This is a genomic window from Tolypothrix campylonemoides VB511288_2 (genome assembly GCF_045999855.1).
Lineage (GTDB): Bacteria > Cyanobacteriota > Cyanobacteriia > Cyanobacteriales > Nostocaceae > Scytonema > Scytonema bouteillei_A.
In genome coordinates this window covers 922,741-980,411 of sequence record NZ_JBFPMW010000003.1, presented here as the reverse complement: position 1 = coordinate 980,411, position 57,671 = coordinate 922,741, and the positions used below count along the sequence as shown (strand labels likewise).

Here is a 57,671-nt window from a genome sequence, read left to right as displayed (position 1 = left end):
TTCATAGAGTACCAATTGACAGCTATTTATCTTGGCAGTTGGTTGCTGAAATTTCAGTAGGTTCACAACTCGAAAGCTTGCAGAATCTGTTTATTCAAGGATTTACGTTAATTTGGTTGATTGCGATCGCAGCCCTTCTGCTTGCGACTGTGATTAGCCGGAGACTTGTAAAACCAATCGTACAATTAGCGAATGTTACCACCAATTTACCCGGCAAATTGTTTGATATATCTCGCATAAAGTTTCCTAAAAGTAATGTTTTAGAAGTCAGAACATTAATAGATAATTCTCAGGAAATGGCTCAGATGTTAAATCAACAATTTCAAGAAATTAAAACAGCCAATGAAACCTTAGAGCAAAAAATTACCGAACGAACTCAAGAGCTTTCTCTTAAAAATCAAGAACTTGTCAAAGAAATTGCCGAACGTCATAAAGTTGCTGAAGCTTTGATACAATCTAAAGAGAAACTACGCCAGCAAGCTGCTACTTTAGAAAAGGCATTCCAAGATCTGCAACAGACTCAAGCTCACCTTATACAAACAGAAAAAATGTCGAGTTTGGGGCAGTTAGTAGCAGGTGTTGCTCACGAAATCAACAATCCTGTAAATTTTATTCATGCCAATTTGTTACACGCGCAAGAATATACTCAAGATATTTTGAAGTTACTCAATCTTTATCAGCAATACTATCCCAATCAAAATTGTGAAATTGCAACAGCACTTGAATACATAGATTTAGAGTTTATTCAGGAAGATTTACCCAAACTCTTAAATTCCATGCAGACCGGAACTCACAGAATTCGGGATATAGTGCGATCGCTACGGACTTTTTCCCGTCTTGATGAAGCCGAGATGAAAGCAGTAGACATTCAAGATGGGATTGAAAGTACGCTGATGATTTTGGACTATCGGTTGAAAGCTAGAGCAGAGCGCCCGGAAATAGAAGTCATCAAAGAATATAGCGTGCTCCCCCTTGTTGAATGTTACCCCGGTCAACTCAATCAGGTATTTATGAATATACTGATGAATGCAATTGATTCTTTGGAAGAGTCATTTGTCCAGAGTCGTTTCCTATCAGGAGCAAACAAAGAACAAAAGACACAATTAACTATCCAAATTCAAACAAGCCTCACCGATAACCATTATATTAAAATTTCCATACAAGATAACGGGCTTGGCATACCCAAACACATTATCTGTCGATTATTTGACCCCTTCTTCACAACCAAACCTGTTGGTAAAGGGACTGGTATGGGTCTGTCTATCAGCCATCAAATTATTACTGAAAAACATGGCGGACGACTGGTTTGTCATTCAGAACCGGGACATGGGGCTGAATTTGTCATTGAAATTCCTACACGGCAACAGTGACCGCTAACCAGCCATCGGTGATAACTGCTATCTCTAAATGGGCATACTAGCTGATGAGTCGGCTAGAGACGGCAATTTTCTATGGAAGGCGATCGCGATGAAAGTATCATTTGACCCAGGAACAACGCTTCCAGGCTACTGCTTGGTTGAGCAACTTTACTTTAGTGCCAAAACTCTAGTTTATCGTGCCTTACGAGAAGCAGACCAACAACGTGTCATCATTAAGCTCTTGAAAAGGGAATATCCAACGGTCAATGAACTCTTACAATTCCGCAATCAGTATAATATTGCCAAAAATCTCCCTTTATCTGGAGTAGTCAGCCCGTACAGTCTAGAACCACTGCGCCACGGTTATGCTTTAGTTATGGAAGACTTTGGTGGTGTTTCCTTAACAGAGTATACTCAAGGGCATCCATTAGAATTAGAAGAATTTCTACTCATTGCGCTTCAACTTGCTGATATTCTTCAAGGTCTCTATCAACATCGAGTGATTCACAAGGACCTCAAACCTGCTAACGTCTTGATTCACCCCCAAACAAAACAAATCAAGCTGATTGACTTTAGCATTGCCTCTGTCCTCAGACACGAAACACAAACCCTACAAAATCCTAACGGAATTGAAGGAACTCTCGCTTATCTTTCACCAGAACAAACGGGTCGGATGAACCGAGGGATTGACTATCGTAGCGATTTCTACTCCTTGGGAGTCACATTTTTTGAATTACTGACAGGTCAGTTACCCTTTCAATCCAATGACCCAATGGAGTTAGTTTATTCTCACATCGCCAAGCAAGCACCCGCAGTTCACAATATCAATCCTGACATTCCACTCGTCCTATCTGCAATTGTCAGGAAGTTGATGGCAAAAAATGCGGAAGACCGCTATCAGAGTGCTTCGGGGTTACTTGCAGATCTCCAAAGATGTGTAACAGAATTTAAAATAAACGAGCAAATTTCCAATTTTGAGGTCGGTCAGCTAGATGCAAGCGCCCAACTGAACATACCCCAAAAACTCTACGGACGAGAACAGCAAGTCAAACAATTGCTAGCAGCATTTACTCGCGTAGCGTGTCCGGAGGACAGCAGTTCTTCTTCACGAAGCGAACTTGTACTTGTATCGGGTTACTCGGGTATTGGCAAATCGTCACTTGTTCATGAAGTCCACAAACCAATTGTCCGTAAAAGGGGCTACTTCATTTCAGGTAAGTTCGACCAATTTAAACGTAACATTCCCTACGCTTCTCTCATTCAAGCATTTCAATCTCTCATGCGGCAATTGCTGACAGAGGACACCCACAAACTTCAAAACTGGCAAGAAAAACTCAAAAGGGCTTTGGGTGAAAACGGACAAGTGATTGTGGATGTGATTCCAGAACTAGAAGCGATCGTTGGCAAACAACCTTCCATCGAAGAATTAAGAGGAACCGAGGCACAAAATCGGTTCAACCGCGTCTTCCAAGCCTTTATTGAGGTGTTTACTCAACCAGAACACCCCCTAGTGCTGTTTTTAGACGACTTGCAATGGGCAGATTCTGCATCTTTAAACCTCATTCAAGTGCTGATGAGCAATCCTGAAAGCAAACATTTACTGTTGATTGGAGCATATCGAGATAACGAGATCAGTGCAACTCATCCATTGATGAAGATGTTAGATGTACTTCACAAAGCAAACACTGCTATCGAAAATATTGTTCTGTATCCTTTAGAAATACATTATGTTCGTCAATTAGTTGCCGATACATTAAACGATCGCAACAGAAGCGTTCCTCTTGCAGAGCTACTCTTCAATATCTCTCAAGGCAACCCCTTCTTTTTAACTCAACTTCTCAAATCGCTGTATCAAGAACACCTGTTAACCTTTGATTTCACTCGGGGTTGCTGGATGTGGGATCTCGAACAAATTCAACGCGTTGGAATTACTAACAAAAATGTGGTAGAACTAGTAGCACTTAATTTGCAAAAATTACCAAATACCACACAAACAATACTTCAACTAGCAGCTTGTATTGGCAATCGCTTTAATTTAGATATTTTAGCAACTGTCAGTAACACGAGTCTCTTGGATACTGCTAAAGCGTTACAACCGTCTCTCCAAGCAGGATTTATTCTCCCTCTTAACAATAACTACCAAGTTCCCCTTTTATTCTCTAGCGAAGAACTAGATGAATTTGGATTTGACGTGAGTGTAAGTTATCGATTCCTTCATGACCGAGTTCAGCAAGCTGCTTATTCCCTCATTCCGCAGACGCAAAAACAAGCGACCCATCTTGAAATTGGTCAACTTTTACTTCGCAACACTCCCCCAGAAGCGATTGAAAATTACATTTTTGACATTGTCAATCAGTTGAACTTTGGCAGAGATCTTCTAACACAAATTTCAGAACGACAGGAATTGGCGCAACTCAATTTGATAGCAGGACGAAAAGGCAAAGCTGCAGCTGCCTATGAACCTGCATTTAAGTATTTTACAGTTGGAATCGCTTTATTGTCCGCTGACTCTTGGCAAACACACTACAGCCTGACATTAAAACTGTATGAAGAAGCAGCGGAAGCAGCTCTTCTTTGTGGCGAGTTTGAGTTGATGGAACAGCTAGTACTTGCAGTGTTACAGCAAGCGCAAACTTTGTTGGACAAAATTAAAGTTTATGAGGTCAAAGTATTAGCTTGCGTAGCCCAGAGCAAGCAACCTCAGGCTATCAAAACAGCCCTAACTGTGGCAGAATTATTTGGAGTTGCGTTTCCAGAACAACCAAATCAAACAGATATTGCTGAGGGTTTGCAGAAAACTCAAGATACTCTAGCAGAAAAACAATTAGAAGATTTGTTAGAACTGCCAGAAATGAGGGATCTCAGAGCATTGGCGCTCGTCAGAATTTTAGCAAGCGTAACGGCTGCTGTTTATCAAGCTGTTCCTACACTTTTACCATTAATTGTGTTTAAACAGGTTAGATTGTCGGTTAAGTATGGAAATGCCTCTGTATCTGCACAAGCATACGCTTGGTATGGAGTCATTTTATGCGGTGTTATTGGCAATATTGAAGAAGGTAATCGTGTCGGTCAACTGGCATTAGGCTTATTATCAAAGCTCAAAAGCAAAGAATTTCGAGCTAGCACCATCAATATGGTATATCCATTTGTAAAACCTTGGAAATATCACATTCAAAAATCTCTCGATCCTTTGCTTGATGGATACCACTGCGGGCTAGAAACTGGAGCATTAGAATATGCTGCTTACTGCGCTTACAACTATTGTTCTCTTTCTTTCTTCTTAGGTAAAGAATTATCAATTTTGGAAGAAGAAATGAAGGCTTACAGCCATGCTTTGGCTCAACTCAAACAGGAAGTCGCTCACAATTATCTTCGAGTCTTTTACCAATCAGTTTTGAATTTACTCGGGCAAAGCAAGCATCCCTGGGAATTTAAGGGTACTGTTTACCATGAAGACAAGATGCTTCCTTTACACCATACAGCAAACGATCGCTATGCTATTGGTACGTTATATGTTAACAAACTCATTCTTTGTTACTTATTTCAAGAGTGGCGACAAGCCACAAAAGTAGCCAATCTTGCTGGTGAATATCTTGATGGAGTGTCTGGCTCTTTTACGATCCCTGTATTTTCTTTTTACGATGCTTTAACCCAGCTTGCTATATTACCAGAAATTGAAGAATCAAAACAAGAGCTTGTTTGGGAAAGAGCGATCGCCAATCGGAACAAACTCGAGCATTGGGCAAACTATGCACCGATGAATCACTTGCATAAATTTTACCTAGTTGAAGCAGAACGTTACAGGGTATTGGGACGAATTTATGAAGCGATGGAGTACTACGATCGCGCTATTACAGGAGCCATTGAAAACCATTACTTCCATGAAGCTGCTCTAGCCAACGAACGAGCAGCCGAATTTTACTTTTCGCTCAAAAAAAACAAAATTGCTCAAGCATATATAACAGAAGCATATCACGGCTATCAGCAGTGGGGAGCAAAAGCGAAAGTTCAACAATTAGAAGAATTTTACTTTGAATGGCTGAATCTTAATTCTCAAAAACTTTCCAAAGAAGACAGTAGTCTATCCAAAGGAAGCACAACATCCAAGGGTGAAGTTTTCGATCTGATTGCTGTGATGAAAGCATCACAAGCTATCTCCAGTGAAATAGTCTTGGATAGATTGCTAGAAAATTTGCTGCATATTATTCTCGAAAATGCAGCTGCTCAGAAAGGCTGTATTATTCTTGAGCGCGACAATCAACTATTTATTGAAGTTGCGGATACCAACCAGCATGAATTAGCAGTCGTACTGCAATCAATCCCAGTCAAAGACAGTCAAGATGTTCCTGTTTCCATTATTGAATATGTCCGTCGCACCCAACAACCCTTAGTTCTTAATAATGCTACAGAAGAAGCTATTTCTAAATCTGATGCCTATATTGTCTATCACGAACCACAGTCAATTTTATGTGCGCCAATTCTTTATCAAGGAAAATTTATCGGGATTATTTATTTGGAAAATAATTTAGCGACTGGGGTCTTTACTCACAATCGTGTTGAAATTCTCAATTTCCTCTGCACTCAAGCTGCTATCTCCTTAGAAAATGCCCGTTTATACCAACAAGCACAAAATGCTGTCGCTCATTTACAACAAACACAACTTCAATTAGTACAAAGCGAGAAGATGTCTGCTTTGGGAAATTTAGTCGCAGGGGTTGCTCATGAAATTAACAATCCTATCGGCTTTATTGCTGGCAATATTGACCCTGCTCAAGAATACGTACAAGATTTGTGCGGCTTGCTCGATCTGTATCGGGAGAAGTTTCCCCATCCCGGACAGGAGATTGAGGATAAAATTGAAACTATAGATTTGGAATATTTGCGTCAGGATTTGCCGAAGTTGATTGAATCAATGAAGCTGGGTGTTGAACGCATTTGCAATATTAGCACCAGCCTGCGAACTTTCTCCAGATCGGACAAAGATTATAAGGTTCCATTTAACATTCATGAAGGTATAGAGAGTACTCTACTTATTCTCAAGCACCGTTTGAAAGCAAACGATGACCGTCCAGCAATTAACGTTATTAAAGACTATGGCGATATCCCTCAAGTAGAATGTTTCCCAGGACAACTCAACCAAGTGTTTATGAATTTGCTGGCAAATGCTATTGATGCTTTAGAAGAATCTAATATGGGAAGCAGTTTTGAACATATTAGAGCAAATCCTAACTGCATTACCATTCAAACTGCTATGAAAGACGAGCAACACATTATGATTCGCATAGCAGACAATGGTATTGGCATGACCGAACAGGTGAAACAGATTGCTTTTGACTATCTTTTTACAACCAAAGCTGTTGGACATGGAACGGGTTTGGGTTTAGCGATCGCCCACCAAATTGTCGTTGAGCGTCATGGAGGAACGATTGAAATTAATTCTGTTTTGGGACAGGGCGCAGAGTTTGCGATCGTGCTTCCCATATCAAGCCAATAGTAAACTTGTTTTAGCTAGGAGGCGAACGTAATGAAGACCACATTTTTGACGAGAACTGCATTTCAATTGGAATAATTAGGTTATGGATATTAGCAATCACTTCGTGCATACAACCGAGGAGACTGAGACAGAAATTGCGTTGCGTCAAAGCCAACAGCGATTGCAAAAAGCTCAAAGAATTGCTCACATTGGTCACTGGGAAATAGATGCTACTACCCTAGTGACTATTTGGTCAGAAGAAGTCTTCCGAATCTTTGGGTTGGAACCCAAAACAGAAGCACCACCCCCTCAAGAATACAAACAGCAAATTCACCCAGATGACTCACTCATTTGGCAAGAAAAACTAGAACAGGCGATCGCTCAACCCACTGCTTTTAACCTTGACTTACGCATTTACCGCCCCGATGGTTCCTTGCGCTATTTGAATGCGATCGCAGAATCCCAAGTGGATGAATTCGGAAAAGTCATCAAACTTGTGGGTACTGTTATGGATATTAGCGAACGCAAGCAGGCTGAGATAGCACTACAGCAGGTTTTACACCAAACTGAGTACCAGTCCTGTTTGCTACAAGCTGTCCTTAACTCTACTACAGACTGGATTTTTGCTAAAGATACAAATTTCCGCTACATCCTAGCCAGTCGGAGTTATGCAACCGCAATTGGTAAAACCGTGGAAGAGATTCTTGGCAAAGACGATTTGGAGTTGGGTTTTTCTGAAGAACTTGTCTTTGGAAATCCTGCAAAAGGTATTCGAGGATTCCGCACTGACGATCGCACGGCGCTATCTGGGAAACCCGTGTGTAACTCCTTCGATCCCGCAACAATTGCAGATGGTTCGCTACGTATCTTCGATGTTCGTAAAAATCCTTTGTACGACTTAGATGGAAAAGTCTTTGGTGTACTTGGATTGAGCCGTGACTTAACCGAACGCTATGATGCAGAAGAAGCCATGCGTCGTTCCGAAGCACAGCTAAAGGAGAAAGCCGAAGAATTGACGCGTACTTTGCAAGAACTTCAGCAAACGCAAATGCAGATGATTCACAGTGAAAAAATGTCTAGCTTGGGACAACTGGTAGCTGGAGTCGCCCACGAAATTAACAATCCCATGAACTTTATCCACGGTAACCTCAATCACGCCAATCACTACGCCAAGGAAATTCTAGAATTGCTAGTTCTGTACCAAAAATATTACCCCATTCCACCTTTAGAAATTCAGAAACAAGCAGAAGCAATCGACCTAGAATTTATACAACAAGATTTACTGAAACTTCTATCCTCAATGCGCGTTGGTACAGAACGCATCCAAACAATCGTAGCATCTCTTCGCACATTTTCCCGTATGGATGAATCTGAAATGAAAGAGGTTGATATCCATGACGGTATTGACAGTACATTAATGATTTTACAACACAGGATTAAAGAAAAAAATTCTTATTGTCAAATTCAAGTTATTAAAGAATATGGTAATTTACCTTTAGTTGAGTGCTTTCCCGGACAGTTAAATCAAGTATTTATGAATATTTTAAGTAATGCAGTTGATGCTTTAGAAGACGCATTTAAATTCAGTCATATGTCAATCTTAGAAGACGAAAAATCAAAGGAAGACCCTACAATTTCCATTCATACTCAAGCAATAAATAACCAAGCTATTATTCGCGTGGCTGACAATGGAACGGGTATGAATGAAAATATTCGTCAGAGAATTTTCGATCCCTTTTTCACAACTAAGCCTGTGGGAAAAGGAACTGGAATGGGCTTATCAATCAGTTATCAAATTGTGGCAGAAAAACATGGTGGTTCGCTTTACTGTCTTTCACAACCAAATTTAGGAACAGAATTTATCATTCAAATTCCTTTAAAACAGAATTAACTTAAATATACTTTTTCGAGATATTGACGTGCTAGCGCAATTCCATTCCAATCTAGAATTGCGTCAACAGGCTTTAGAATACATACTTGCTGCGATTGGAAAACTGCTAGACCCCAAGGTCATAATGAAAGACTCGCTACACAGATGTTTCCCAAGCAGAACGGGCTGAGCACATTGGAGGTGAATCAATTATCAAGAGTCAGCCCGGTTAAGAAATAGGAGTTGTCGCAAGCATGAACCGAGATTGAGCGTTATGACTAATGCCCAATTCTAATGTTCTCCGTTTAATATATATAGATAATTTATGTCTGTTGCGGACCTTTAGCATCACACTCTTTAGCAAAACACCGTTCCAAAAGCTCAACTCTATAGTAGCGGGCAAAGCGCCGGGGATCTAATACAAGTTTAACTTTAGGGTTCATCACAGGTTGATTGAGATACTGCCATAAGGGGAATTTAAGATTGCTAGCGTCTGAAGTCATATATACAAAGAAAATAATACGACACAATAACAGGCTCAGTATTGAACATCTGGTTAAAAATATGCTTATTACCGTTCCTTAGTTAAACCTTACAAAATATACATACATTTGTCCTGCGGACAAACGCGGAAAAATTTAGAGAATACTCCTACAGATAGTTAAAAAAATCCGTTAAATTCACTATTGCCAAATGCAGTCTTCCCAAAGCAAGAAGGCATTGAGGCGAGATGTTTGTAAAATCATGCAACCTAGTCTGAAAACCTTTGTTAAGTCAACCTTTTAGTCATTGTCGAAAATTAAAGTTACACGAGTAACGGCAAATATACGGTTGACAGAAGATATAGTTACGAGTAATATGCAAATCTTATGTAATGCCAACTTTTGACCCTAGGCCATAAACAATCATTTTTGGCAATGTCTTCCTCAATTGCAGATATTATATTTGACGACTGAAACAACGAGCTAGGAACGGAGTACAGCCGTATCGCATCAGTTTCCCTTACTATTCTTGTAAGACGAGTTTAATATCCAAAAAAGGAGAATCAACATATAATTGCCAATTCTCATCTATAAATTCTAAATTTTCATCATAAATAAGCCCTAGCTCACCAATATGCAACTTGTTATTAGGACTTGAATTACCTTCAACACCATTTTTTAAAGCTGTAAGGATAAACTGCAATTGGAGAAAGCGTTTATTATGTGTTACGCCAATAGAACTACTAGTTAATTCAGCATCAATGGTGGGTGGTAGGGTAATTTCTTCATAATATTTATCTTGCTCGTCCCAATAACCGCAGACTTTATAATTACATAAAGAGAGATGTTCTTTAACAAGTGTATTGGCATCTATATTTTGTAATAGATCTGTTAAATCATGCAAGACAGGGTGATTTTTTAATTTAATGTTGTTCATATTAAGCTTAACCTGGTTTTCTGTTCTAATGATACTACTCCGGTTTTGCCTGTATAGTGGCGAATTCTATCCGCTAAGGCTGAATGAAATTTGACATCAAGAGCCGAAACAATTTCTACGTATTTTCTCACACAAAATTTAGGATTGCTATATATATAACCAAGAGTGAGTCACCAGTCGCTGCTGTTTGTTAAATGCTCACTTTTATTTTAATTGCAAGCGTATATCATGTCACTGCAAATAAATGGCGAGAACAGTTAGTAGTGAGTAGTAAGTCTTTAGTTATCTTCCTACTCACTACTAACCACTAAGCATCACTTATTAAGGGAAAAAAAATGAAGATTGCCTTCATGACAACTGATAGAGTTAATGTCAACGCTCATTTTGGTTCGGCGCAGGAGGTTGATGTTTATGAAGTTTCAGAAACTGGATACAAATTTGTCGAAACGCTTTTCTTTGAAAAGCCATCTAAAAAAGTTGAAACAATTAATGAAACCAGTGAAGGTGGTTGCAAGCATGGTAAACCTGATTGCAAAAAAGGCAAAGATGGTTCCAAAGAAGCTGAAGGTAGCTCGAAAAAAGACAAAGATGGTGAAAGTGATGATAAAGTCGCACGCAAACTAGAAGTGTTAGCTGATTGTACCATTGTTTATGTCGCCTCAATTGGTGGTACGGCGGCTGCTAAGTTAATCAAAAACGGTATGATGCCGGTTAAACCCCGCTCGGAAGAAGAAAATATTGCTTACATTTTGAATCGGTTAGTGGAGGCTCTCAAAGGAAATCCCCCTCCTTGGTTGCGTAAGGCTTTGCAGGGAAAAGTAACACAATAATTCACCAGTTCTAATTCCTAATTCGTAATTAAAAATTTATTAATTACGAATTGATGAATTTTAGATACAAGCTTCGTATTCTTAGCTTTTCTTATTCAAATTTTCTAGTGAATCAATTATGCTTGTATCTTCATTAGTTTCTCTTTTGCTGGCAATATTTTTTTTGTTTATAAGCTTAAAACTCTTACATCAACTCTTGCAGTTACTCACTCTCTTGATAGCTATTTTTTGGTTGTGCTCAAGCTGTTTTTTTTCCATTATTCCCAGTGAAGTTTTAATTGCGATCGCTTTTCTCCTCATTACACAAAAAATGCGCGGATTAGAACGAGAGTAGTTGGGTGTCTGGTTTACGCAGTGTCTCTAAGCCCCGCGTCTCCTGCTTGAACGGGGGTTAGGAGAAACTGCATTACCAGGTAAAGCTACAGGATCGAGAGATAACAGCAGCAATTGAATTTTTACCAACTTTGTTTATCTCAGGAAATACGGGAAATATTGTATAAAAACATCTTTAATGAGCTATTTTGTATTAAAAACTACATAAATACCTGCTTGATACCAATATTATTGGCAATCTGGGACATTATCTTGGTACGATCCTACCAACCGCAAATTCCTAGGAGTGAATTTCTGTCATATAAGTTTTTTATGAAAAGAAGACAACTTTTTGCCTTCCTTAGCATCACTATTGCTAGCCTATTCCTAGCACTTGGCTTGCGATTGTTCGATGCATCTCCTGTCATAGCTCAGTCTAACGCCCAACTTCTTGTTTCTGCTGCAGCTAGCCTTAAAGATGTCATGGGGGAAATCAACACCCTCTACCAAAAAGGTAACCCGAATACCAAAATTAGCTATAACTTCGGTGCTTCTGGTGCTTTGCAGCAACAGATTGAGCAAGGCGCACCCGCAGATATTTTTATTTCGGCTGCACAAAAACAAATGGATGCTTTGGAGCAAAAGGGGTTATTGCTTGGTGGAACTCGTACTAACTTGGCAAACAATAGTTTAGTTTTGGTTGTCCCTACTAAATCTACTGGGGTTACTAACTTCAATGCTTTGACTGACGCAAAGGTTAAAAAGATTGCGATTGGCGAACCTAGAAGTGTTCCTGCCGGTCAGTATGGCGAGCAAGTTCTGCAAAAATTGGGGGTTTTTGATAAAGTAAAACCCAAGCTAGTTTACGCAAACAATGTGCGTCAAGTATTGGCGTCTGTAGAAAGTGGTAATGCTGATGCGGGTTTGGTTTACGCTACTGATGCAAAAATCTCTAAAAATGTAAAAGTGGTTGCCACAGCTGCTGAAAACAGTCATTCTCCCATCGTTTACCCCATGGCAGTACTTAAGAGCAGTAAAAATTCTCAGGCGGCTGGAGATTTTGTTAAGTTCCTATCGAGTCAGCCTGCTAAGGCAGTATTGAAAAAATATGGGTTTATCGTACCGTAATGACCCGCTTTAAGTCCCTGTCTGTTTTGATAAGAGTTTTTAACTGCAAAGACCCATGATGCCCTACGACTTATCTCCTTTATGGATATCCCTTAAAACTTCCTTACTTGCAACATTTATTACCTTTTTTCTTGGTATTGCTGCTGCCTATTGGATGCTGGGATATCGAGGAAAAGGGAAGTCTTTCATTGAGGGCATTTTTGTTTCTCCTCTGATTTTACCTCCTACGGTTGTTGGCTTTTTGCTACTCCTACTGTTTGGGAAAAATGGTCCATTGGGAAAACTCATGGAGCCTTTGAACTTCAGTGTGGTTTTTACTTGGTATGGTGCGGCGATCGCAGCAACGGTGGTTTCTTTTCCATTGATGTATAGAACAGCGTTAGGAGCTTTCGAGCAAATCGATAGCAATCTTTTGCGAGTGGCTCGAACTCTTGGTGCCAAAGAATCCACAATCTTTTGGCGCATCAGTTTACCTCTGGCGCTACCGGGAGTTTTAGCAGCAACAACTTTGGCTTTTGCTCGTGCTTTGGGTGAATTCGGTGCAACCTTGATGTTAGCAGGGAATATTCCAGGGCAAACCCAGACAATTCCAATGGCAATTTATTTTGCCGTTGAAGGCGGAGCAATTCATGAAGCTTGGTTTTGGTCAATTGCCATCATAGCAATCTCTCTGTCTGGAATTATTGCAGCTAACTTATGGCAGGAAAATCAGGGGAAAAGGAGGGGTCAGGGAGCAGGGAGTAGGAGACAGGAAAACAGGAACACAAAGCAAGAAACTTTTCCCTCTTCCTCCCTTTCCCCCTCCTCTTCTTCTGGGCTATTTGTAGACATTGAAAAGCGTCTCCCTGGCTTTAACTTGAAAGTCTTTTTTAATGCCGATAAGCTACCCCTGGGATTGTTGGGAGGATCTGGGGCTGGCAAAAGCATGATTCTACGCTGTATTGCTGGGATAGAAACGCCAACATCAGGGCGCATTGTTCTGAACGGACGGGTGTTGTTTGACTCTCAACAGGGGATCGATCTGCCACCACGCGATCGCAAAGTTGGTTTTGTCGTACAAAATTACGCTCTCTTCCCCCAGATGACAGTAGCGCAAAATATTGCCTTTGGCTTACCAAAAGGATTGTCTGCAACAGCTATTCGACAACAAGTGGAAGCCCAATTGATAACAGTGCATTTGGAAGGATTGGGCGATCGCTACCCGCATCAGCTTTCGGGCGGACAGCAGCAAAGAGTAGCCCTAGCAAGAGCCTTAGCCAGTCACCCAGAAGCACTGTTACTGGATGAGCCATTTTCTGCACTGGATACTCACTTGCGAAGTCAGCTAGAACAGCAAATGGTGGAGACATTAGCATCTTACGAAGGAACAACTCTATTTGTCACTCACAATATGGAAGAGGCTTATCGAGTTTGTCCCAATTTGCTAGTTTTAGATAAAGGACAAGTTGCTCATTCAGGAACAAGATACGATATTTTCGAGCATCCTGCCACGGCTAGTGTTGCTCAGCTGACAGGATGTAAGAACTTTTCCCGCGCTATTGCTTTAACATCACATCAAGTAGAAGCAGTAGAGTGGGGTTGTACCCTAAACGTTGTCGAACCCATTCCAGAATTTTTATCTAGTCTTGGAATTCGCGCCCATCATATCAGTTTCACTGACGATCCAACCCAAGAAAATACTTTCAGGTGCTGGCTGACAAGAACAAGCGAAACTCCACACCGAATGACGTTGTTTCTCAAGCTGAACGGTGAGCCCAAGAACCAATCCGATCATCACTTGCAAGCAGAGGTGTTTAAGGAGAGATGGGCGGTTTTGAAAGATCGACCGATGCCTTGGTATGTTCGTTTAGATCCCTTGCGGCTGATCTTAATGGAATGAAAGTTTCTTTCAAAGACGATTTATTGTGTCGGCTGTTGAGCGGTATCAATTGCAATTGGTAGTTTATGATGTGGAAAGGGAGGTTATAGATAGATGGCTGTAGAGCAATATCGGCAATACATTCGACATCTTCTTTCCGAAGGACGAGGACGAGCTTCAATACTTCCTAATGCTGATGAGTATGAAGTGCAGACTCTTTTCGATTCCGAACAGGATCATTATCAACTACTCTATGTTGGTTGGCGTGGAAGTAAACGTCATTTTGGCTGTGTTTTGCATCTTGATATCAAAGATGGAAAAATCTGGATTCAGCATGATGGTACGGAAGAAGGAATTGCGAATCGGTTAGTTGAAATGGGCGTTCCAAAACAGGATATTATTCTGGCGTTTCACGTGCCTTTACGCCAGTTTACTGGGTTTGGTACGAGTTCGTAAAAAAAGCGGGAGGGACTTCGTTTGTATAGCCACGATTACGAACATCGTTGAGCTAAAAGGGGTTGGAAAATCGGATTTGGTATAAGTTGCTGAAAAACAATTCCTCTGACTACAATAGGTATTCAAGCGGAGGAATCAAGCTTGAAACTGATATTAGTAGCGCCCGATCCATTATTAGCAGCAGCATTTCAAGAACATTTTTATTATTTTCCTAATGTTGAAATAGTTAATGATTACTTTGAGTGGTTGGCAGATTTTGATTGTTTGGTTAGTCCTGGTAACTCTTTTGGCATGATGGATGGCGGGATCGATGCTGCCATTATCAACTTTTTTGGTAGTTCTTTAATGGAAAGAGTCCAGCAACGCATACTTACAGATTATTTGGGCGAACAGCCAGTGGGAACATCAATGATTGTAGAAACAGGTCATCGATTGCACCCGTTTCTCGCTCACACACCTACAATGCGAGTTCCCATGTCTGTTGTTGGAACTGATATTCCTTACGTAGCCATGTGGGCTATGCTTTTGTCTGTTCGACACCACAACCAATATGCTCAGGACAAGATTCACAGTATTGCTTGTCCGGGTTTGGGTACGGGAATTGGTAGAGTACCATATCGTGAAGCGGCGCGACAGATGTCATTAGCATACGACCATTTTCTTTATCCACCCAAGCATCTGAACTGTTTTGTGGCTGCTTCCAGACAACTTTTGATATGGGAAGGCAAATGTTAATACAACTCAGTTTTTTTCAGCAAAATTTTTAGATATGTAAAGACGTGCCATAGCGCGTCTCTACACTTTTTTAGGGCATACTAATTAAAAATCCTACCGTAGCTCGACTCGTTCGGACTTATTGAGCAAAATGTATAAAAAAGACTGGCTGTACTTAAAGGCATAGGAAAAAACATGACATTACTTTATTGAAGAAAGTGGTATGTTTTTAGGGAAAGCGAATGAAAGTAACACCAAACAACTTAAAAATAGAAATTTTGGTAGTAGACGATATACCTGCTAACTTACGTTTGCTAGTCAATATCTTGCGAGAAAATGGCTATAATGCTCGAGCTATTGTCAACGGTCATTCCGTGCTTGACATTGCTCAATCCATTGAACCCGATTTAATTCTTCTTGATATTCTCATGCCTTCCATCAATGGTTACGAAATTTGCCAGCAACTTAAAGCTAATCCCAAAACACGCGATATTCCTGTTATTTTTATCAGTGCTCTCAATGAAGGCTTAGACAAAGCTAAAGCCTTTGAAGTCGGTGGAGTAGATTATATTACCAAACCCTTTCAGGTAGAAGAAGTTTTAATAAGAATAAACAATCAACTCACTCAACGTTTTCTCATCAAGATACTGCAACAACAAACTAAGCTACTCTATCAGCAAAATCGACACCTTCAAACTGAGATTAGCGATCGCAAACGGGCAGAAGTATCCCTGAGAATGTCAAAAGAACGCTATTACAGTATTTTTGAAAATGCCATTGTTGGAATTTATCAGCTAACTCCAGAAGGAAAATATTTAAGTGTTAACTCAGCACTCGCAAAAATGTACGGTTACTCTTCTCCAGAAGAATTATTTCAAAGTATAAGTGATATTGACAAACAAATATATCTCGATCCCCAACACCGACAAAAATTTGCTGCTGCACTCGAAGAGAACGAAACTGTCTCTGGATTTGAGTCATTAATCCACCGTAAGGATGGCAAAACAATTTGGATTTCTGAATCAGCACGTGCTGTTCGGGACTCAACAGGAAAGTTACTCTATTACGAAGGAATGGTTTCCGAAATTACCGAACGCAAATTGGCACAAGAAGCTCTAAAGTTTCAAAAAGCACAGAGTGAAGAGCTTCTTCTCAATATTTTACCGCAGCAAATTGCAGAACGCCTTCAAGCTGGAGAAACATTGATTGCCGATCAATTTCAGGAAGTTAGCGTCCTCTTTGCCGATATAGTAGGTTTTACGCAGTTATCCTGTCAAAAAACTCCTGCTGAATTGGTAGAATTTTTGAATAAAATTTTTTCTAAGTTTGACCAATTAGCAGCAAAACATGGTTTGGAAAAAATTAAAACCATAGGTGATGCTTATATGGTGGTTGGAGGTTTACCAACACCAAATCCCGATCGCGTGCGGAAAACAGCGCAAATGGCACTTGATATGCAAGCGTCTCTAGCGCAATTCAACGCTCAAGAAAAACAAGGACTGCAGTTACGAATTGGGATGAACATAGGTCCTGTAGTTGCTGGAGTCATTGGAATAAGCAAGTTTAGCTATGATTTATGGGGAGATACAGTTAATGTCGCTTCGCGTATGGAGTCAAACGGATTACCTGGAAAAATTCAGGTTAGTGCTGCAACTTATGAGTCTCTTAAGGAAGAATTTAAGTTTGAACAACGGGGCGAAATTTTTATCAAAGGCAAAGGAGTAATGATGACCTACTGGTTGACAGGAAATTTGCCATAAATTATGGAATATTCTATCATAGTATATATAATGACAAAAAACTGCTAAGACTTATATCGTAGAATTGCGGAAAATCTTTCTTGACATAATAGCTCTGTTGTATAAAGAATATGAACTTCACGTAAAGACGCAAAGACTTCAAAAAAGCTTTGCGTCTTCGCGCCTTTACGTGAGATTTAAATAACATGAGTTCTATAGTCTTCAAGGTCTGAAATTATGACTGACTCTCAACCCCCCCTTCCACAACCACAACTAATACCTGGTGGTATCACTAGCGAACAATACGAACATTACGTTCCAGAAAAATTAGAATTTAGAAATGGGTACTTGGGTAACACCGAACAAGATCAGATAGGATTTCAGCTAGCTGTTCTAACCAATATGGGATTACTGAAAGCAATCTACAGCGTAGAAGCATTACTGTGGATAGAAGCCTTAGAACTATATTTAAGGAAAAAATTAGAAATTGTCGATGCCGAGCCGGACGTTTATGAGGTACTGCTCGAACGTTTGAATCGAGCTATGGAAGATTTAACTGTGGTAGCTCAGTATCTAGAAGATTAATTGCGAGTGCATTCTGGTGCAATAGGGTGCATTTTTTATGAAGAATTTAAGATTTCTAATAATCCTTGTTAATATCAACAAGGATTAAAAATTTAATGACCAGAGTCAGGCAAGTTTTTTATGAGCCAGGAAGATTCTATCTATCCGCGTCCGCGACCCAAACCAAAACAAGAATCAGAAAGTTTTACTCCACCTCGCCCGCGCCCGCGATCCGAACGACCGGAGTTTGATGAGCCAGAACCAGAACCTGTTTTTGGGCAACACATCCGTCTATTAGATGTTGAGAAACCGGAAGGGCGTGTTATTTGCGAGTGTTGGTACTGCAAAGAAGGGGTCTTGATTCAGCATCAACGAGAACCACAACAGGAAGAAATCCGGGTCACTTGTCCCCATTGTGGTAGGGTAGCAATTAAGTTACAGATCGCTAAAATTATGTCAGTGATTGCTATTCCATCACCTTGGAAATAAATACCAGTGACTGGAGGGAGAATACCCGTACCACAAGATAAATGAGCAGGTATGTAGCAATTCTATATTGATTTTCTTTCTCTTTGCGTCCTCAGTGTCCGTGCGGTTTAAAAATTATTAAATAGATGTAGGTAAGAGGCGAAAAAACTATTGATTTCCTAAGTTTTTATCCACCTTGACAGGGCTAGGCGATCGAAGCTCCCCAAATCAGGCTTTTATGCACCATAGCTCTACCTACAGTCCTGACAGCAAGTCTCTCGCTAGTACCAATAAAAATCTTTTCTTTATTTTCCAGCTAACTGTTACAATTGGCTAAAGTTTTACATAAGACTACGGTATCTTTATAAAGAACAAATGTGAGATTTTATATTTAAGTTAGCTTTAATAGAAATTGAAAGAATTTTTCTTTTCAAGAATTAACTGCATCCAACTCAAAAATCTAGATTGTAGATTAAAAAATATTCAAAATAATTTCATTCAGGAAGTTTGTATAATAGTAAATCAAATATATGATAAAGTCTCAAAATAATTCGGGTCATATTTTGCTAGTTGATGATACGCCAGATAACTTACGCCTGCTCTCTAAAATTTTAGAAGAACATGGGTTTAAGGTTAGAAAAACTATCAGTGGAAAAATGGCGCTTCAATCAGCCCAGATAGAACCCCCGGAACTAATTTTACTAGATATTAATATGCCAGATTTAAATGGTTATCAAGTTTGCCAGCAATTAAAATCTAACAAAAAAACCGCTAATATTCCTATTATTTTTATTAGTGCTTTAGACCAAATAACAGATAAAATTAAAGCGTTTGAAAATGGAGGCATAGACTATATTACCAAACCTTTTCAAGAGTTGGAAGTTTTGGCACGTGTTAAAAATCAATTTACTATTCATCACCAGGCGCAGCAATTACTCGCGAAGAATGAAGAACTACAAGAAGAAGTCCAAAAACGCAAACAAATAGAAGTAAGATTGCAACAGATAAATAGTATTGTTGAAGAACAAGTTGTAGAAAGAACATCTCAACTTCAACGAGCGCTAGAGTTTGAAGAAAGGCTCAAACAGACGACCGATGAAATACGCAGTAGCCTTGATGAGGAACAAATTTGGCAAGTGTCCGTTAAGGAATTAGGAGTTGGTCTAGAACTGGAACTGTGCTATTCTGCTATTAATAATTGTGAATTAAAAACTTGTACCCTCGGTCATGAATTTATTAAGTCTACTTCAAATCCTTTAGATAAGGATAGCATTATAGAATTAGTTCGACTGCCAGAAATACACCAACAATTGCTTCAGGGCTTAAGCGTTCAATTGTGTTTGTGTTACCCTGGTTCAAGCTTACAGGAATATTATAAATACACGATTTTAGCTTGCCCTATTTTCGATGTTCAAAACTTTTTAGGGAGTTTGTGGTTGTTCAAACCAGAAAACAAAAGTTTCGATGAACTCGAAGTTCAATTAGTTCTACAGGTAACCAATCAATGTGCGATTGCTATCCGTCAGGCGAGACTTTATCAAGCTGCACGAGAGCAGCTTGATAAATTACAAAAACTCAATCAACTCAAAGATAATTTTTTGCGTACCGTTGCTATTGAGTTACAGGGTCCTATTGCCGATCTCAAATCAATGAACCAAGAGCTAGGAGCAGAAATTCATGTTAATGAAGTAACAGGGAGTAAAATGTTACAGTATCTCAGAAATTTGCAGCAGGTATGCGATCGCCAACTGGAGTCTATTGAGAATTTGCTAGATTTGTAATATTTACAAGCTGGTACAGTTATACTCCATGTTTCTTAAACCATGCTTGAAGGCGTTGCCATCCATCTTTTGCCTCTCTCTCGCGGTAGGAAGGACGATAATCGGCAAAAAAGGCGTGTGGTGCATTGGGGTAAACAACAATTTCTGATTTGCTGTCGCTAGATTTCAGTTGCTCGCGCATCTGATCCACTGTAGCAACAGGAATACCCGTATCTTCGCCGCCATAGAGTCCGAGTACGGGGACTTTCAAAGTTGATGCAACATCAACAGGGTGTTTTGGCATTAATTCGCTCGCCTCGCCTACTAACCGCCCGTACCACGCCACACCAGCTTTAACTTTAGAATTGTGTACGGCATACAGCCAGGTAATACGACCTCCCCAGCAAAAACCCGTAATTCCTAATTTTTCGGCATTGCCTTTAGCAGATTTTACAGCCCACTCCACCGCAGCATCAAGATCGGACATCACTTGAGCATCTGGCACTTTAACAACTATCTTACGAATTTCATCTATGTTGCTTAACTTTGAGACATCCCCCTGACGCACAAACAATTCAGGTGCAATTGCCAAATACCCCAATTTAGCAAAACGACGGCAAACATCCTGAATGTGCTCGTGTACGCCAAAAATTTCCTGAACAACTAAAACAATTGGGAAATTTTGACCGGTAGCAGGCATTGCTCTGTAAGCAGGAACTGTTCCATCTTTTACCGGAATTTTCACCTCGCCCGCAACCAACCCTTTGGCATTAGTGGTGATAACTTTGGCAGAAATGGGTTGCACTGCGAGAGCAAAACCCGTCGCTAGAGACGCAGTGATAATAAATTCGCGGCGCGTTATTTCGTTCATCCTCTTCACCTTAAGCTATCCAATCACGATCTTAGCTAGTTCGGTCACAAGAAGTATCAACGCTCTACAAGGTATAAAATCAATCCACATTCTCTCTCGTTCTCTAGTTTCTCGCGTGGCTGATACAGGAGGCTACGCCTCCAATGAATTCATTCCCAGGTAGAGCTTGGGAACGAGGGCTGAAGAAGCTTCTAAAGAATAATATTTTTATCCTCCTGTAGCAATCGTAAATGAATTACAAACACTTGTTCCTTGTTTCCCTTGTCCCCTTTGTTCGGATCTCAAACAGGATTGCTATATCCTTCCAATCGCTTCTTGAATATCGCCAATTAATTCATCCATTCTTGCTTGAGTTGTATTCCAAGAACACATAAACCGCACTCCTCCAACACCAATAAAAGTGTAAAACTGCCAGTTCTTAGCTCGTAGTTGTGCGATCGCGTGTTCGGGTAATTTGACAAAAACACTATTAGCTTCCCTAGGAAACATCATTTCAACGCCTTCTATTTGTAACAATTTGTTTTCTAAATATTCAGCACATTGGTTGGCATGACGGGCATTCTTGAGCCAAGCACCTGTTTCTAATAAACCGAGCCAAGGTGCAGCAATAAAACGCATTTTTGATGCAAGTTGGCCTGCTTGTTTGCAACGATACGCAAAATCTTCTGCTAAAGTTTTATTAAAAAAAATAATTGCTTCTCCCATTGCCATACCGTTCTTTGTGCCGCAAAAACACAAAACGTCTACCCCACTTTTCCATGTTAATTCGGCGGGGCTTTTATTGATTGAAACCACTGCATTAGCAAATCGGGCTCCATCCATATGAATTTTTAAATTGTACTGTTTGGCAATAGATTTAATAGCAAGCAACTCATTCGTAGAATAGAGCGTGCCTAATTCTGTTGCTTGAGTCAGACTAATCACTTTTGGTTTGGGATAGTGTATGTCAGTTCTCTTCTTGATAATTGCCTCTATTGCATCTGGGGTTAACTTACCATTTGGTCCTTTTGCCAGTAATAATTTAGAGCCATTAGAAGCAAATTCAGGAGCACCACATTCATCAGTTTCAATATGTGCAGTTTCGTGGCAAATAACACTATGGTAAGACTGACATAACGAAGCCAATGATAGTGAATTAGCAGCAGTGCCATTAAAAACAAAAAATATCTCACAATCAATTTCAAACAACTCTCGAAAACCGTCTGTGGCTTTTTGAGTCCATATATCATTTCCATAGGCAGGAGCGCTACCCTGGTTTGCCTTAATCGTGTATTCCAATGCTTCCGGGCAAATACCGGAGGAATTATCGCTGGCAAACTGCTCTAAATTAAAATCCATATGTGTACGTTTTTAAGTTTAGTCTAGAAAATACTCTATGTTACCAAAACAGAATTAAATTGCTTCTAAGACCATTTCTGGAACGAGCAATGGATTGTCAGGAGAATCTTGCACTTGACCAATTCCCAAAAAGCGTCCATCTTCATGATAAACTCGTACAATTCCCAAAATTTCTTGAATAACACTTACGCGCTGGCCCTGACACCATTTTTGAGCAAAAATTGCAGGTAGAGTAACGGATGCAAGATGCTGTAATGGTGTATCGAAGGGTATAGGTTTAAAAGTTTCTGCTTGCAGTTGTACTTCCAAATCGCTTAAAGTCACACTCTCTGCCAAGTGAAACCCACTACTTGCAGTACGTTCCAAAGCCGCAAGAGTTCCACCAGTTTGTAAAGCGGTTCCCAAATCTCGGGCTATTGACCGAATATAAGTACCAGCACCACAATGAATGGCAACATCTAATTCTGGAAATTCTCCTTCCCGCCAATCCAAAATTTCCAGATGGAAAATTTCGACTATCCGAATGGGTACTTCCACAGTTTCGCCTTTGCGTGCTAAATCGTACAGGCGTTTTCCTTGAACTTGAATAGCGCTGTACATGGGTGGAATTTGTTCTATTTTGCCTAGAAATTGTTGCAGCAAAGGTTTAACTTTTTCCAGACGTAAGTCCCAGCAAGGTTGAGAGGTAACAATATCGCCCTGCAAGTCATCCGTTGTAGTCTGCACACCCAAGCGAATTGTGGCTTTATATGCTTTTTCCCCAGGAAGATATTGTAATAAACGAGTTGCTTTACCCAATGCCATAGGTAGCACCCCTGTTGCAGCCGGATCTAGTGTTCCAGCGTGTCCTACCCGTTTGAGACGTAACAGTTTTCGTGTCTTTGCTACACAATCGTGGGATGTCCAGCCAAAGGGTTTGTTGAGATTGAGAAAGCCTTGCACGGTTAATTTTATAGTTTTTATTTGTTTTAATGCGATTTATTATAGCAATCCTCTCGGATTGGTTTAAATGATGATAAACTCAGCAGATGCATGGATAAAATGTTTCTCACAGGATTAAAAACAATTTTTTTAGCAATTAGCTTAAATGTTGCCAAGACGTGTAAAACTATGAGCAATTTGCCAAACATTATATCAATCTTCATTAGTAGAGGCGCGAAATTTTTGCGCCTCTACTAATGTTATATTAATAGGCTATTTTTTATTGAAAAGTCCAGCGCCCTTCAATATGAGCGTCAAGCAACTGATGTGAACTCAGATATTCTTCCAGAACACTTTGAACAGAGGTTGCGATCGCTTTTGAGCTACCTAGTTCTTCCGCTGTCATGTTCAGACTCATGACAGAATTTTTATAATGATATTCCTCAAGGCAAATGCTGTATTCTTTGTCTTCCTGAACCAGGTTGCCATTAATTAACAAAGATACTACTTTCTTCTCAGCATCGCTGTAAACTACCCGAACACCTTGACTAATTTGAAAACAATTGCTTTCATCAGGCATTCTATTTTCTGGTCTGAGAACATAGTTAAATATTTTAAGTAAATTTGCCCCAGTCAATCGAAACTTATATAATGCACCATCGTAAGGATAAACTTTTTTCAGATCGCCCAAAGTCACAAGAGGGCCTAACTCTGTACCTCGGATAGAAGCACTGCCAATGAACACAACATCCAGCGTATCTATTTGGGCAAAAATATCTGTGATTAAGTTACCCAATTCAGTTTCCGCTTCACGAGTTGGATGCGTTAGTTTCCGTGTTAAACGACCAATGACTCGATTATATTTGCGATCTACCGCTTCTTGATAAGTCGCAATAAAGTTTTCTAAATCAACATCTCGTGGTGCAACTTCATTGTTGATTGGAATTAGTTGCCACTTCCATTCCACAATACTGTTAGTATCATCATCTACCACAATATCAAAACGCCCAATCTGGTCTGTACCAACTGCTGCTTGTGTAATCAAAATATTATTAACTTGGGCTGGCTGGTCTAAAAGAGTATGAGAGTGTCCGCCAATGATAATATCTACACCCCATGATGGGTCCAGCATTGCCGCTAGTTTTTTGTCCTCTTCAAAACCAATGTGTGTTAACAGAACTGTCAGGTCAATATCTTCATTTTTGTAAGTATTGCAAATCTTACCTATTTCTGAGGCTGCATCCTCTAAACCTACAAATGTACTAATACTTGTGTCTAGTTTTAATGCTTTAAGAACTTCTTCCGTTACAATACCAATAAACATGATATCGAATCCATCAACATTGAGGATGATGTATGGATTCATCAATCTTTTACTGTATTTTTTAATATATAGATTAGCATTGACTATAGGAAAATTTGCCATCTTTTCTAGAAATAGCAAATGTGGGAAGCCATAATCTAACTCGTGGTTCCCTAAGGTAACGGCATTTGGAGCCAAGTAATTCATAATTTCTATGGTTGATAGACCTTTGAATTCGGTATCGATCATAGAACCCTGGAGCATATCGCCAGAAATTACATAAAGCACATTTTTCTCTTCTTGGCGTACTTGATTGATATATCCTGAAAGCAGTGATAAACCACCAATCAACTTACCTTCTTCACCTTTGGCTTCTGCCAGAAAGTCTCCGTGCATATCATTTGAGTGCAAGATTGTAAATTTTTTCAAACGTTCTGTGCTAGTACCAGTCATATTTTTATTTCTTGTAGTTCTAATTGCTTTATTTGTTGCTGTGCCAACTTAATGTTCTTGAGGATATGAAGCTTTAATTGTTGCTTCTATGTTTGAAGTAGAAAATTTATCCACAATCCTATCATGGATATTTCAAAACTTTGTTAACATAAAATTTTAATTTATTAAGATTTTATGTTAATGTTATTTCCTCATTTTTAAAAAGAAGTGTAAATGCCAAATTCATAAACTTGTGAGTATAAAGTTATCCTTTAAAATACAGATACTTGCTGGATCGAGCAAGTTTTTTTAAAATAAGTTTACTTTTTCTGATTTTATAAAAGTATTGATGAAAACAATTCCAGCCAATTTTCTAAAGAAAATATTAAATTATTTTTATTTCATTACTATCTTTTTCAGCAAATAAGTATTGTGAATTTTGCCGTTAAGCCTTGAAAAACTTGCTGTAAAGGGTTTAGCAAACAGCACAGCATATACGGTACGATAATGGAAATAGGATAACATCATGTGACGAGCAATTTTGGCATGATACGAGAAGATAGCAAAGCCATCTCAAGTTGGGGTATGGGAACAGGTAAAATAAGATCTGCATTGAAATTTGGCGTTGCAGAATAGAGATATGAATTAGAGCGATCGCTATACAACGTGCCCGACTTGAAGAGTTTCATCAAGTAGCCTACAAGTATTTAGGTAGAGCCAAGGACGCAACTTTTGAATTGATAGATGCCATATTGCTGACTCGAAACATTTATCTCCTAGCAGACTTATTCTTACCACCAGTGTTTAGACGCAAGTAGTCAACCATTTATGAGGAATTACAAGATAGCAGACTACAGCGACAGAAATTGGCTATATATAAAACAGATACTAACCCAGAAGCGTCTCATTAATTTTGCTGGATAACTGAACGCACTACTCACTCTCGTTCCCTGGTTCTACCAGGGAACGAAGTTGGCAAGGCTCTGCCTCGCGCTCCACTGGAAGCGGAGTCTCCTGTAAGGCATTCTCAGGCGGAGCCTGGGAACGAGGTAGCAGCCTATCAAAATTAATGCGATGAACCACTAGCGAAGTTCAAGTTACTTCTTAAACCCTCGTGCTAATTCATTTGTGGTCAAAGATTGTACAAGACTTAAACTAACCGACTTACCAGATATTGCTTTGACATAAGCAGCATTAAGAAAAGTATTATATTGAGGCATTTCTGCAACATAAGTTGCAAAGAATGGCAAACTCAAAATGTTTAAATATCGGCGTGCAAGACTTGGATCTTCTCCAACAAGTTCTGAGGGTAATGCGAATTGATTTGCACTTCCTTGCCCTTCTCCAATTGCTGAAAAATGGCTGGTTTTTGAAATAACTGCTAAGTACTTTTGTGAGTTGTCAATCCAAGAAAAAGGTAATATTTGTTCGTATAAAGCTGGAGCGATGGTATCATCACTACTAGCAGCAATCAAAACGGGAGTTTGAATTTGGCTTAACCCTGTTTCTCCAAAAATACTGCTGGTAATTGGATTGACTGCCATTACGGCTTTGACTCTTTTGTCTCGAAAATCATAAACTTTGCGTTCGCTACCTCGCGCTTCCAGTGCATTACACTGAAGGAGTAGGGATAAATTCCAAGTATCTTTAATGGCATTTTCTCGACAATCTTTTGCAAGTTGCTCGAAGTTAATCTTTGCACCTGCAAGGGCTAAAGCCGTGTAGCCGCCAAAAGAGTGACCAAAAACTCCTACTTGTTGCAGATTGAGCCGACCTTTATAACGAGAGTCAAATTTATTCCGGTCTTCGAGTTGATCTAATACATACTTAATATCTAGAGGTCGGTTCTGAAATTCATCTGGTGGTGCTACCTCATTTGTTTTGCCATTAAGAAGCGATCGCAATTGCTTGGTATCGCTACCGGGATGATTTGGAACAACAACAGCAAAGCCATAAGAAGCAAGGTAAGTTGCTACATAGGCAAAGTTACTACTGTCAGAACCCAAACCGTGAGAAACAACAATAACAGGAACTCGACCTTGAGCGTTAGGAAGGTAAATATCGGTTAGCAAAAATCGGTTGCGGGTAGCGTCGAAAAATTTCAGGGTTTGTTTTTGCGCTCTGTATTGTCCTTTTCTTCTTAAATCTTGCTTGAGCGAAAGAAGGTTAAACGGTAATTTACTGGAAGTTGCTTCTATACTTGACTTTTCTTCAACTGCGGCTACAGCACGTTTGGTTTCATTGACAAGTTTTTCTAACTCCGATCCCATGCTCATAGTACGTGCTAAGTCAATATACATACTACGGCTGGGATATTTACGCAATATATTTAACAACGTTAAACCTTCTGGCTCCGCCGCCGCTAGAATCAGCGCCGAACGTAAAGCGTGTAAGCTTGGTTTTTGTTGGCGAGATTCCGTTTTAATGACTTCTCCCAAACGGTTCAGTAAAAATTCTCCTTGTGAAGTATAGAGAAATTGGGAAATCGCGACATGGCTCACTTTGATGGGAGTCAGTAACGCTCGCCGCAACTGCTGGATTTGCCCTTTTTTGAGATATTGCTTGTAAACATCCAAATCATCGTTAATGACACCTGTTTTGGCATAGTCTTCTAATGCCTGTATGGAAATGGAACGTTCAAAAGCTGAATACGATGCATAAATTCGCTCCGCAGCAAAGGCAGAATTGCTCAATCCAAATGTTGGCAGCAAAGCAGATAGAACTAGCGTTAAGGAATTCTTTCTCAGGGCGCTAGTCCAATGACCAAATAAGTTGTTCATCGATTTAATTGTGCAAGGAGGTGATGTTTAACGAGGCGGTGTTATCTGGTAGCTAAGTCACCCTGGAAGTGCTGGTGAGTTTGATGTGCCTCAAAATAACAAACTTAACAGGAATGAGTTACTAATGACTAGTATCTACAGGGGGTAATCTTTGTTTACTGTGACCGATAACCAGTCACAGACATAAGTATAATTACTTGATTTGAGTTAAAAAGTAGGTGAGCGATCGCTATCCATGCCTTTTAACAAATAAAAAATAACATACTTTTTTGATAAGCGATCGCCATTTACCGAGCAACAATTGTTGATAAATGCTTACGTTTTCGTAGATTTCCCTAGAGCAATTGTAACTGAACCTAACACAACTAAAACCGCTCCTATGATTCCCACTAGGGTCAAAGATTCTGGTGCTATCAATTTTGGTGATAGAACTGATACAAACCAAACAGCAATTAATGTTACAACGGGAGCTAAAGCTAAAACGGCACTGACACGTGAGGCTTCCCAATGTTCTAAAGATTCAGCAAAAGCACCGTAGGCTATTAGAGTATTGAAGGCACAAAAAAGGAGAATGGCAAAATGCCAAAAACCCAGTGTAAAAATTGTTTTTGGATTGGCAAATGGAGTGAAACACAAAGTACATCCTCCGTAAATCACAAGCATGATACTGGGAGAGGATAAAGATTGTAGCAATTGTTTTTGTGCTAGGGCATAAATTGACCAAGTTATGGCTCCTACAACAACGAAACCGCTACCTACAAGGTATTTTCCCTGAGATGTAATTAAGTTATTCAATTGTTCGTGAAAAAATAAGACTAGCCCTACAGTTAGAAGACTGATACCAATCCACTGAAGTAATGTATACCTTTCTTTAAAAAGAATTAAACCTCCAATACCCATAAGTAAAGGTGCTAGCTGAATAATCACTTCAGCATTAGCTGGTGAAGTAAGTGCTAACCCCTGCATGAAGAAAAGGTAATTTCCAGCTAGGAAAAAAATTGCGATCGCTAATAGTATCCAAGAAGTGGAACGCAAATGAGACAGATTGGGTAACTTCCACCGTCCTCCCAAATAAATAGCTAACACCACAAAAGATACTAAAAAGCGAAACCAAATGACAGTATAAACATCAAGAACTTGTAGAGCGATCGCTAAGGCAATAGGTAAAATTCCCCACAAGAGAACGGTCAGCAGTGATAATGCTAGTCCTAAACGCCAGCGACCAGTGGTAGTATGCATTGTGGTTAGTTGTTAGTTGTTAGAAGAAATCAGACATACTTGGGGATGCACCAGCAAAAATTTGAGTTGCTGTTAATAAGGCTGTTTCTGTTGCATCTAGATATCCTGCTAGCTGCAATTGGTAGGGTGCGTACAAGCCCGTGTACAGGGGTGCTAATCCTCTAATATCTAGCTTCATCTCTCCTTTTCCACCGCTTCTGACTTCACCGCGTCCGTTGGCAACAGACAGGATAAATTTACCATTGTTTTCTGGAAGCAGGTTATCTTTAATCTCTAGGTGCAGTTCTGCTTGAGTTGTACTGAAATAACCGCGTTTCTCTAGCGCTTTTGCAACATCTACTATCCGTAACATCCAACGCGAGGTAGCTTTTTGCCGAGCTGTTTGTTCTGGTAACAATAACGTGAGGGAGTCAATTGCAGACCCTTTCCAGCATACAGACTGAATTTGAGAGCGATGATTGGCAAGAAAACTCCAAACAGTTTGTCCTGCTACAGGTGTAAGAACGACCCAATCTCTGATTCTGATAAAAGAGCTATCCCGATCTTGGTGCTGGCTGAAGATGATGTAACCTTGTGGTTGCTCTACCGTACCAATGAGATAGGCGTAAACAGTTTCGTTATTGTCAGGTTTAATAATTTGTTTCCATATGGCTTGATGTCTGTCGAGGTACCCGTTGTTGAATTGTGCTTTCTGTTGGTAAAGGTTATAAAATGCTTTTTCTTCTGGGGAAACTTCTAGGAGGGGAAGGGGCTGTTCTTTGATTTGAATACTCTGGGTCAGTATTTCCCAAGAACAAAAGAACCCTCCCTGTTCGTAACCTGCTTTGCGATAAAGACGCTGAGTTGCAGGATAAAGACATGAGATTGGGACTCCGTTCGTCTGGCATTCTTTTAGGGTATGCTCCAATAACGCGATCGCAGATCCATCTCCGCGATGTTCTGGCGCAATACCTACAGCAGCAAGTCCTACCATAGGGACGCGAGAATTACCCCACCACTGACTCATGGGGATTGTTGCAAGCCCACCTGCAATCTGGAGATCGCGACGAATGAGACGAAAGTTTTCTAAGCCGATGCAATTGAAGTAAAAATCAATGTCTTCCCGAAGGCTGATAAAACACTGTGCGATGATATTTTCTAGTTTTTGAGCGTCCTCTTGACCGACTTGGCTGTATTCAAATTTTGCTGTCATGAGTTGTCATACCTAGCAGGACTGGACTACAATGATACTACAAACAGAAATGAGAATAGCGCTTCACCCGATAGATTCATCCAAAAGGATGAGAGTGATGGTACAACAAGACTCCGTTTTTAGTGGGGTAAAACAGACCTAAACTAGGTTTGTTGGAGATTTCCGATTTGTAGCACGTGGTGTGGATTTAGAAGAATCTCCAAGTCTAATAGTAATAGCAGGCAAGATTATTTAACTTTTCCTCTAAAGCGGATATAGCCAAAAGAACTCGGAGGTGTACCGGGACCTGTTGCATTGGGTAAATTGCCCAAGTTAACGACGATCGCACCGTTTGTATTGGCACCCCCACACTCAATCTTAGGATACACGGTTTTGGGGTCTACTCCTGGTGGAAAGTATTGACCGACATCACCATCTTGAACATCTGTCAGAGAAACTGCCGAGTTATTTTGGTAAAGTAAAATACCGCGATCTGCGCCAGAAACACCACCAGGTGCTGAAGACACGCTGTTAAAAGCAGTGGGGATGAAGGTTGTATTATCGGGAACGCGATCGCACAGCAAAACGTTTGGAGCTGGGGAACTACCTGCTGAGAGGAAATATATAGTATATTCCAATTCATTATTGGGACTCACATTCCCACCATTGATACCACCGAGAAGGAAACTACTGGGGTTAGGCCATGCATTCGTATCGGCGGTAGGATACTGAGGGGGTTTGGGAGCGAGATTCGGTTCTATGTCATTGTCATCGTAAGGATTAGCCGCCTCATTAATATAACCTCCTAAGTTATCTCCTCCGTTGGAAGTGGTTGAACCATTAATAGCTGTAATTCTTTTAACCAATAATATATTTGGTTTGTTAGGAGTAGAAACAACAGTCAATAGGGTTGGATCGTCATCACCTGTTTTAGTAGGGTCATTACCTGTTTCGACACCATCGTCTGATTTTTGCAGAAATGAATTGCCAATTGTGGGTGTACTCGATGTACCTCCTGCAGAGTTCGCATCAGTGAAGACAGTTCCAGTTGTTGCGGTACTATCAGGGGTATTAAAATTAGCACTTGCTTGGTTGCTGATGGGAGTTCCGTTGTTATGGTTGTTAATTGTAGCCGTCACGGTGATGGTAATAGTATCCCCAACACGCAGAGTCCCGGAATTTGTTAAAGCACCAGAGCCATTGTAAGCAGAGTTCAGAGTAATATTGTTACCAGATGTTTTGGATGTGATTTCTGCACTTACAAAAGTTAACTGCGCTGGTAATGAGTCACTAATGACAAAATTCGTCGCGTTGCTCTTACCCGGATCGAGATTAGAATAAGTAATAGTATATTGGATGCGATCGCCCACCGTAACAGTTCCACTTGCATCCGTGTCAGTTAAAAAGCGTACAGATTTTGTACCCTGTACGTTTGCCTGATTTGTATCTGTAATAATTATATCCGCAAGCACGGCTTCGCCGGGGTAGTAAGTCCAAGTATCTATTCCTTTAAAGTCTCCGTAATTCCCACTAAACTCGTGTTGTCCTGAGGTGCTATCAATCCCAACAGCAGCATTTCGGGGATTGGTTGGGTTTCCAGGACTGCTCAAGTCAATGGCAGTTCCATTTTTAGTTTTATAGTCGTCATCATTATAATAAACCGTAAATTTATTAATTCCAGGCGGAAACGGACCGGGAGCATTCGTCATTTCAATGACAAATCCGCTAGGGTTGTTTTCAGCATCTAACATGGGGAAGTGGTACTCTCCCGCACGCAGCCTAATTCTGGCATGATAGGGAGCATTTTGAGGAAGGGGAAGCAAGTTGTTCCCTTGTGCATCCTTACCATCCCAGGGGACAACATTTCTACCGGAAAGAGATACGTTCTGTAAAACCCTATCTACACTGGGGTCATAAATATTGTCATTATTCGTATCAATAATAATATCGTAACTCCCCGAAATACTCGAATCAAAGCTAAAGTGACCTCCCGCCCCAACAAAAGTTTGATTTCCACTCGCTCCATTCTTACCAGTAAATTTAAAGTTAGCTGGTTTTGGAGGGATTAATGGTGAAATAGGAATACCAAGCGCTCCAAGAGCGAGCGTGTCAGGTTTATTGATAAAGACTAAATGAGTAATATCAGTTGGGGTATCAGGTACATCCGGGCGCTGTACTTGTACGTTTCCTAAAAAGGGGTCTAGAGTGTTGTTGTTTTGAGCGGCGCGTGCAGAACGATAAAGCGTACTGCTATCCGTGCGGTCAATATACCCACGACTGTTTGCAAAGAAAATAAAGCCAAACGGATCTACCCCATTCATTGCAGTTCGGTAGAGGTAGCCATCTTTTGTTTGAATGAAGAAGTCAGAGTTGAGAGACAAACCAGTTGTCCCAAGGTTAAAAGCAAGGTAATTGGTAAAAACTCGCCCTAGTTGCGCGTTTCCTGAAGAATCTCTCACTGTGATATCCCAAGCAGCGACAGATGATACTTGAGTTGCATCTGTGGGAAAATTCGCGTTTGTTGCTTTGGACGGAGGATTTTTTTGACTGTCTCCCAACCCTGGTGCATGAAACTCGACTTCATACACTCCTGTTTCCGTAGCTTTAAAGCTACATGGAGTATAACCTCCCGTGTTTGGTAACGGTCCTGCTTGCTCTTTTGCTAACGTATCTATAAAGCCAAAACCCGTACTGAGTACATCACAAGATCCGTTTTGTCCTCCCGAAGGGCTGCGATAGACAATATCTTGACCGTTAAACGATGGATCGCTTTCATACACGCTAGAACCCAGGTTAACAGTCTCCCCAGCTCGAACGTAAACTTTCAGCAAGGTGATACGCTTAATATTTGCAGTTGATAAATTTGGGGACCATTCCAAATAAGGTCTGTGTCCGCCTCCGGAGATTAAGTCTTTGGAACCTTCGGCTTGGGCTGGTTGTATCCCAGAGCACAAGGCATACAATAATGAAAATGAAAATAAAAGCGATAATTTCTTCATATTTTTCTCCCCACCATTTCCGCCTTTGCTTTCTTCAGCTTGTCCGCAACGGTTTGCATTGTTCCCGCTTTCGCTTGCTTCAGCTTGTTAACAACTGTTTGCACCGTAGATTCTTTGTCTTGGGGAGGTGGAACTTTTTGCAAGCCAAATCCATCAAAGAGTTCGTTTAACTTCAGAGTTAAACCCAAATAAGGACCTCCTGCACTTCGAGTTCCAGAAAAATCGCGGTCATCAATATTACCAAATACGTAACCTGCAGACAACCGCAGGTTGGGGGTCAGGTAATAGCCTGTTTCTATCACAAAGCCCGTTTCCGTGTAACCGTTTTGATGAATCCAACGAGTCTCTCCTACCAAGTCCATACTATAGCCCAAACGGTAAGTAGCCCGCACCTGCGCTAGATTTGTTGTAGTCGTTCCAATCAAATCCTGCGCTAAGTAAGAAGTACTGTTGCGAAGAGCATACTTTCCGTAAAATTCCCATCTCCAGTTGGGTGCATAGATAGCTTCTGCTGCAAAGGTATGGTCTTCCGCTCCCGTACCGCTTCCTAAAAGAATGGAGTCGGGAATTGTTGATGGATTTTTACGATATTCGTAACGCAACAAAGCATTAAACTTGTCATTGTTGGGGTCGCGATAAGCTAAACCAAGTCTTAGATTGGCTGTATCTCCCAACCCTACCAATTTTTGGTTGGCAGAATTTGCTTGTTGATAGCGCAGGAGTGCTGTCAGGGCGGGGGAAAGCTTACCTGCAGCAGCGGCGGAAATGACGGTGTTGGAACCGCTAGAGGAGGTGCGGTGTTCGTACCGGGCGCTTGCTTGGAATTTGGGATTGTCAGTATATTCCAAACCGACACTGTAGCTATCGCCGCTTAACAGCCCCAATGCAGATGCACTTTGACCGACTGCGAAGGGTTGAGCGTACTGCACTCCCGCTCCGTTACGACCAAAGAAATCACCAAAAACGTGTTCGTAAGCAAGGTTCAACCGCAATCCTGGGGAAATTGTCCAGAGATGGTTTAATCCGATCGCACCTTGCATGGTCACTTCATTAGCGCCACCTAAAATGGAGTAACGTCCTGTTAGAGTAGTATCTTTCCCCAGTTTGTGTTCGCCATTAATACTCAAGTTTGTAATGGAGTTATCTTCAAACTGACCGCGAGTGTAAAACTGTTGGGTTAAACTGACATTCACTCCCGGAGTGACAGCCCAATTTAATCCCAAGATAGTCCGGTCTGGATAAACAGTATCCGTGTCTGAGGATAAAGTCAGTTCGTTCTGGGCTAAGAAGGTGAGGTTTTTTGCTAGGGGTAAAGTCAGACGCGATCGCAACTGGTCGGATTTGGTATTCTGATTGTCAGCAGCCATGCGGTCTTTGCGATCGCGATGCAACCAATCCATATCAACAGTTGCTTTACCTATCCTTTGCTGAATCCCCGCAGAAATGGTTGTGAGGGAGTTATCTACTTTACTCCCCGGAATGGCGTCAGTTCTTGGGGAGAAAAGTTCCTCGAAAGTATCTAGAGGTTGAGGAGCAATCCCAAAGTTATCTTCATGGTCGTACTGTACCCGCAAATTGGTACTTTGAGAAACCTGGCTTGTCAGTTGTGCGCCATACCGAGTTTGACCGGGAACAAAGCTGGTGGTTGCGTTGTTGGCAAATCCCGCATCAGCAAAACGATAATAAGCACGTCCAAACAGACCCCTGGTAATTTGTCCTTGAGCTTCCACCCGTGCTGCAGAACCGCTGACTTCGCTTGCAATATCTGTATCGTTGCTAGAACGAGCGTATTCTGCAATCAATTTGCCTTTACTACCCAGGGAAATTTGTGCATCTGCGCCGTAAAGTTCAAAATTTCGACTTCCCTGATTTTCCCGGATATAGCTTGTTCCTACCCAACTTTCCCGATTGATTTCGCGAGACAAGTTATATTGCAAGCGACCTGCATAGATGTTGCTTTTGCTGTTTTGGCTGTCATATTGATAGGTAGCAACAATCCGGCGGACAAGAACTTGTCCGGTGTTGTCTACATCTGTACGCAGGACGGGTTGGCGGAATAATAATGTCCCTCGATCGTAATCAATTTCGTAGTCGGGACCTCTGGAAAGCTGTTTGCGTTCCAATACAGTACCGGGACGGTTAAGTTCTTCCAACTCAATAAAGACGTTTTCGCTACCTGGAACGAGCAATCTTCTAGACAAGAAGTAATAACCGCTAGTTCCGTCAGGCGGTAGGGTATCCCGTTGGAATCCTTCAACGTTATTTCCGTAAAAACCCGTAACTTGAAGATTACCTATGTTGTAATTTGCTTTAAAACCGTGAAGCTGACGTGTTGTCGCCGTAAATTGCTGGGAAGAACGCGCAAATTCCTCTGTGTTGTAGTCACCCCACATGGCATAGTCGGGGCTGGCTTTGGGGATGCGTGGCGATCGCTCCAACCGCACGTAAACGCTATCAATCGAAGGCGTCAAGACCTCAACTTGAGAACTATCACCGTAAACTGGATAGGCTTGCTCGCTAAATTGATAGGAGCGAAACAGACGGTTGTCGCAGTTACAATCTTCATTGAGAGCGCGATCGCTATTATAAGCACCAGTAAACAACCATTCCCCGATTGCTCCAGTTGCAAACACCGCAGAACGGACGTTTAATTGAGTGCTGTTGTCTTTACCGGGAGGTAGAAAGTCGCGGAACCTACCGTAATAATCCGTACCCCTTGCACCCAAGCGTACATCCACAACCCCAGTGGCAATACTCGGACGCAGCGCAGTCTCAAATTGCAACTGGGTATATGCTTCTAACTCCCCAGCTTTCGCAACAATTTGTACTGTCTGCGCCTTCAATCCCGATTTTAGCTTTGCTGTAAATTCCCCTCCTCGTGCTTGTACCTGAAATCCCGGTTGGTCGGGCTTACTGTCAGCACCGATAAACTCACCAACTGTTGATACTAGAGTAACAACAGCATCGCGGTTTGAGAGATTCCCATTGGCATCTAGCAATCGACCCCGGATGGTAGCCGTGGAACGTCCATCCGCAGGAATCCGCGATTCTACTGTATCTAATTTTATCTGAGTTGGCGCTCCCTTAACTTGTACTTCTATTGTTGCTGTGGAGTCTTGAGCACCAAGAGCAGTTGCGGTGATGGTATTTCGCCCTTCTTTTAAAGAAATACCGTACCATGTTTGTGTCACCAAATTAGTCGTTGGATCGGTTTCTGTACGACCTACCAAAGAAGGGTCTACTATCTCACCATTCACGCGCAGTTCCACCGTCGCATCTACAGAAAACTGCAAAACAATTGTTGTCGCCGGGACATCTATGACCGCATCGGGAGTGGGCGTGAGGATTTTGATTGAGGATAAGGGGGAGGAGGGGAGGGGGAGAGGGGGAGAGGGGGGGAGGGGAGGAGGAGGAGAAGTTTGTGCTTTAACAATAACAGGACAGAAAACAAGACTTGCTCCTGCTACAACACCCATTAATTTTAAATTGAGAACATTTACATAACGCAGTCTTTTCATTTTTTGACCTCCTCATGGAAGGCTGGAGTGACTGCGAAATTCATTCGTACCATTCCACCTGGTTCTAAACGCACCAGGCGAGATTGGCTGTTACGTTCGCGGAAGTAAAGATTGGGGGCTAAGGTGTAACCAGAAAGGCTGCTGAGGTCTAGGACTCCAGTATGATTTCCCGGTAGGACATTCGCAACAGAAAATAAACCATTAATATCCGTAGTTATACGGTTGCCATCTTCTAGGAAAATAACCGCATTGGGAATTCCTGGTTCTCCTGTTTGCTGTTCGCCATCAAAGTTTTTATCGACAAAGACTCGACCTATAATAGTGCCGCAGTCAGACACGATTCCAGGTCTTACTTTTAATTGATGGGTTGCAGGACCGTCTTTAACCGCAAAATTGTTATCAACTCGTTGGGCGTTTACGATGGCTGAATTTCGACCCGAACCGCGTACAGAATCGGGTGAGAGTTGAGCCGCATAGGCAATATTGAGCACTTTACCTGGAGGGATGGAAACTGAAGTTCGCAAGATAACCGTTGCGCCTTGTCCTTCTACTGTCACCGTCACTGCTTGACCGTCAAACTCACCTCGCACCGACTTGGAAACAAAGGCAAATCCCAGGGGCAAGGTATCGGTAAGCACCAAGTTATTGAGGGCAGCATCGCTCTTGTTCTTGACAGACAAGCGATAAATGACTGTATCTCCGGGTTCTGCTGTTGCGCGATCGCCTGTTTTAATAATTTGTACTTGTTGTGTTTGACACATTCCTACATCAAACTCAAAAGCAAATAAATTGAGCCCTACAAGTTCGGCGTTAGGAACCAAAACCACAGTTCCTTGATAACTGGTTTCTCCCGTGATACTGATAGGTTGACCGTCTAAGGAAGTTGCAAGATAGCGAACAACGTTATTTTGGGTACTATCAGCACTCTCAAGAATGGAAATTTTGATGCGCCGTTGGGAATAGATAGAATTTTGTGGGGGATTGACGACTAAAATATAGCTTTTCCCCGGAGTGACTTGACCCTTGCTGGGATCTAATAAAAAGTTATATTGTCCTTCGGAAGAATTCGTAAGTATAAAGGGATTGCTGTTGGTGGTATTTGGTTGTACCCCTCTGGCAATTCCATTGTTGGGAAGATCGGGTAATTCTGTGGGAGTCAGAGAAACTAATCTTCCCAATTCTGTTCCTGTTGGATCGTTGGGATTTGTTTCGTACAAACCAACGGAAAAACCGTTGTAATCAGAAAGTGGCTGTCCGCTACAGCCTAAAATTCGCCCTTGGGGGTCAATTAATTGAGTTGGTTTAATATCAATTTGGCTGGAAATACCTTGAAATTGAAAGTTAGTATTAGAATCTGTATAAGTATATGTAGCTTGGTTAATAAGGTTTGGACCTGAGATTTGGTTCCTTGCTTGGGCAAGTGCAGATATAGGAGTACAGAATAAGTAGGCGATTGGAACTGCGATCGAGAACCATCCCAACCAGTGTTTCTGAGAATTTATATAGTGTTGCAAACTGTCATTAGTTGTAGAGATACGCCGGGACGCATCCGTACATTTCTCGTCGCTCATTGGTTTTCATCCAAAATCCAAAATTATCTCAACGAACTTTGACTTGATAAATTCCCTTTACACTTCCCTTGGTGGGAATGGATGACCCAAATTTCCAGCGAATGTGGGTATACATTGTAACGGGTGCGGGTTTTGTTTCGGTTTTGCCATCAGCAAGCGTAACTTTGACGCTTGGCTTTTCTACAAAACTGCGTCCCCCGTCAATGCTGTAAGTAATTTTTGTCTCATTATTAGCAGTGCTAGTAGCAGAATTCAGTACATACACGGTTCCCAAGGGAATAGGTTGATTGATGATAAGATTTTTGACATTGTTGTTACTGTTGTTATCAGCCGTCACCGTATAGCGCAAGATATTTCCTGGTTCTACCAAAGCCTTCCCTTGTAAAGGTTCCCAACTTAAAGTTTGCTTACCCTGTACTTGCTGAACAACTCTCTTTTCTGCATCCAAGCGCAACTGCACTTGTCCCTTTGTTTGCGTGTTTTGGGCTGTGGCTGTTTCCAACCCATAATTGGTTTGATATAGAACAGGAAAAGTCGCTACAAATGCGATCGCTCCTACAGTTGCTAGTACAAAACGCTTCATCTTAGAATCTCCTTTGTTTTAGTGCTTGTTCCGAGGCTCTGCCTGGGAATACTAGTGCAGGGGCTGCGCCTCAAGTTATGTTGGTACGAGAGGTAGAGCCTTGGAACATTCACCCTATCTCCCCTACTCCCCACTCCCTAATTCACCTTGCGTTGGAAAGTAAACGTTCTTTCCTGTCCCGGTGTAACCGTGTCAGTAACGGTATCTACGTATTTGGTTACGTCATTATTAACAGTCGTCCCAGTCTGGTCACCTGTAGAGGTAGTTGCTGGTTTACCGCTAAAAAAGGTGATGGTTGCAGCACCAGAATCTTTTGCAGAGCCAACAATATGACTCGTATCTATAACGCTGTTGTTATCGTTGTCTAATGCCCAATTGTTACCTTTCGTGCCATCCCAAGTGGTACCATCTTCAGTAATCACCACTTTGCCAGCATTTAAGACGATGTTGCCAGTACCGGATTGAGGTTCAGAAATGTTTTTGTAACTAATTTGGTACTCAATAATGTTTCCTGGAGCAGGGGTTCTAGGTACATCGGGTACTTGATCGTTTACACCTGGTGTGGAATCAAAGTTATCCTGACCCGTTCCTACTGCGGGACCCGTTCCTTGCAATACGCGAGACAGTTTCACCATTTTCAAGAAGCCTGTGTAGACGCGATCGATGGTGATATTCCTAGGTTCAGTTCCTTGGAATCCCGGTGTCGCATCATCAATATACGCTGTTATGGGAACTGGAAAGCCACGGTTAATATCTGTAGAAAGTGGAGTCCCAGAAGGCAAATTCACTTCCACGCCGTAATTAGCTGTTGCATTAGCTGTCACTCCATCAACTCGAATGGGATTTGTTGCACTAATGTTTTGGTTGTTAACCTGTCCTTGCCCCGACTGGAACACAAAATTTGTACCATCGTATCTATAAGTTGCCGACAAACTACCGTAACTGATGGTAACGAGTGTATTTACAGGTAAGTCTCCTGGAGTCGTAGGAGGTGTTGGAATCAGAGAGACGTTACTGCTACCCGCACCAGTGTTTTTAAAAGTGTTGGTAAAACTGACACCATCTGGATCGATTAATGTTCCGGGAACTGTACTCGCAGGGACTAGTGAAGATTTGTTGGTGAAGTCTTTATTGTTATCATTTTCAGCAACAGCATCCGGTGCATCCTTAGGTCCGTTTAAGACAGAAATACCTCCTGCAGCAGTTAAGGTGACAATATTTGCCTCACCACCGGGACCTGTACCGCTGTTATTGTTGTTGAGATCTGTGCCAATCCCATTATTGCCTTCCAACTCATCAGGAATCTTGTTGTTATTGGAGTCTGTTGGATTAATATAACCATCATCCACACTGTCTGGAAGAAGGGTATCGGGGATTTTATCGTTATTGGTATCAGTACCGATAGGGGGATTGGAACCATCAAAATTGCTGGGGCTTTGATCTCCAGATTCATCGTATACGGGGGCTCCACTGGGACTTTTACCGAATAACTGGGCAATATTTGCAATGGAAATGGATTCAGGCGTACCAACAACTTCAACAGTAATTTGAAAGCCTGAAACTGTAGTACCTGGGGCAATACTTTCAGTTCTTACAAAACCAACTCGTTTTACTGTCGCCAAATCTGAAGGTGCAGTCGTTGTCCAAGTTGCTTGATTGGCATCGAAAGAAGAGACATCATTGGTTGTATAAACGGGTTGCCAACCAGATGGGGCTTTGACACTGACTAATTTGGTTCCTGCAGGAATGGCATCAGATACCAAAATGTAGGAACCGACTAGACCGGGAATAGTTGTGCCATTTAGAGGCGCAGGGCTGATACCGTTACCTGTAGGATCGTTGTTTTCAACTCGCAAGCTTAAGTCGTAGCTGAGATTATCCCCCCCCGGACCATCCACCCCAGCACTTGTTTGACTGCTGCGGGTTTTGAGAACTGTTGCAAGAGTGTAATTTTTTAGGTTTGAATCAACTGTGACTTGTTGTGTGGCGCTGGCTTCACGCGTACCATTTATGGGTGTACCGCTAACTTCACCCGTGACTGAGCCATCAGGATTATCTACAGTATAAAGGTCACCGCCATTTTCACTCCGTGGCTGGTTTTGAGCATCGCTGGGCGTATCGCCTAATTTGACAGATATAGTGCTTCCGCTTGTTGCACCATCAGCAACTTTAACAGGAACCCGCACTAAAACAGAACCACCTGGTGGAATCGAGTTAGTTGAGGTTCCGCCAGGAGCAACGGGTTGCCATGTTTGACCGCCATCGTAGCTAATTTCTACTGACCCATCAAGTTGTCCGGGACCCGTGACTGTGGGTTGGTCGGGAATGCGGAACTTTGTAGGGTCGTTACCAACGTTAGTGACGTTGTAGGTGTAATAAACGGTGTCACCAATACCAATTTTTCCATCTGTATTTTGGTCGGTTTTAAATGAAGTACCAGAACCAGTTACGGTAATACCAGCAACTTCAGCAACGGTAACGACAACTGTGTTAGAAGTCGTGTTAATTGTTGTTCCAGGATTATTGGGGTCTTCATAGGTAGCGGTTGCTGTATTGCTAATCGATTGACCCGCAGTTGTACCCTCAGCTTTGACTGGGCTGACATATTGAAAAAAACTGTGAGCTAATAATCCCGTAGCAATTAAATAAAGGTAGAGCTTGGTTTTCCCTAATAAGAGTTTATAGGTTGGTGGCATGATGAACCCTAAAAATTAAAAGTTAGATTAAAACTAGTATTTGAAGGTAGACTTGAATTTAGTAAGTGAAAAATGACGAAGTAATTCAACTCAAAATTTGATTTTTTGAGGGCTTTGTCTGGGTAGAAACTTTTAATAGATTGCACCAAATGACCAAAGAAAGTATGAAGGATAAAGAATGAAGAATAAAAGATAGCTTTTTATTCTTCACACTTCATCCCTCATGAAATTGTTGCTCATTGACTCTGGAGATTCTCATCAAGAGAAATTGAGCTTACAAGAATGTAACTTTTTATCCTGTGTTTAGCTTCAGTGAAAGTATGGACTTATTGTAAAAATTATGGATAACAAGCCGTGGAAAATCATATATCTTAACCCGTATTTTCCACAAAAGTCTCACAATTGCATAACAGCGAGATTTTCAGTACTCCCTAAGATTGCATTTACGAGCGCTTTGATAAAAATAATGGTTCTTCAGTACTTGTTAATTTAGCATAACGAGTACTGAAGAACCAAAATAATTATACTTTTGTCTTATATATCAATCCTATTTGATCTCTAAACAAAAGAGACAAAGCAGACAAGGAAGAGGTGTTTGTAAATCATTTAGGAATTTTGTAGAAATTGACTGCTTGAAACGTCTATTACATGGTTTTTCACTCCTATGTCTATTACCGAACAGCAACTGGCGAGCGGTAACATTGTAAGAGAGTCTGTATAGTTTTGTATTGCACATTACAGATAGCCGCTGATTTGGGCATAGTAAGAATATTTATGTTGCAGCAAAAAGATAATGACAGCTACTTTATCTAGGTATCAGCGGATTCAAAAAATTGTTGCATCCCTGCGGACTTTCTCTCGCATGGATGAAGCCGAAATGAAAACTGTTAATCTTCATGGGGGATCGAGAGTACCTTAATGATGTTGCAATATCGCCTGAAAGCAAAGCCAAATCATCCCGGTATAGAGGTCATTAAACATTACGGTGATTTGCCGTTCGTGGAATGCTATGCGAGGCTATTGAATCAAGTATTTATGAACGTGTTAAGCAATGCGATCGATTCTTTGGAATCCATCGGCACAACCAATTCTATAGAACAGTCATTACCAAACAATCAAGGGTTTCTGACAAACCCAATTATTACCATTGTCACCGAACAAGTCGATCGCGATTGCGTTGAAATCCGGATTGTAGATAATTGTAGATAATGGTCCCGGTATGCCAGAGTCGGTTCGCCAACGCTTGTTCGATCTCTTCTTCACGACAAAACCTGTAGGCAAAGGAACGGGTATGGGCTTATCAATTAGCTATCAAATTGCCACCGAAATACACGGGGGGTCGCTTTTGTGCAGGTCAGAACTCGGACAGGGAGCGGAATTTATCATCCGCGTGCCAATTCGGCAACAATTAACTGACTGGTAGCGATGGGTGACCCATTCCGTACAACCTTGAAAAACAATTGTGAAAATGCTTGGAATTAAACTCCCATGACTTTGCTGTAAATTTTTAAAACCCGACAAAAATTGTCGGGTATGTTTGACTGGTATTTTTGCTCGTGTTACTATCAAAACCACAGTTGACGGACATTCAGGGAAGGCTGACTTATGACACAGGCGACAACCACTCATACCCAAACAAACACAGGCACTTTTAAATCCTTGAAATGTAAGGAGTGTAGTGCGGAGTACGAACTCCAAGCCCTTCACGTGTGTGAGTTCTGTTTCGGTCCATTGGAAGTCACCTATGATTACAGCTCCCTTCGGTCTAAGGTCACCCGTGAAACAATTCAAGCCGGTCCCAACTCTATTTGGCGCTACCGTCACTTTTTGCCTGTCGCCAGCGAAAATCCAATTGATGTGGGAACTGGTATGACCCCACTGGTTCGTTCCCAACGCTTGGCACGTCGCCTCGGTCTGAACAAACTGTATATCAAAAATGATGCCGTCAATATGCCCACCCTCAGCTTTAAAGATAGGGTGGTGTCAGTTGCTCTCACCAGAGCACGGGAATTAGGTTTCTCCACAGTTTCTTGTGCTAGTACCGGGAACTTGGCTAATTCTACTGCAGCGATCGCAGCACACGCCGGTTTAGATTGCTGTGTATTCATTCCTGCTGACTTGGAAGCCGGAAAAATCTTGGGTAGCTTGATTTACAGCCCAACCCTCATGGCTGTTAAAGGAAATTACGACCAAGTCAACCGTCTCTGTTCTGAAGTAGCAAATACACATGGATGGGGATTTGTCAATATCAACTTGCGTCCCTACTACTCAGAAGGTTCTAAAACACTCGGCTTTGAAGTGGCAGAACAATTAGGTTGGGAGTTACCTGACCACATTGTCGCACCTTTGGCATCTGGTTCGCTATATACAAAAATTTACAAAGGTTTCCAAGAATTTGTAGAACTGGGTTTGGTGGAAGCCAAAAACGTTAAATTTAGTGGCGCACAAGCAGAAGGATGTTCGCCCATCGCTCAAGCGTATAAGGAAGGACGCGACTTCATCAAACCAGTCAAACCAAATACTATTGCCAAATCCATTGCGATCGGCAACCCAGCAGATGGTGTATATGCTATAGATATAGCGCACAAAACTGGTGGTAATATTGAGTCGGTGACAGATACCGAAATCATCGAAGGCATCAAGCTGCTTGCAGAGACAGAAGGTATCTTCACAGAAACAGCAGGAGGGACAACCGTTGCCGTGCTCAAAAAACTGGTAGAAGCAGGCAAGATTGATCCCGATGAAACCACCGTGGTATACATTACCGGAAATGGTTTGAAAACCCAAGAAGCCGTACAGGGCTATATTGGAGAACCCTTAACCATTGAGGCGAAGCTCGACAGCTTTGAAAGAGCTCTAGAGCGTTCTCGGACACTCGATCGCCTTGAATGGCAACAAGTCCTCGTCTAGTTATAAGTTAGTGGTTAGTTAGTGTTCGACTATCTAATAACCACTAACAACTAACAACTAACAACTAACAATTAACAATTAACCATGTCTGTCAAAGTTTTAGTTCCTACTGCCCTTCAGAAGTTCACAAATAACCAAGCTGCCTTAGACTGTAATGGCAGTACCGTTGCCGAACTGTTCGATTCTTTAGAAAAGAACTGTCCCGGTATTAAATCTCGGTTATGTGATGACAGCGGACAACCGCGCCGATTTTTAAATTTGTACGTTAACAGTGAAGATATTCGCTTTTTGGATGGTACAGCTACACCATTGAAAGATGGTGATGAAGTGAGTATTGTTCCTGCAGTGGCTGGTGGTTAATAGCTAATGGCTAATGGCTAATTGCTAATGGTGAGTCCAGCCCTGCAGGCGGGTTTCCTGCCGTAGGGGACTGGCGAACCCGGAGGGCTAATAGTCGCTGGCAAAAAATAAGATATCTATGTTGTATGGTGGGCGGTTTTGCCCGCCTGAGCCTTACCCACTGAAAAGGAAGGAAATACTCTCAAAGTCCCCCTTTTCAAGGGGGATTTAGGGGGATCGGTAAAACTTTGATACATCACCAAAAACTTTTCAGACATCCTCTAATAACAGTCATTATGAATTTTTAACTCCATCCTTGCATTTCAACAAGTTCCATACACAATTCATTGATTTGTTCTAAGTCAGTTCGTTCGGGTAAAACAGAAACTTCGTATACCGTTTCCATTTGAGCAACTAAATCATCTGCCATTTTCATAAGTTGTTCGTAGGAATATTCGCCCCTAAGAATCGCTTTTAAATCTTCCGCATCACCAGCAATTTTCCGGTCTACAATGACTTCTCCTGTTTGCAAAATTTCTAGTCCACTGCGTAACAGCCTGATACAGTGCATTCCGTGTTTGAGGTCATAACCTGATTTTCGTTCCATTTCTGCTCTAGCAGGATTTCGATTTTCTTGCCAAGAGAGGTACGCTTTCCATTCTCTTAAAGCCACTTGATAAGTTTGGCTTTTTTTCAGCAAGCGAATAAAATCTTTATGGCTGTTTGTTAATGTTTGCGTGTATTCTAAAGCTTCTTCAGCTAAGGGATACTGTTTGAGCACACCTTTAAAATCTATATCTGCTGTCAGCAGTTTATACAATTGTTCTGCTTCTTCTAGAAATTCAATCTTTCCTCTAATTAATTGATAAAGATACTCTAGAAAAGCGTGTAACTCATCTTTTGTGAGTGGTGCTTCATCTTCTATTCCATAATCACAAGGTAATGGTTTCTTTTGTGGTGGGTTAAGCAGCCACTTGCGATGAGTTTCCATCTTTTTAAGTTGGGCAAAGGCATAACCAGAATAAGTGTGTTTGACTTTCTTCGTTAAAAAGATTTTTCTATGATTGAGTAACTCTTGCCCGACAGTTGTTAAAACAGGGTATTTTCCCAACCATAATAATTCCAAGATATTGGGATTTGCTCCTGCTAGTAGCTGTAGCATTTTCCTAAGTTCATATATAACCGTGTCTTTATTTCCATCTAAAAATGGAAAGATACCCGGTTCGTCCCATCCACTCTCTTTTTGTTCAATGATGTCAAATCCTAAATAGTAATTTTTGTTTGCTACAAATACACCACGATAGTCATAATCTGACTCAGGTCTACTTAACCCATATCCGTGACTACCTGCTAGACCAATTAAAACAGTTCTTTTTTCAACTTCTATTCTTTCCATATATCAATCTTAATATAGCAGTCCTAAATGATTTACAAACACCTCTCCCTTGTCTCCCTTGTTTAGATCTCAAATAGGATTGCTATATAAGATCTTTTCCAAGAATCGTCATAACTACAATTGTAGTATATAATAGTTACATAATTGAATTACCGTTGCAGGTTGTGAAAAACCTCGTTCTACCCCTTTTGATGCTGATAATTTTTGTTAAGAACGTCTTGAAGCTCGACGTTAAAGGGAATTTTCCCAAGCTAGTTGAAACGCTGTTCTGGATATCTGTTATCTATGCCTCTCTCTCACTGCTGAATGTGATTTTGTTTGAAAAAGCTGAGGCAAATACATGGCGAGCAAGGATGCCCAAACTGCCGATCGACCTTTCGCGGCTGTTGTTGGTACTGGTGGGGATCTCATTTGTGCTGGCGGCTGTCTGGGGTGCAGATTCGTCAACCAAGCTTGGGGCGTGAGATAAGTCAAATTATAGAAGCGCGAAGCAAAGCAGTCAGTATGGTTCAACGGGGAGAGTGAAAAATTTACTTGTATTTTCCCTAGCTTAACTTTTTAAGTACATACGTCATAACAGAGGTCACTGCTTGCTGCTTGCTTCAATTGTATGGATTTTGAGAAAATTTGTGCCTTGTGAATGTTTGGTAGGAATACCAGCCACAATCAGAATTTTATCCCCTGGTTCAACCCAACTGCGATCGCGCAAAATGTCCTCAACTTGTGCTGTCAATTCTTCAAAAGTCTCAACCTCGCGATTGAGTAACACGGGCTGCACTCCCCAGAAGAGGTTTAAACTCCGGTAAACTTTAGGGTGAGGTGTAAGCGCAATAATTGGCACTTTAGGACGTTCCCCTGCTGCTAACTGGGCTGTATAACCGCTACTTGTAAACGTAACGATGTAGCGTGGAGGTAGCACTTTGCAAATAGCATTGAGTCCCACGCTGAGTGCATGAGTGACATCCGTTTTTGCAGGTGGATTGTTAAGAAATTCTATTTCTGCTTCTGTTTCTGTTGCAATTTTCACAAGCATTTGTACGCCTTCGACAGAAACCTCATTGCCCTCTAATTCACTTGAAAGCATCACTGCATCAGTCCCATCTGTAATGGCGTTGGCAATATCACTGGTTTCCGCACGAGTTGAATAGTTATGGATTGTGCTTTCTGGTATTTGTATTGCACTAATAACCGGAATTCCTTGATGATTGCACAATCCGATAATGCGTTTTTGTAGCAGAGGAATTTTCTCCTGACACATCCCCATACCCAAATGGCTTGATTCTATCATCACTGCATCGCATTCGTTGAGTATCTCTTCTAGATTGGCGATCGCATCAAGGTTTTCAATTTTAGCAACAACAGATGTATCGGCTGAACCTTTTTGCTGTAGTAAATTCTTGAAAACCCGGACATCCTCAGCACTCTTTATAAAACCTAGAGCAATGTAATCAACTTCTTGAGATAAACCAAACTCTAAATCTTGGATATCTTTATGAGTTAGAGAAGGTAATTGGGAACTTTGCAGTTCTTGTAGTAACGTTATGGGAGTCTCTAATTCCTCTGCGATTGAGCGAATCCTAGCAATTGTTTGAGCAAGAGCATCATAACTGCCATGAGAGAAATTAAGACAAGCTACGTTCATTCCAGCTTTTATCTTGCCCGCAATTGTCTCTCGCGAACTAGCAGAACTAACGGTAGCGACAACTTTTGTTTGACGTGTTAATGGCTGCATAGAAATTGGTGAAACTTTGTAAAGAACTGTAATGAAGGAGCGATAAAATCAGTTCTACACGCAGGTTTTCATCAGTTTCAACACAACTCAAGTCATGCCGAAACCATTTTGACAAGTGTACTTGACACTAGGGTAGTTGCTACTTTATGGTGTAGAGTCGAGACCAAAGGCAATCGCTCTTTCCCAACAATGAGAGCGCAGCCTACGTATGGCGATTTCGGTTTTTTTGCCTCATCCGACACCGAATCACATCTTACGTTTTGGCTTTCAGAACATCCATGCCTCTCTTATAGGCTAGCATCTTAATTCCATGTTCATCTACCGTATTTAAAGCTTTAAAGACTTCCAAATAAAAAATATTTAATTACTCCCTTCCCGCTCGAAGATTTCTTAATTAAATGAACCGCAGAGGCGCAGAGGACACAGAGGAAAGAGGAGAAGAAGATCGGTAGTCTTATGGCGGAAAGGGAGTAATTTATTCTCACAAGTTGGGTAAGCGTAAAATCGAGGCAAAGTTTGCTAACTGTAAACCAAAGAGATACAAGTTATCAGTGAAAGCATCAAGTTGAGCTAAAAATGCGACAATAAGCCCATCTACGCAGGGACAAAGATGAAATTTCTTGGAATTGACTTAGGCTGGAAATCTCAACCTAGTGGCTTATGCTACCTAGAACTGACAGATGAAAAACTGCAAATCGTAGACTTAGATCGAAAAGAACTCATTACAGACATTCTCTCTTGGATTGACTCGTGCCTCAAAGCAGAAGAACCTGCCATCATCGCTGTAGACGCACCTACCTTGATCCCCAATACAACCGGAAGTCGGTTACCCGATAAACTAACTCACAAATACTTTGGCAAATACCATGCAGGTTGCTATCCAGCAAATCTTAGCTTACCTTTTGCGGAGCGAACAGTAAATTTTGGATTGGAACTAGAAGCCCGTGGTTTTGAACACGCCCCAACCATTGAACCACAAAAATTAGGGAGATACCAAATTGAAGTTTTTCCCCATCCAGCTATCGTGCATCTCTTTAACTTAGAACGCATCCTCAAATACAAAAAAGGACGCCTCAACGAACGTCGCGCAGAATTGATGAAACTTTATCATTACATCACCGATATCCTACCCGGACTCCATCCTCCTCTATGTCCTCTACGACTGTGCAGTTCATTTCTTCCAGAAATTCCCACTACAGGTGCAGCACTTAAAGAAACCGAAGACAAACTCGATAGCCTCATCTGTGCTTACGTAGCGGCTTACTGGTGGTACTGGGGAGAACAACGCAACCAAGTACTGGGCGATCGCACGACTGGTTACATTATCATCCCCAACAGAATCTTGGATTCTTAGATTTTGGATGAGTGATTTAAAATCCACTCATCCACGCATTCAAAACTCTCCTACTGCGCCCAAACAATTAACCGTGGCTCATAAGAACTAGAAAGGTATTTGTGCTTGGGTAACACGCGCAAAGATAAACCCTGCAAACCAGATGTCGTGTAAATCACATCAGCCGTGTAAATACTCAATCCATCCTTATCTTCCCCTTGGTAATCCATCACCACAGGTATACCATTGACAATCTCGCCATTAGCATCAATAGCTCCTTGGTAAAGTTCCAATTGCACATCTTGTTCTGTTAAAGTTGCCAAATCAACCTTAGCTTTAACGCTAACAGTCTGATTGACCTCAATCTCAGCACCAGAAGATATATTGATATCCTTGATTTTTATGTTGTACCAATGTGCAGTTAAATTTTCTTTCCAAGCAGCTAATTCCTTTGCAGGGGCATAGCCATCGGCAGTTAAAGTATGACAGCGATCGCTTGCTGGGAAGTAAGCCCGCAAAGCATATTCTCCTACCATTCGTGCCGTATTGAAAAACGGGCAGTTTAACCGAATGGCGTCCTTCATTTTATCAACCCAGCGACGGGGTAAGCCGTCCACATCCCGGTCATAGAACAAAGTTACAACTTCTTTTTCCAAGATATCGTAAAAAGCATTTGCCTCGATTTGGTCTTGGTAGTTGGGATCGTCATACATTTCCCCGTGTCCAATAGCCCAACCAGTGCGGACGTAATCAGCTTCATCCCACCAACCATCTAACACGCTTAAATTCGGCAACCCATTCATAGCTGCCTTCATACCGCTTGTACCGGAAGCTTCCCGTGGGCGGCGTGGATTATTTAACCATACATCACAACCAGCCACCATCAATCGGGCTATGTGAATGTCGTAGTTGGGAACAAATACAACTTGCTTTTCCAAGTTTTGCTCGTGGATAAAGCGATTGATTTCCCGGATCAGTTCTTTACCGGGAATATCTTTGGGATGTGCCTTACCCGCAAAAACAAACTGCACCTTGCGGTCTTTATTCCCCAATAAAATTCTCTTAACCCGCTCGATATCACGCATCCAAAGAGTAGCGCGTTTGTAGGTGGCAAAGCGGCGGGCAAAACCAATAGTGAGAACTTTGGGGTCAAGAACTTCTTGTGCTTGGGCAATTTCTAGAGGAGAAGCCCCGCGATCTCGTAAATGTTTTACCAAACGCTCCCGGACGTACATAATCATGTCCAAGCGACATCGTTCGTGATTGCGCCATAACTCCTCATCAGGGATCGCATCCATCCTTTCCCACAGAGGATGATCTGTTGGTGCGGATGACCAGCTTGGTCCCAAGTAGCGATCGTATAACTCTTGAGTAGATTTAGCAACACAACTACGGGCATGAACGCCGTTTGTGATTGCTGTGATGGGGACTTCCTCAACGGGTACGCCCTGCCATAAGCCCTTAAACATTTGTCGTGACACGACGCCGTGCAATTGTGCTACACCATTTGAAAATGTTGCCATTTTCAGCGCCAGCACCGCCATACTGAATGGCGCAGACAAATCGCCAGCGTTTTCCCGTCCTAGAGCTAAAAATTGGTCTTTATTTAGACCAAAAACGTCTGCGTAATATCCCAGGTAATGTAAAACCTTATCTGGGGGAAACAGGTCAATTCCTGCAGGTACTGGTGTGTGAGTGGTAAAAATATTACTAGAAGCCACGACTTGTCTGGCTTCGACATAGTTCAAACCTTGTTCTTGAATGAGTATGCGGATACGCTCTAAAGCTGAGAAAGCTGCATGACCTTCATTCATATGGTAAGCAGTCACATCATATCCAAGCGCTTTTAGCATTCGGACACCACCAATCCCCAACATCATCTCTTGGTGGATACGCATATCCAGATCCCCACCGTAAAGTTGATCTGTGATGTCGTGATCGTAAGGGTTGTTTGGTTCAATGTTGGTGTCTAGCATATACAAAGGAACTGTGCCGACTTGTACGCGCCAAACACGGGCATATACCGTTCGCCCTGGATAGTCCACCCCAATCCGCAGTTCAGAACCATCAGGATTGCGTTCGAGTTGCAACGGCATATTATAGAAGTCGTTGATGGGGTAGCGTTCTTGCTGCCAACCATCAGCATTGAGATATTGAGCAAAATAGCCTTGCTGGTAAAGCAAACCTACACCAACTAAGGGTAAACCCAAATCGCTAGCTGATTTGAGATGATCCCCAGCAAGAACTCCCAAACCTCCAGAGTAGATGGGCAAACAATCGACCAGCCCGAATTCAGCAGAAAAATACGCGTAGCATTCTTGGGGTTGGGAAGCAGACACTGGGGAATTGGGAGAATGGCTCTGTTCCTTATCTCTAGTCGCCAGTCCCTTATCCCGATTCTTACGATACCAGGTGCGTTCGTGAAAATAATCTTCCAACTGGCGGGCTGCTCGATCCATTTGCGCGAGGAAGCCTTCATCTTCCACAACTTCCATCAATCTTGCTTGGCTGATGGTACCGAGCATTAAAACAGGGTTGTGACGGCTCGATTCCCATAAATCGGGATCTAAACGACGAAATAAGTCTTTAGTGTCAACGTTCCAATCCCAATGGAGGTTATACGCTAACTTCCGTAGCGGCTCAAGTCGCTGCGGTAATGATGGAGATACGTTAAAAGTACGAATTGGCTGCATAGGTCAGCAAACCTCTAGCTTCAATTAAGGCTATTGTTGACTTTATTTCCTTAAAGCTGCCAACTTCTTAATACTCTATTTGTTATGTTTTCTTGACTTAAATAAGTTTTACAAAGTATTCTCATTTTTTCTATCAAACTAGTCATTAAGGGTCTTTGAACCTCAAGTGTCACTTGTTGCTACACCTTAATTATGAGAAAACTTAATGATTTTGATATATTCTTTCCGTAAATCAACTAAATATGAGTATTTATTTTACATAACTTTATAAATAGCTAAGCAAACGCTGCAAAGCATAGCAATCCTATTTGAGATGTAAACAAGGGGGTATAAGAGGCGGATTCAGTATGAATTGTCATTCTCTCGCTCCAGTGGCTCAGCCACCAGAGCGAGGTGATGCCCGTAAGGGCTGTGGGCTATTAGCACTAAATTCACCATCTGCGGGAACTCAGTTCTAAAGGGGGTATAAAACGCGGGTTTAGCACAAGTCGTCAGAAAACAAATGACTGCTTGGCAAGCTGTAGAGAAATAGGAGCAGTGAGGCGATCGCACGACGACTACTTTCTAGAATTTCGTTTTCTACTGTCTAAACACCCTCAGGTTGGCGATCTATAAGCCCTGACGTTACCTCATCTATAGTTTTGTTAAGGTACACAGCTCGCTCATCAACTGCCCTTATCCAATCAATCGGAAACCAGCGATGCTGACCATCCGGTGAGTTATTTTTAGTAAGCTTGATGTATTTGCCAGCTTCGACTTTATCTACCGTACCAATATGCGTATCAGACGCACCTGCTAAGCCACCAGGTCCTTCTGCATAAACAGGCTGATGTTCTTGAATTTTGGATATATCAGTAGCCATAAGCTCTCCATCAAAATGTCATTAAGGCGACACGCAAACGTTCGTGGCAAGAGAGTACTTAAACTCATTTGCGTCTCAACCACTACGCCTCATGATATGGTGTTTCTTCAAGCAGACTCCTCACTCTCGAGGTAGAAAGGGCATCAGAATCTGTGTAGATCTATATCCCCTCATGTCTACGATTCACACAGAAGAAAATTCACAGCAATAAATGTATGTATAAATCGCCAGTTTAACCACCAGTTATGAATAATAAACGGGAAGAACAAGAAAGTATTATCGAAAGAATCTTATTCGTTATTTTTCAAGCTGTCTTTCTAGTATGGCAATTCTACGGGGAAATTACGTATAGACACCGAAGACGTGCTTCAGTAAAAAAGTATCAGATTGTTCTGGATTGGGTAAAAGCTCGGAATAGACAACAAGATACAGCTTGCGAGCTAAAACTTCCCCATCATCTAGCTAGAATTACCCAACGAGGTACTGTATTTGCGCTTCATACTGCTGACGATCGCCATTGTATTCTCCTGAAAACTTGGATTTTTCCTGGTAGAGAAAACTTTTTGGGGACGTTTTATTGCGACCAACCCCTATCTCATGACGATTTTCTTCCTTATCGGGAATACGATATGGACTGTATTAGTATTGAGGGCGAATATATTTGTCTTGATTTAAACGGTGAAGAAGACTACGGTCCTAACTTTAAAAGATTGTACGTCACCCAACAGCATAACCAACAACTCTTTGAGGTTGAGTATACTTTAAATTAAAATGTATTAGCAGCAAAATATTCATCTCTGTGATAAATAGGAATCAAACCGCTCTCGCAATTGTTCAACCGTCAAATTTTGTGTCCAATACTCCACTAAAGCATGACCAAATGCCCAAGCATTGCGATCGGGAGAGGCAGAGTTTTCCAGCAGTAATGGCCAAATTGATAGAAGGTCAAACTTGTTTGAATTCCCCGTACTTAAGAGTGGAAAAAGCTCATAAGCCATTTGAAGTTTACCAATAACAATTGGTAACTGTTCTACAGGAATTTGTGCTGCTAGTAAATGTGCGAGAGTTGGCGAGCCTGTTGTCATTGTAGAAATAAATTGCAGAACTGGGCTTTTCAAAAATGCTGCCAGTCCCTGAGTTGTAGCCATCTGAAAAGTGTAGCGCTCAATGATTTTGGCAGCAGCTGTGGTGCGGGCTTCTCGATCGCGTAAAAAGCGAGCAAGACGGAGTTGTTTGGCTGGTGCGATCGCATTGATTAACCCTAATGATAATGCATCTATTCCCCACGGAGTGCGAGACGTTTTGCTATCAGCAGTTACGATGGGCAAAACTAGATTGCAGAAGTCTCCCAAAAGTTGAGCGCGGTATTCTGTGGCTTCTCGAATCGCTATTTCCTTTGGGCGATTTCCCCATTCCCAATCATATGGAGGTTCCCACTCTCGAATGGGACGCAGACGATCGACTTGCGTGACAACTGCAATTGCAGGTAAATCTGCTGTGTCGGCTTTTAAATCTCTCAGAAAATCCACATCCATTTGCAATGCAGGATCGAGAGCAGGAGTCACAAGTAGTATGAGGTCGGCATTCTTAATATAATTTAGGACAATTTCTCGTAAATCTTTTCGGTTGACTTGCTCGTAACCAGGGGTATCCAAAAGTGTAAGTGTTTCTCCTGTGTTGCTTTGCCAGTGGTAATTTTGAATCCGATCTGTACTTGGCAAAACATCAACTGCGGCTAAATCTGTTTGGAAGAGAGTGTTAATTAAGCTGCTTTTGCCAGACCCCGTTCTCCCTACAAGTAAAATATTAACGGGTTTTTGCTCCACTGCTTCTGGAGGCTCTGCGCGATCTAAAATATCTTGCAGAGTTTGAGTTTTGACCTGAGGTAAATTCGCTGTGGGAGCGGAAGGTGCTGAGATCGGCAAAGTTGTAGTACTGTAAAGAGCGATCGCCTGTTGGCACAAGTTTTTTAAAGCTGCTTCTCTCAAAAGCTGGCTCAAATTCACCAACAACTGCTGGGTTGCTTGGTTCCCAGAACGGCGGCTCACAACTTTAGCTACGGCTGCTGCTGGATTTAACAGCCACTGCGCCCAATTCCAAGCTTGCAAAAGTTTGCGAGCAGAAGGCTCTAACTTGCGGTATGTTTCGTATGCTTGAAATGCTTGACCAACAGTAACTTGATTGAGAACAGGGGATAAATTCTGCATCCACCGATCCAAGTCATCGACTGTTCCCCGAATCAAACCGTAAGCTTGGGGGACGTAAATGTTCAACAAAGGATACTTTTCTTGTGGATTGTAAATCTGAGCGATCGCTTCCACAAGTTCCTGACAGCGTTGCCAAAAAGTTGACCAGTCTTCCCAGATTGGGCGATCGTTGAGTGAAGCTTTGAGTATCTCCTGTAGGGCGGCTTCTGCTTGGTTTGTGGCGTCCGTTCCCACCAGTAGCCCGGATGTATCTCCTGCTGTAGATTTCAGTTCTTTGCTAACCTCCGCTACTACAGCTTCCACTTGACCGACCAACGGTTGAGTCCATTTCGCCAACAACCAGCGCCAACCTACAAATAAAAGGATAAAGACAGCCCAGATCCAGTTAATACTCCACTCATGAATTTGGAATCCTGCTGCTATTAATAAGAAACCAACGATCGCTGCGATCGGTGTTGCTAAGACAACCCACTGCCATAATTTTAAGCGCACCATAGTCTTATATCCATCTCACGTCATTTTGGATTAAGAAATTTAACCTCAATTTACTTTCGCTTAATTAAAGTTATATAAATTACACATTTTATAACTAGAATAAATGTTACTATTTTGAATAGAGTTTTTTTGCAAAAGATAGTTTTGTAATTAGTTTAGCGTTTTTGATCGTAAGCATCCGCTTTTGATGCATAGACTTTTTAGACAAACTATATAGTGGAGTTTCTGGCATCAAACAATTATACTTCTTCTAAAAGTAAGCGAGCCTCTTTAAGTTTCTATGTTCCACACTTTGTAATTGTGCAACAATAGGTAATTGCTGTATTGACAAATTCAAAAGAATGTGATCGTGCTTTAAGTTATGAATGTATGAATGGGTGTAAGTAATTAAATTTAACAGTATTTCTTAGGTATTATATACTAAAACATAGTACATAGTACATCTATTTAATGATAATTTACTATTCTAAAATCCTTTATAATTGAGTCATTTTTTTATTGCTTTTTCAAATAATTACTAGTAAAAAATATATAATTTATTATAAAATTAATATATTATGAATCCTGCTTTAAATAAATTAGAGGTTACTTCTCTTATCTCCAAATATCTTCGGACTTGTCCCTATTTGTTCGAATGTGTTGGTCTGTATGGTTCAGTTGTTAAAAATAATAGTTATAGGGACATTGATATACTCTTTATTGTCTCTAATTCTGACGACATAGAGAGCTTAAAAGAGTGGGTAAAAAAATGGCTTGAACCATTATTCACAGTACCTTTGGATGCTAAATATTACAGTATTGAATCATTTTCAAATTTGATCGAAAATAATTCACCTCTAGTACTTAGTATTGCGGTAGAGATTGAGTTTATTATTCCTCATCTTCAAATTGAAAAGAAATTAGTAGGTCTGAAAGATGTTTTATTTAACAAGGGAATTGATACAAGCCAACATTACAGATTGATAATAAGCCAAGAAATTTTATCGAAAATCCTTTATGAAGAAAATAAAAGTTTGCGAGGTTTTTTAATTTCCCATGTGGATTGGATAAAAAATGATAACCAAGAAATCCGGGAACTTCTTCGTGTTCTTGCTCCAATTGATGAACCTTATACTCGCATTGCTTGTCTCAAGCAAGCAATTAAATTGTTACATTCTAATCAATATCGCCAGCACTTAAATTTTTCAATAGGTGAAAGTATTAATCTAGCTACTCAAATTGTATTAAATAGAAAAAATTTTAATTGGAATACACATGAAGATTACAGCAATAAAGATTTGTGTTTGGAGCTTGTCAGTCTAGTAGAGAAATTTCCACCAAGTCTTTGGTCTAAGGCAGAAGGATTATTGAGCGCCTTAACTCAAGACTTTAATCATTATGTCCGTTACTCAATGATTAAGTTCATCTATAACAAAATATTACCAAGTGATTCAGAGATGGGATTTGATTTATTGACAGTAGCTTTTAAATCAGAGCGGAAAATATGGATTGTGTCTGAAATATCTCTTACATATTTTGTGAATCAAACGGTGATCGATAAAGAAAGACTTAAACTTATAATTGAAGGGTATAATAAAAAAAATAATAAATTAAAACTTTCTACACGCATTACAAATTTCTTAGAATTACTCAATCAACCTTTTGAAAACAATAATTTAACTATACCATTTCTAGTTGTTTTTTTTGAAAAATTATCGAATTTTCATGATGAAACACAAGAAATTAATGAATTAAATGCGTCTTATTTAACTAGAGTATTAAGTAACGTAAAAGAAGCATCTCTTCAAATCATTTTAGCTAAGATAATTCAAAAAAATCAAATAAATGTTAATGAGTTGGAACAGATTTTGATTGAATTACAAATTCCTATTACTCCAGAAGTTTTAAAAAAAATCATTAGTATTACGAGAGAACTCAATAATACAGTTCTTCTTAGCGCAGATAATTATAATCTTAGCGTTCAGCTTAATGAAACTCTTCAAAAATTACACTCACTTGATATATTAAATGCTAGAAAAATAATACTAGAATATTTACTTAAACATATAGGTAACTTTTTAAAAAAAATCATTAAAGATACAAAAATATATCCTTTCTTTTATGTAACAATAAAACCTAGATTTGGATTAAAAATTAATAAAGAGCAATTTGTAAAATTTTTTATAAAAAATATCACAGATACTCATGTTCCTAATGTTAATTTATCTCTTCAGTCCTCAGCAGAAATAGATATTTTTAGTTATTTTGGAGATTTTCCATTCAATTTTCACCCAGGTGAACAAATTGAATTACGTTGTATCATAAAACCAAAAGTAGCTAAACAAATAGCTATA

General features: G+C 41.0%; 38 protein-coding genes and 1 pseudogene (2 of these 39 only partly in view). 19 read left to right on the top strand and 20 right to left on the bottom strand.

The window, feature by feature from the left end:
- The 3 genes from AB0756_RS12685 to AB0756_RS12675 form a co-directional block, all read left to right on the top strand.
- Window positions 1-1,370 carry the 3' portion of an ATP-binding protein gene (locus AB0756_RS12685; RefSeq protein WP_237265794.1) on the top strand. Its footprint begins 1,282 nt before the window's first position, so the window shows 1,370 of its 2,652 coding nt (coding positions 1,283-2,652); the start codon falls outside the window, past its left edge; its stop codon occupies window positions 1,368-1,370.
- Between the two features lie 97 nt (window positions 1,371-1,467).
- The gene (locus AB0756_RS12680; RefSeq protein ID WP_050045437.1) at window positions 1,468-6,852 is read left to right on the top strand and encodes a trifunctional serine/threonine-protein kinase/ATP-binding protein/sensor histidine kinase; all 5,385 of its coding nucleotides are present in this window, start codon (window positions 1,468-1,470) and stop codon (window positions 6,850-6,852) included.
- An 82-nt stretch (window positions 6,853-6,934) separates the two neighbouring features.
- Window positions 6,935-8,722 carry a PAS domain-containing sensor histidine kinase gene (locus AB0756_RS12675; RefSeq protein WP_038077608.1) on the top strand — a complete coding sequence of 596 codons (1,788 nt, stop codon included), beginning with the start codon at window positions 6,935-6,937 and terminating at the stop codon, window positions 8,720-8,722.
- 302 nt (window positions 8,723-9,024) lie between these two features.
- On the opposite strand, the gene AB0756_RS12670 is transcribed toward AB0756_RS12675, so the two are convergent.
- Window positions 9,025-9,204: a hypothetical protein gene (locus AB0756_RS12670; RefSeq protein ID WP_072040719.1), complete on the bottom strand. Its 180-nt coding sequence runs from the start codon at window positions 9,202-9,204 to the stop codon at window positions 9,025-9,027.
- Window positions 9,205-9,706: 502 nt separating this feature from the next.
- Complete coding sequence (locus AB0756_RS12665) at window positions 9,707-10,120, bottom strand: hypothetical protein (protein ID WP_038077606.1); 414 nt, start codon at window positions 10,118-10,120, stop codon at window positions 9,707-9,709.
- A 335-nt stretch (window positions 10,121-10,455) separates the two neighbouring features.
- On the opposite strand from AB0756_RS12665, the gene AB0756_RS12660 reads away from it, so the two are divergent.
- The 9 genes from AB0756_RS12660 (at window position 10,456) to AB0756_RS12620 (ending at window position 19,970) form a co-directional block, all read left to right on the top strand.
- On the top strand, window positions 10,456-10,950 hold the full coding sequence (locus AB0756_RS12660; RefSeq protein WP_038077604.1) for a NifB/NifX family molybdenum-iron cluster-binding protein: 495 nt from the start codon (window positions 10,456-10,458) through the stop codon (window positions 10,948-10,950).
- A 645-nt stretch (window positions 10,951-11,595) separates the two neighbouring features.
- A complete protein-coding gene (gene modA / locus AB0756_RS12655) occupies window positions 11,596-12,390 on the top strand; it encodes a molybdate ABC transporter substrate-binding protein (RefSeq protein ID WP_038077602.1) in 795 nt (264 codons plus the stop codon).
- Window positions 12,391-12,448: 58 nt separating this feature from the next.
- A complete protein-coding gene (gene modB / locus AB0756_RS12650; protein WP_038077658.1) occupies window positions 12,449-14,269 on the top strand; it encodes a molybdate ABC transporter permease subunit in 1,821 nt (606 codons plus the stop codon).
- A 93-nt stretch (window positions 14,270-14,362) separates the two neighbouring features.
- Entirely contained in the window at window positions 14,363-14,704 is a 342-nt protein-coding gene (locus tag AB0756_RS12645) for a XisI protein (RefSeq protein WP_038077599.1), read from the top strand.
- Between the two features lie 141 nt (window positions 14,705-14,845).
- Window positions 14,846-15,439 carry a macro domain-containing protein gene (locus tag AB0756_RS12640; RefSeq protein ID WP_038077596.1) on the top strand — a complete coding sequence of 198 codons (594 nt, stop codon included), beginning with the start codon at window positions 14,846-14,848 and terminating at the stop codon, window positions 15,437-15,439.
- Window positions 15,440-15,660: 221 nt separating this feature from the next.
- Entirely contained in the window at window positions 15,661-17,178 is a 1,518-nt protein-coding gene (locus tag AB0756_RS12635) for an adenylate/guanylate cyclase domain-containing protein (RefSeq protein WP_038077594.1), read from the top strand.
- A gap of 216 nt (window positions 17,179-17,394) precedes the next feature.
- Window positions 17,395-17,742, top strand: a complete 348-nt coding sequence (locus AB0756_RS12630; protein WP_038077591.1) for a hypothetical protein — start codon at window positions 17,395-17,397, stop codon at window positions 17,740-17,742.
- A 120-nt stretch (window positions 17,743-17,862) separates the two neighbouring features.
- On the top strand, window positions 17,863-18,210 hold the full coding sequence (locus AB0756_RS12625; RefSeq protein ID WP_050045435.1) for a hypothetical protein: 348 nt from the start codon (window positions 17,863-17,865) through the stop codon (window positions 18,208-18,210).
- A gap of 509 nt (window positions 18,211-18,719) precedes the next feature.
- A complete protein-coding gene (locus AB0756_RS12620; RefSeq protein ID WP_082051636.1) occupies window positions 18,720-19,970 on the top strand; it encodes a response regulator in 1,251 nt (416 codons plus the stop codon).
- 19 nt (window positions 19,971-19,989) lie between these two features.
- On the opposite strand, the gene AB0756_RS12615 is transcribed toward AB0756_RS12620, so the two are convergent.
- The 13 genes from AB0756_RS12615 to AB0756_RS12555 form a co-directional block, all read right to left on the bottom strand.
- Complete coding sequence (locus AB0756_RS12615; RefSeq protein ID WP_038077588.1) at window positions 19,990-20,820, bottom strand: dienelactone hydrolase family protein; 831 nt, start codon at window positions 20,818-20,820, stop codon at window positions 19,990-19,992.
- A 294-nt stretch (window positions 20,821-21,114) separates the two neighbouring features.
- Window positions 21,115-22,158, bottom strand: a complete 1,044-nt coding sequence (locus AB0756_RS12610) for a threonine aldolase family protein (RefSeq protein ID WP_038077586.1) — start codon at window positions 22,156-22,158, stop codon at window positions 21,115-21,117.
- 54 nt (window positions 22,159-22,212) lie between these two features.
- The gene (gene truB / locus AB0756_RS12605) at window positions 22,213-23,100 is read right to left on the bottom strand and encodes a tRNA pseudouridine(55) synthase TruB (RefSeq protein ID WP_038077584.1); all 888 of its coding nucleotides are present in this window, start codon (window positions 23,098-23,100) and stop codon (window positions 22,213-22,215) included.
- A 259-nt stretch (window positions 23,101-23,359) separates the two neighbouring features.
- Complete coding sequence (locus AB0756_RS12600; RefSeq protein WP_038077582.1) at window positions 23,360-24,835, bottom strand: bifunctional metallophosphatase/5'-nucleotidase; 1,476 nt, start codon at window positions 24,833-24,835, stop codon at window positions 23,360-23,362.
- Window positions 24,836-25,338: 503 nt separating this feature from the next.
- The gene (locus AB0756_RS12595) at window positions 25,339-25,503 is read right to left on the bottom strand and encodes a hypothetical protein (protein ID WP_167844589.1); all 165 of its coding nucleotides are present in this window, start codon (window positions 25,501-25,503) and stop codon (window positions 25,339-25,341) included.
- A gap of 408 nt (window positions 25,504-25,911) precedes the next feature.
- A complete protein-coding gene (locus tag AB0756_RS12590) occupies window positions 25,912-27,594 on the bottom strand; it encodes an alpha/beta hydrolase (protein WP_038077580.1) in 1,683 nt (560 codons plus the stop codon).
- A gap of 315 nt (window positions 27,595-27,909) precedes the next feature.
- A complete protein-coding gene (locus AB0756_RS12585) occupies window positions 27,910-28,833 on the bottom strand; it encodes a DMT family transporter (RefSeq protein ID WP_038077577.1) in 924 nt (307 codons plus the stop codon).
- Between the two features lie 19 nt (window positions 28,834-28,852).
- Window positions 28,853-30,025: a GNAT family N-acetyltransferase gene (locus AB0756_RS12580; RefSeq protein ID WP_038077574.1), complete on the bottom strand. Its 1,173-nt coding sequence runs from the start codon at window positions 30,023-30,025 to the stop codon at window positions 28,853-28,855.
- Between the two features lie 227 nt (window positions 30,026-30,252).
- A complete protein-coding gene (locus AB0756_RS12575) occupies window positions 30,253-33,003 on the bottom strand; it encodes a DUF11 domain-containing protein (RefSeq protein WP_038077572.1) in 2,751 nt (916 codons plus the stop codon).
- Window positions 33,000-36,521 (bottom strand): Ig-like domain-containing protein, encoded by a 3,522-nt coding sequence (locus tag AB0756_RS12570; RefSeq protein ID WP_050045433.1) that lies wholly within the window; start codon window positions 36,519-36,521, stop codon window positions 33,000-33,002. Before AB0756_RS12570 ends, AB0756_RS12575 begins: the two co-directional genes overlap by 4 nt.
- Complete coding sequence (locus AB0756_RS12565; RefSeq protein ID WP_050045432.1) at window positions 36,518-38,092, bottom strand: isopeptide-forming domain-containing fimbrial protein; 1,575 nt, start codon at window positions 38,090-38,092, stop codon at window positions 36,518-36,520. The genes AB0756_RS12570 and AB0756_RS12565 overlap by 4 nt, the downstream gene beginning before the upstream one ends.
- A 28-nt stretch (window positions 38,093-38,120) precedes the next feature.
- Window positions 38,121-38,675, bottom strand: a complete 555-nt coding sequence (locus AB0756_RS12560) for a DUF11 domain-containing protein (protein WP_038084733.1) — start codon at window positions 38,673-38,675, stop codon at window positions 38,121-38,123.
- Window positions 38,676-38,812: 137 nt separating this feature from the next.
- Complete coding sequence (locus AB0756_RS12555) at window positions 38,813-41,371, bottom strand: DUF7925 domain-containing protein (protein ID WP_038084731.1); 2,559 nt, start codon at window positions 41,369-41,371, stop codon at window positions 38,813-38,815.
- 820 nt (window positions 41,372-42,191) lie between these two features.
- Here AB0756_RS12555 and AB0756_RS12550 point away from each other — a divergent pair.
- The 3 genes and pseudogenes from AB0756_RS12550 to AB0756_RS12540 form a co-directional block, all read left to right on the top strand.
- Window positions 42,192-42,794: pseudogene (locus AB0756_RS12550) on the top strand (sensor histidine kinase); the annotation flags it as partial.
- A 182-nt stretch (window positions 42,795-42,976) separates the two neighbouring features.
- The gene (thrC, locus tag AB0756_RS12545; RefSeq protein WP_038084729.1) at window positions 42,977-44,281 is read left to right on the top strand and encodes a threonine synthase; all 1,305 of its coding nucleotides are present in this window, start codon (window positions 42,977-42,979) and stop codon (window positions 44,279-44,281) included.
- 84 nt (window positions 44,282-44,365) lie between these two features.
- Window positions 44,366-44,641 carry a MoaD/ThiS family protein gene (locus AB0756_RS12540; RefSeq protein WP_017744151.1) on the top strand — a complete coding sequence of 92 codons (276 nt, stop codon included), beginning with the start codon at window positions 44,366-44,368 and terminating at the stop codon, window positions 44,639-44,641.
- 283 nt (window positions 44,642-44,924) lie between these two features.
- On the opposite strand, the gene AB0756_RS12535 is transcribed toward AB0756_RS12540, so the two are convergent.
- Window positions 44,925-46,016, bottom strand: a complete 1,092-nt coding sequence (locus tag AB0756_RS12535; RefSeq protein ID WP_038079315.1) for a nucleotidyltransferase domain-containing protein — start codon at window positions 46,014-46,016, stop codon at window positions 44,925-44,927.
- A 164-nt stretch (window positions 46,017-46,180) separates the two neighbouring features.
- Here AB0756_RS12535 and AB0756_RS12530 point away from each other — a divergent pair, with 164 nt between their 5' ends.
- Window positions 46,181-46,480, top strand: a complete 300-nt coding sequence (locus tag AB0756_RS12530) for a hypothetical protein (protein WP_153021570.1) — start codon at window positions 46,181-46,183, stop codon at window positions 46,478-46,480.
- Window positions 46,481-46,599: 119 nt separating this feature from the next.
- Here the strand turns inward: AB0756_RS12530 and AB0756_RS12525 are convergent, their stop codons facing one another.
- Complete coding sequence (locus tag AB0756_RS12525; RefSeq protein WP_038079318.1) at window positions 46,600-47,748, bottom strand: pyruvate kinase; 1,149 nt, start codon at window positions 47,746-47,748, stop codon at window positions 46,600-46,602.
- Between the two features lie 610 nt (window positions 47,749-48,358).
- Here AB0756_RS12525 and AB0756_RS12520 point away from each other — a divergent pair.
- Window positions 48,359-49,102 (top strand): DUF429 domain-containing protein, encoded by a 744-nt coding sequence (locus AB0756_RS12520; RefSeq protein ID WP_038079323.1) that lies wholly within the window; start codon window positions 48,359-48,361, stop codon window positions 49,100-49,102.
- A gap of 50 nt (window positions 49,103-49,152) precedes the next feature.
- Here the strand turns inward: AB0756_RS12520 and glgP are convergent, their stop codons facing one another.
- Window positions 49,153-51,774, bottom strand: a complete 2,622-nt coding sequence (gene glgP / locus AB0756_RS12515) for an alpha-glucan family phosphorylase (protein WP_038079325.1) — start codon at window positions 51,772-51,774, stop codon at window positions 49,153-49,155.
- A 586-nt stretch (window positions 51,775-52,360) separates the two neighbouring features.
- Window positions 52,361-52,636, bottom strand: coding sequence for a DUF2171 domain-containing protein (locus tag AB0756_RS12510; RefSeq protein ID WP_038079328.1), 276 nt, complete (start codon window positions 52,634-52,636; stop codon window positions 52,361-52,363).
- A 245-nt stretch (window positions 52,637-52,881) separates the two neighbouring features.
- On the opposite strand from AB0756_RS12510, the gene AB0756_RS12505 reads away from it, so the two are divergent.
- Window positions 52,882-53,406, top strand: a complete 525-nt coding sequence (locus tag AB0756_RS12505; protein ID WP_050045430.1) for a hypothetical protein — start codon at window positions 52,882-52,884, stop codon at window positions 53,404-53,406.
- A 21-nt stretch (window positions 53,407-53,427) separates the two neighbouring features.
- Here AB0756_RS12505 and AB0756_RS12500 read toward each other — a convergent pair whose 3' ends face one another.
- Window positions 53,428-55,338 (bottom strand): GTPase family protein, encoded by a 1,911-nt coding sequence (locus AB0756_RS12500; RefSeq protein WP_038079330.1) that lies wholly within the window; start codon window positions 55,336-55,338, stop codon window positions 53,428-53,430.
- A 557-nt stretch (window positions 55,339-55,895) separates the two neighbouring features.
- Between AB0756_RS12500 and AB0756_RS12495 the strand changes: the two genes are divergently transcribed.
- Window positions 55,896-57,671 carry the 5' portion of an ATP-binding protein gene (locus AB0756_RS12495; protein ID WP_038079331.1) on the top strand. 1,137 nt of this gene lie beyond the right edge of the window, so 1,776 of the gene's 2,913 nt are visible here — the first part of the coding sequence; its start codon is at window positions 55,896-55,898; the stop codon falls past the right edge of the window.

What these genes read in the sequence shown, in the direction of transcription:
- AB0756_RS12680 (WP_050045437.1), top strand. Translation starts at nt 1,468, where the DNA reads ATGAAAGTATCATTTGACCCAGGAACAACGCTTCCAGGCTACTGCTTG.
- AB0756_RS12675 (WP_038077608.1), top strand. Translation starts at nt 6,935, where the DNA reads ATGGATATTAGCAATCACTTCGTGCATACAACCGAGGAGACTGAGACA.
- AB0756_RS12670 (WP_072040719.1), bottom strand. Translation starts at nt 9,204, where the DNA reads ATGACTTCAGACGCTAGCAATCTTAAATTCCCCTTATGGCAGTATCTC.
- AB0756_RS12665 (WP_038077606.1), bottom strand. Translation starts at nt 10,120, where the DNA reads ATGAACAACATTAAATTAAAAAATCACCCTGTCTTGCATGATTTAACA.
- AB0756_RS12660 (WP_038077604.1), top strand. Translation starts at nt 10,456, where the DNA reads ATGAAGATTGCCTTCATGACAACTGATAGAGTTAATGTCAACGCTCAT.
- modA (WP_038077602.1), top strand. Translation starts at nt 11,596, where the DNA reads ATGAAAAGAAGACAACTTTTTGCCTTCCTTAGCATCACTATTGCTAGC.
- modB (WP_038077658.1), top strand. Translation starts at nt 12,449, where the DNA reads ATGCCCTACGACTTATCTCCTTTATGGATATCCCTTAAAACTTCCTTA.
- AB0756_RS12645 (WP_038077599.1), top strand. Translation starts at nt 14,363, where the DNA reads ATGGCTGTAGAGCAATATCGGCAATACATTCGACATCTTCTTTCCGAA.
- AB0756_RS12635 (WP_038077594.1), top strand. Translation starts at nt 15,661, where the DNA reads ATGAAAGTAACACCAAACAACTTAAAAATAGAAATTTTGGTAGTAGAC.
- AB0756_RS12630 (WP_038077591.1), top strand. Translation starts at nt 17,395, where the DNA reads ATGACTGACTCTCAACCCCCCCTTCCACAACCACAACTAATACCTGGT.
- AB0756_RS12625 (WP_050045435.1), top strand. Translation starts at nt 17,863, where the DNA reads ATGAGCCAGGAAGATTCTATCTATCCGCGTCCGCGACCCAAACCAAAA.
- AB0756_RS12620 (WP_082051636.1), top strand. Translation starts at nt 18,720, where the DNA reads ATGATAAAGTCTCAAAATAATTCGGGTCATATTTTGCTAGTTGATGAT.
- AB0756_RS12615 (WP_038077588.1), bottom strand. Translation starts at nt 20,820, where the DNA reads ATGAACGAAATAACGCGCCGCGAATTTATTATCACTGCGTCTCTAGCG.
- AB0756_RS12610 (WP_038077586.1), bottom strand. Translation starts at nt 22,158, where the DNA reads ATGGATTTTAATTTAGAGCAGTTTGCCAGCGATAATTCCTCCGGTATT.
- AB0756_RS12600 (WP_038077582.1), bottom strand. Translation starts at nt 24,835, where the DNA reads ATGACTGGTACTAGCACAGAACGTTTGAAAAAATTTACAATCTTGCAC.
- AB0756_RS12595 (WP_167844589.1), bottom strand. Translation starts at nt 25,503, where the DNA reads ATGAAACTCTTCAAGTCGGGCACGTTGTATAGCGATCGCTCTAATTCA.
- AB0756_RS12590 (WP_038077580.1), bottom strand. Translation starts at nt 27,594, where the DNA reads ATGAACAACTTATTTGGTCATTGGACTAGCGCCCTGAGAAAGAATTCC.
- AB0756_RS12585 (WP_038077577.1), bottom strand. Translation starts at nt 28,833, where the DNA reads ATGCATACTACCACTGGTCGCTGGCGTTTAGGACTAGCATTATCACTG.
- AB0756_RS12580 (WP_038077574.1), bottom strand. Translation starts at nt 30,025, where the DNA reads ATGACAGCAAAATTTGAATACAGCCAAGTCGGTCAAGAGGACGCTCAA.
- AB0756_RS12575 (WP_038077572.1), bottom strand. Translation starts at nt 33,003, where the DNA reads ATGAAGAAATTATCGCTTTTATTTTCATTTTCATTATTGTATGCCTTG.
- AB0756_RS12570 (WP_050045433.1), bottom strand. Translation starts at nt 36,521, where the DNA reads ATGAAAAGACTGCGTTATGTAAATGTTCTCAATTTAAAATTAATGGGT.
- AB0756_RS12565 (WP_050045432.1), bottom strand. Translation starts at nt 38,092, where the DNA reads ATGAGCGACGAGAAATGTACGGATGCGTCCCGGCGTATCTCTACAACT.
- AB0756_RS12560 (WP_038084733.1), bottom strand. Translation starts at nt 38,675, where the DNA reads ATGAAGCGTTTTGTACTAGCAACTGTAGGAGCGATCGCATTTGTAGCG.
- AB0756_RS12555 (WP_038084731.1), bottom strand. Translation starts at nt 41,371, where the DNA reads ATGCCACCAACCTATAAACTCTTATTAGGGAAAACCAAGCTCTACCTT.
- thrC (WP_038084729.1), top strand. Translation starts at nt 42,977, where the DNA reads ATGACACAGGCGACAACCACTCATACCCAAACAAACACAGGCACTTTT.
- AB0756_RS12540 (WP_017744151.1), top strand. Translation starts at nt 44,366, where the DNA reads ATGTCTGTCAAAGTTTTAGTTCCTACTGCCCTTCAGAAGTTCACAAAT.
- AB0756_RS12535 (WP_038079315.1), bottom strand. Translation starts at nt 46,016, where the DNA reads ATGGAAAGAATAGAAGTTGAAAAAAGAACTGTTTTAATTGGTCTAGCA.
- AB0756_RS12525 (WP_038079318.1), bottom strand. Translation starts at nt 47,748, where the DNA reads ATGCAGCCATTAACACGTCAAACAAAAGTTGTCGCTACCGTTAGTTCT.
- AB0756_RS12520 (WP_038079323.1), top strand. Translation starts at nt 48,359, where the DNA reads ATGAAATTTCTTGGAATTGACTTAGGCTGGAAATCTCAACCTAGTGGC.
- glgP (WP_038079325.1), bottom strand. Translation starts at nt 51,774, where the DNA reads ATGCAGCCAATTCGTACTTTTAACGTATCTCCATCATTACCGCAGCGA.
- AB0756_RS12510 (WP_038079328.1), bottom strand. Translation starts at nt 52,636, where the DNA reads ATGGCTACTGATATATCCAAAATTCAAGAACATCAGCCTGTTTATGCA.
- AB0756_RS12505 (WP_050045430.1), top strand. Translation starts at nt 52,882, where the DNA reads ATGAATAATAAACGGGAAGAACAAGAAAGTATTATCGAAAGAATCTTA.
- AB0756_RS12500 (WP_038079330.1), bottom strand. Translation starts at nt 55,338, where the DNA reads ATGGTGCGCTTAAAATTATGGCAGTGGGTTGTCTTAGCAACACCGATC.